The organism is Niabella hirudinis (assembly GCF_051201075.1).
Taxonomy (GTDB): domain Bacteria; phylum Bacteroidota; class Bacteroidia; order Chitinophagales; family Chitinophagaceae; genus Niabella; species Niabella hirudinis.
Genome location: NZ_JBPEHJ010000003.1, coordinates 1 through 57,671 on the forward strand (window position 1 = coordinate 1; position 57,671 = coordinate 57,671).

General features: G+C 40.2%; 54 protein-coding genes. 20 read left to right on the forward strand and 34 right to left on the reverse strand.

Annotated elements, in window-relative coordinates:
* Window positions 1–219: 219 nt before the first annotated feature.
* Both GGU45_RS06580 and GGU45_RS06585 read right to left on the reverse strand, forming a co-directional pair.
* Window positions 220–441, reverse strand: coding sequence for a helix-turn-helix domain-containing protein (locus GGU45_RS06580; protein ID WP_435223133.1), 222 nt, complete (start codon window positions 439–441; stop codon window positions 220–222).
* Window positions 442–457: 16 nt separating this feature from the next.
* Window positions 458–781, reverse strand: coding sequence for a hypothetical protein (locus GGU45_RS06585; protein WP_435223134.1), 324 nt, complete (start codon window positions 779–781; stop codon window positions 458–460).
* Between the two features lie 437 nt (window positions 782–1,218).
* Between GGU45_RS06585 and GGU45_RS06590 the strand changes: the two genes are divergently transcribed.
* The 10 genes from GGU45_RS06590 (at window position 1,219) to GGU45_RS06635 (ending at window position 11,183) form a co-directional block, all read left to right on the forward strand.
* A complete protein-coding gene (locus GGU45_RS06590; RefSeq protein ID WP_435223136.1) occupies window positions 1,219–1,677 on the forward strand; it encodes a hypothetical protein in 459 nt (152 codons plus the stop codon).
* Window positions 1,674–2,243, forward strand: coding sequence for a hypothetical protein (locus tag GGU45_RS06595; RefSeq protein ID WP_435223138.1), 570 nt, complete (start codon window positions 1,674–1,676; stop codon window positions 2,241–2,243). The genes GGU45_RS06590 and GGU45_RS06595 overlap by 4 nt, the downstream gene beginning before the upstream one ends.
* Entirely contained in the window at window positions 2,189–2,545 is a 357-nt protein-coding gene (locus tag GGU45_RS06600) for a HEPN domain-containing protein (protein WP_435223140.1), read from the forward strand. The genes GGU45_RS06595 and GGU45_RS06600 overlap by 55 nt, the downstream gene beginning before the upstream one ends.
* Before the next feature lie 13 nt (window positions 2,546–2,558).
* On the forward strand, window positions 2,559–3,158 hold the full coding sequence (locus GGU45_RS06605) for a hypothetical protein (RefSeq protein WP_435223142.1): 600 nt from the start codon (window positions 2,559–2,561) through the stop codon (window positions 3,156–3,158).
* A 135-nt stretch (window positions 3,159–3,293) separates the two neighbouring features.
* Entirely contained in the window at window positions 3,294–5,846 is a 2,553-nt protein-coding gene (locus GGU45_RS06610) for an AAA domain-containing protein (RefSeq protein WP_435223144.1), read from the forward strand.
* A 79-nt stretch (window positions 5,847–5,925) separates the two neighbouring features.
* Window positions 5,926–6,447 (forward strand): hypothetical protein, encoded by a 522-nt coding sequence (locus tag GGU45_RS06615; RefSeq protein ID WP_435223145.1) that lies wholly within the window; start codon window positions 5,926–5,928, stop codon window positions 6,445–6,447.
* 116 nt (window positions 6,448–6,563) lie between these two features.
* On the forward strand, window positions 6,564–7,661 hold the full coding sequence (locus GGU45_RS06620; RefSeq protein WP_435223147.1) for a DUF695 domain-containing protein: 1,098 nt from the start codon (window positions 6,564–6,566) through the stop codon (window positions 7,659–7,661).
* A gap of 143 nt (window positions 7,662–7,804) precedes the next feature.
* The gene (locus GGU45_RS06625) at window positions 7,805–8,332 is read left to right on the forward strand and encodes a hypothetical protein (RefSeq protein WP_435223149.1); all 528 of its coding nucleotides are present in this window, start codon (window positions 7,805–7,807) and stop codon (window positions 8,330–8,332) included.
* Window positions 8,333–8,712: 380 nt separating this feature from the next.
* Complete coding sequence (locus GGU45_RS06630) at window positions 8,713–9,939, forward strand: phage integrase SAM-like domain-containing protein (protein WP_435223151.1); 1,227 nt, start codon at window positions 8,713–8,715, stop codon at window positions 9,937–9,939.
* 137 nt (window positions 9,940–10,076) lie between these two features.
* On the forward strand, window positions 10,077–11,183 hold the full coding sequence (locus GGU45_RS06635; RefSeq protein WP_435223153.1) for a virulence RhuM family protein: 1,107 nt from the start codon (window positions 10,077–10,079) through the stop codon (window positions 11,181–11,183).
* Between the two features lie 123 nt (window positions 11,184–11,306).
* Here GGU45_RS06635 and GGU45_RS06640 read toward each other — a convergent pair whose 3' ends face one another.
* A complete protein-coding gene (locus tag GGU45_RS06640; protein ID WP_435223155.1) occupies window positions 11,307–11,711 on the reverse strand; it encodes a helix-turn-helix domain-containing protein in 405 nt (134 codons plus the stop codon).
* Between the two features lie 469 nt (window positions 11,712–12,180).
* On the opposite strand from GGU45_RS06640, the gene GGU45_RS06645 reads away from it, so the two are divergent.
* Window positions 12,181–12,429, forward strand: a complete 249-nt coding sequence (locus tag GGU45_RS06645; protein ID WP_435223156.1) for a hypothetical protein — start codon at window positions 12,181–12,183, stop codon at window positions 12,427–12,429.
* A 421-nt stretch (window positions 12,430–12,850) separates the two neighbouring features.
* A complete protein-coding gene (locus GGU45_RS06650) occupies window positions 12,851–13,537 on the forward strand; it encodes a DUF6904 family protein (protein ID WP_435223158.1) in 687 nt (228 codons plus the stop codon).
* Window positions 13,538–13,595: 58 nt separating this feature from the next.
* On the opposite strand, the gene GGU45_RS06655 is transcribed toward GGU45_RS06650, so the two are convergent.
* The 4 genes from GGU45_RS06655 to GGU45_RS06670 form a co-directional block, all read right to left on the reverse strand.
* Window positions 13,596–18,908: a helicase-like domain-containing protein gene (locus GGU45_RS06655; RefSeq protein ID WP_435223160.1), complete on the reverse strand. Its 5,313-nt coding sequence runs from the start codon at window positions 18,906–18,908 to the stop codon at window positions 13,596–13,598.
* A complete protein-coding gene (locus GGU45_RS06660) occupies window positions 18,872–19,186 on the reverse strand; it encodes a hypothetical protein (RefSeq protein WP_435223162.1) in 315 nt (104 codons plus the stop codon). The genes GGU45_RS06655 and GGU45_RS06660 overlap by 37 nt, the downstream gene beginning before the upstream one ends.
* A gap of 157 nt (window positions 19,187–19,343) precedes the next feature.
* Entirely contained in the window at window positions 19,344–20,042 is a 699-nt protein-coding gene (locus GGU45_RS06665) for a hypothetical protein (protein WP_435223164.1), read from the reverse strand.
* A 148-nt stretch (window positions 20,043–20,190) separates the two neighbouring features.
* Entirely contained in the window at window positions 20,191–21,222 is a 1,032-nt protein-coding gene (locus GGU45_RS06670; RefSeq protein WP_435223166.1) for a DUF4099 domain-containing protein, read from the reverse strand.
* Between GGU45_RS06670 and GGU45_RS06675 the strand changes: the two genes are divergently transcribed.
* The 4 genes from GGU45_RS06675 to GGU45_RS06690 all read left to right on the forward strand — a co-directional run bounded on the left by GGU45_RS06675 (window position 21,131) and on the right by GGU45_RS06690 (window position 26,397).
* Window positions 21,131–21,874 (forward strand): M23 family metallopeptidase, encoded by a 744-nt coding sequence (locus GGU45_RS06675; protein ID WP_435223167.1) that lies wholly within the window; start codon window positions 21,131–21,133, stop codon window positions 21,872–21,874. The two genes, GGU45_RS06670 and GGU45_RS06675, sit on opposite strands and share 92 nt — an antisense overlap.
* A gap of 44 nt (window positions 21,875–21,918) precedes the next feature.
* Window positions 21,919–22,497, forward strand: coding sequence for a type IV toxin-antitoxin system AbiEi family antitoxin domain-containing protein (locus GGU45_RS06680; RefSeq protein ID WP_435223169.1), 579 nt, complete (start codon window positions 21,919–21,921; stop codon window positions 22,495–22,497).
* Window positions 22,494–23,321, forward strand: coding sequence for a nucleotidyl transferase AbiEii/AbiGii toxin family protein (locus GGU45_RS06685; RefSeq protein WP_435223171.1), 828 nt, complete (start codon window positions 22,494–22,496; stop codon window positions 23,319–23,321). The genes GGU45_RS06680 and GGU45_RS06685 overlap by 4 nt, the downstream gene beginning before the upstream one ends.
* 79 nt (window positions 23,322–23,400) lie before the next feature.
* Window positions 23,401–26,397: a TrlF family AAA-like ATPase gene (locus GGU45_RS06690; RefSeq protein WP_435223173.1), complete on the forward strand. Its 2,997-nt coding sequence runs from the start codon at window positions 23,401–23,403 to the stop codon at window positions 26,395–26,397.
* Window positions 26,398–26,511: 114 nt separating this feature from the next.
* Here GGU45_RS06690 and GGU45_RS06695 read toward each other — a convergent pair whose 3' ends face one another.
* From GGU45_RS06695 to GGU45_RS06785, 19 genes are all read right to left on the reverse strand, one after another.
* Entirely contained in the window at window positions 26,512–28,485 is a 1,974-nt protein-coding gene (locus GGU45_RS06695; protein WP_435223175.1) for a type IV secretory system conjugative DNA transfer family protein, read from the reverse strand.
* Window positions 28,486–28,538: 53 nt separating this feature from the next.
* The gene (gene traN / locus GGU45_RS06700) at window positions 28,539–29,366 is read right to left on the reverse strand and encodes a conjugative transposon protein TraN (protein WP_435223177.1); all 828 of its coding nucleotides are present in this window, start codon (window positions 29,364–29,366) and stop codon (window positions 28,539–28,541) included.
* Window positions 29,367–29,384: 18 nt separating this feature from the next.
* Window positions 29,385–30,746 (reverse strand): conjugative transposon protein TraM, encoded by a 1,362-nt coding sequence (gene traM / locus GGU45_RS06705; RefSeq protein WP_435223179.1) that lies wholly within the window; start codon window positions 30,744–30,746, stop codon window positions 29,385–29,387.
* A complete protein-coding gene (locus tag GGU45_RS06710; protein ID WP_435223181.1) occupies window positions 30,724–31,149 on the reverse strand; it encodes a hypothetical protein in 426 nt (141 codons plus the stop codon). The genes traM and GGU45_RS06710 overlap by 23 nt, the downstream gene beginning before the upstream one ends.
* The gene (gene traK / locus GGU45_RS06715) at window positions 31,127–31,741 is read right to left on the reverse strand and encodes a conjugative transposon protein TraK (protein ID WP_435223183.1); all 615 of its coding nucleotides are present in this window, start codon (window positions 31,739–31,741) and stop codon (window positions 31,127–31,129) included. Before traK ends, GGU45_RS06710 begins: the two co-directional genes overlap by 23 nt.
* A gap of 66 nt (window positions 31,742–31,807) precedes the next feature.
* Window positions 31,808–32,902, reverse strand: a complete 1,095-nt coding sequence (locus GGU45_RS06720; RefSeq protein ID WP_435223185.1) for a TraJ family protein — start codon at window positions 32,900–32,902, stop codon at window positions 31,808–31,810.
* A gap of 60 nt (window positions 32,903–32,962) precedes the next feature.
* Window positions 32,963–33,742 (reverse strand): hypothetical protein, encoded by a 780-nt coding sequence (locus tag GGU45_RS06725; RefSeq protein WP_435223187.1) that lies wholly within the window; start codon window positions 33,740–33,742, stop codon window positions 32,963–32,965.
* 52 nt (window positions 33,743–33,794) lie between these two features.
* Entirely contained in the window at window positions 33,795–34,493 is a 699-nt protein-coding gene (locus GGU45_RS06730; RefSeq protein WP_435223189.1) for a hypothetical protein, read from the reverse strand.
* A gap of 4 nt (window positions 34,494–34,497) precedes the next feature.
* Complete coding sequence (locus GGU45_RS06735; protein WP_435223191.1) at window positions 34,498–35,238, reverse strand: hypothetical protein; 741 nt, start codon at window positions 35,236–35,238, stop codon at window positions 34,498–34,500.
* Window positions 35,226–35,939, reverse strand: a complete 714-nt coding sequence (locus GGU45_RS06740; RefSeq protein WP_435223193.1) for a hypothetical protein — start codon at window positions 35,937–35,939, stop codon at window positions 35,226–35,228. Before GGU45_RS06740 ends, GGU45_RS06735 begins: the two co-directional genes overlap by 13 nt.
* Window positions 35,940–35,993: 54 nt before the next feature.
* Complete coding sequence (locus GGU45_RS06745; RefSeq protein WP_435223195.1) at window positions 35,994–38,432, reverse strand: TraG family conjugative transposon ATPase; 2,439 nt, start codon at window positions 38,430–38,432, stop codon at window positions 35,994–35,996.
* Window positions 38,433–38,502: 70 nt separating this feature from the next.
* Window positions 38,503–38,799, reverse strand: coding sequence for a hypothetical protein (locus tag GGU45_RS06750; protein WP_435223197.1), 297 nt, complete (start codon window positions 38,797–38,799; stop codon window positions 38,503–38,505).
* 38 nt (window positions 38,800–38,837) lie between these two features.
* Complete coding sequence (locus tag GGU45_RS06755; RefSeq protein ID WP_435223199.1) at window positions 38,838–39,158, reverse strand: DUF4134 domain-containing protein; 321 nt, start codon at window positions 39,156–39,158, stop codon at window positions 38,838–38,840.
* Between the two features lie 20 nt (window positions 39,159–39,178).
* Window positions 39,179–39,361: a DUF4134 family protein gene (locus GGU45_RS06760; RefSeq protein WP_435223201.1), complete on the reverse strand. Its 183-nt coding sequence runs from the start codon at window positions 39,359–39,361 to the stop codon at window positions 39,179–39,181.
* A 1-nt stretch (window position 39,362) separates the two neighbouring features.
* On the reverse strand, window positions 39,363–39,638 hold the full coding sequence (locus GGU45_RS06765; RefSeq protein WP_435223203.1) for a DUF4134 family protein: 276 nt from the start codon (window positions 39,636–39,638) through the stop codon (window positions 39,363–39,365).
* 14 nt (window positions 39,639–39,652) lie between these two features.
* Entirely contained in the window at window positions 39,653–40,021 is a 369-nt protein-coding gene (locus GGU45_RS06770; protein WP_435223205.1) for a hypothetical protein, read from the reverse strand.
* Window positions 40,022–40,121: 100 nt separating this feature from the next.
* Complete coding sequence (locus GGU45_RS06775) at window positions 40,122–41,282, reverse strand: relaxase/mobilization nuclease domain-containing protein (RefSeq protein ID WP_435223207.1); 1,161 nt, start codon at window positions 41,280–41,282, stop codon at window positions 40,122–40,124.
* Window positions 41,263–41,649: a plasmid mobilization protein gene (locus GGU45_RS06780; RefSeq protein WP_435223208.1), complete on the reverse strand. Its 387-nt coding sequence runs from the start codon at window positions 41,647–41,649 to the stop codon at window positions 41,263–41,265. Before GGU45_RS06780 ends, GGU45_RS06775 begins: the two co-directional genes overlap by 20 nt.
* A gap of 70 nt (window positions 41,650–41,719) precedes the next feature.
* Entirely contained in the window at window positions 41,720–42,682 is a 963-nt protein-coding gene (locus GGU45_RS06785) for a hypothetical protein (RefSeq protein ID WP_435223210.1), read from the reverse strand.
* A gap of 236 nt (window positions 42,683–42,918) precedes the next feature.
* Between GGU45_RS06785 and GGU45_RS06790 the strand changes: the two genes are divergently transcribed.
* From GGU45_RS06790 to GGU45_RS06805, 4 genes are all read left to right on the forward strand, one after another.
* Window positions 42,919–43,323 carry a hypothetical protein gene (locus tag GGU45_RS06790; RefSeq protein WP_435223212.1) on the forward strand — a complete coding sequence of 135 codons (405 nt, stop codon included), beginning with the start codon at window positions 42,919–42,921 and terminating at the stop codon, window positions 43,321–43,323.
* Window positions 43,320–44,030, forward strand: a complete 711-nt coding sequence (locus GGU45_RS06795; protein ID WP_435223214.1) for a P-loop NTPase family protein — start codon at window positions 43,320–43,322, stop codon at window positions 44,028–44,030. The genes GGU45_RS06790 and GGU45_RS06795 overlap by 4 nt, the downstream gene beginning before the upstream one ends.
* 3 nt (window positions 44,031–44,033) lie before the next feature.
* Window positions 44,034–44,294, forward strand: coding sequence for a hypothetical protein (locus tag GGU45_RS06800; protein WP_435223216.1), 261 nt, complete (start codon window positions 44,034–44,036; stop codon window positions 44,292–44,294).
* Window positions 44,295–44,739: 445 nt separating this feature from the next.
* Window positions 44,740–44,940 (forward strand): hypothetical protein, encoded by a 201-nt coding sequence (locus tag GGU45_RS06805; protein WP_435223218.1) that lies wholly within the window; start codon window positions 44,740–44,742, stop codon window positions 44,938–44,940.
* A 431-nt stretch (window positions 44,941–45,371) separates the two neighbouring features.
* Here the strand turns inward: GGU45_RS06805 and GGU45_RS06810 are convergent, their stop codons facing one another.
* The 8 genes from GGU45_RS06810 to GGU45_RS06845 all read right to left on the reverse strand — a co-directional run bounded on the left by GGU45_RS06810 (window position 45,372) and on the right by GGU45_RS06845 (window position 57,439).
* Window positions 45,372–45,836 (reverse strand): PEGA domain-containing protein, encoded by a 465-nt coding sequence (locus GGU45_RS06810; protein ID WP_435223220.1) that lies wholly within the window; start codon window positions 45,834–45,836, stop codon window positions 45,372–45,374.
* Window positions 45,837–45,861: 25 nt separating this feature from the next.
* Window positions 45,862–46,245 (reverse strand): hypothetical protein, encoded by a 384-nt coding sequence (locus GGU45_RS06815; RefSeq protein ID WP_435223222.1) that lies wholly within the window; start codon window positions 46,243–46,245, stop codon window positions 45,862–45,864.
* A gap of 553 nt (window positions 46,246–46,798) precedes the next feature.
* Entirely contained in the window at window positions 46,799–47,284 is a 486-nt protein-coding gene (locus tag GGU45_RS06820; protein ID WP_435223223.1) for a hypothetical protein, read from the reverse strand.
* A 103-nt stretch (window positions 47,285–47,387) separates the two neighbouring features.
* Complete coding sequence (locus tag GGU45_RS06825; protein WP_435223225.1) at window positions 47,388–47,882, reverse strand: hypothetical protein; 495 nt, start codon at window positions 47,880–47,882, stop codon at window positions 47,388–47,390.
* 15 nt (window positions 47,883–47,897) lie between these two features.
* The gene (locus GGU45_RS06830) at window positions 47,898–54,077 is read right to left on the reverse strand and encodes an FG-GAP-like repeat-containing protein (protein WP_435223227.1); all 6,180 of its coding nucleotides are present in this window, start codon (window positions 54,075–54,077) and stop codon (window positions 47,898–47,900) included.
* Window positions 54,078–54,537: 460 nt separating this feature from the next.
* Window positions 54,538–55,254 (reverse strand): LytR/AlgR family response regulator transcription factor, encoded by a 717-nt coding sequence (locus GGU45_RS06835; RefSeq protein ID WP_435223228.1) that lies wholly within the window; start codon window positions 55,252–55,254, stop codon window positions 54,538–54,540.
* A gap of 7 nt (window positions 55,255–55,261) precedes the next feature.
* Window positions 55,262–56,308 (reverse strand): sensor histidine kinase, encoded by a 1,047-nt coding sequence (locus GGU45_RS06840; protein ID WP_435223230.1) that lies wholly within the window; start codon window positions 56,306–56,308, stop codon window positions 55,262–55,264.
* A 3-nt stretch (window positions 56,309–56,311) separates the two neighbouring features.
* Entirely contained in the window at window positions 56,312–57,439 is a 1,128-nt protein-coding gene (locus GGU45_RS06845; RefSeq protein ID WP_435223232.1) for a lysophospholipid acyltransferase family protein, read from the reverse strand.
* Window positions 57,440–57,671 lie beyond the last annotated feature (232 nt).

A 57,671-nucleotide genomic window follows, 5' to 3' on the forward strand; every position in this document is an offset into this window, starting at 1 on the left:
AGCTGTTCTCCTGTTTTGAACTGCTTCAGAAAGTCGTCCGATAAGAAATCTTCCGTTTTCATTTGTGCATATTGTGTTTAAAGTTAAAAAATCGATCCCAGTAAGACTCGATTTTAACTTACACACTTTATGAAACAGTGTCTAAATTCTTACCGGATGTCTTGAAAAGGAACTAAGGAAGCTTTTCCTGTATTCATTGGTTAAATATAAACGCAACTCTCATTTCTTAAATGCATGTGCATTCGATTCTATCAAATCCCGAATATCAACCTTCAGTAATAAAGATATATTGTATAAAACGTCAAGCGGGGGTTGCTTAGTATTGGACACCCACCTCGACACCATTCCTTCGGTATAACCAATCTGCTCAGCTAACCATCTATTCGTTTTGTCCTTTTCGGCCAGAACTACCTTTAACCTGTTTATTTTTCTTTCGGGCATTATACAATAAAAATATTCATCGTTTATCCTTCCCCGTCCGTTTCCCTTTTTCTACCATTTCCATAAGTATCTTGACATGGCTTACACGTTCCTTGTCATTTATCTCTTCCGATGAAATAAATAAATCTTTTAAATCCCTTTTCAAAATCAAAGCGATAAGATAAAAGACGAAAATATTCGGTTGCTTGACGTTATTCACCCATTTCGAAACTGTAGTTTCCGTAAATCCAACTTCTGAAGCTAACCACCTGTTTGATCTTCTTTCTTCTTTTAGAACAATTGCCAATCTATTTATTAAAATAGGTGATTTTTTGTTCTTTAAGCTCGTTGATTTGCTCATTAAGTTATAATATTTATGCTAAAAGAGCAAATCTAATAAACCTTATATTATTGAATCTCAGCAATGTTTATTCTTATTATAAAATAATTTGTTCTTAAAGAACAAACACTATATCTTTATGATTAATATTTAATCTTACAAATATTCTATTTATGGGCATTAATAACTTAATTCTTCTTTCAGGATAAATTGATAACACTTATTTTGCAAATACAATTATAAAAAATATAAGCGTGTTTGCTTTATTCTCGTGCTGAAAACTGCGACCTTTCAACGACTACGGGAAATAAGGTAAATCGCTCACGTTATGGCGTGGGCGTTCTTATACGTAGTCAGGGTGTCGCAGCCCGTCAGCACAGTAAGGACCAACCCACGTCTTTTTTATGCGCCGCCGGTTGGTCTGTATGCATATTCTTCACCTTTAAATGCTTTCCGCCATGCAAAAGACATCCACCCACAAACAACCCCAACGCAAGCCCAAACCGGAACTAAAATGGCAAACCGGGGCCTATGAGCGTTATGCTAATTTCAATTTCATTCTTCCGTATCAATTTCTGCTGCTCTGCCGTTTGATGAACATACCGCCAAAAGAAGTGGTAATGGATTTTATGGATAACCTGTCCTGTTCCAGTTGGAACCGCGAGGGCCGGGACACGGCCAAAGAACACCTCATCAACTATTTTATTGCCCATGGCTACGGGCAGGAGCATTATACCGAAGCCAACATCCGCCAGATTTTTAAGGAAATGGATGCCGTTGGTATGCTGTTTCCACGCGAAAGCAACGGCAAAATGGTAGACCGTTACGCCAAATGGCGGGATAAACATCAAACCTGGTGGTTTAAAAAATGGTTCCGCAAAACCAGGCGTCAACCAATTAAAACGGAGGTATTATGACGCCCTTTATCGATGAAGCGGCTATTGCCGTTCACCAGCAGCAGCTTACGGAAGTAATTGTAAAAACGGCTAACCCAGATATCATCTTTCTGTTGGGCGCTACACTGCATCGTAAAAAGTATGAAAGTATATTTAATGAATCAGCCCCGTTTTGTCAACAACTATCAGATTGTACACTCCTGATATTGCTGCCCAACCTTGCCAATAAGGAGTTACATGAATGGCAGGACAAGATAGAAAATCATTGCTGCGGTATTCTACCCGTTACAACCCTCGTTTTAGCAACTTTTACTTTTGTGGAGTGGCTGCAAGCCGATATCTCTTTTGCCCGGTTTGTATGGCAACATGCACCGGTGTTATATGATGCGGGAACTATTTACCGGGAGGATTTTCCGGAGATCAAAGCGGTCATCAATAATAAAGAGGTCACAAAACAGTGGGAAGAAGGATTTTCCAAGGCCAAAGAATTTTTAGCGGAGCCGAACTGTACCGAGTGCGCAAGCAGCACAAGATGGCGGCATTTATGCTGCATCAGTCCGCAGAACAGGCTTTGCGGGCACTGCTGAAAGCGGGAACCGGTTACCATGCCAATACCCATAGTATTGACCGGCTGCTCCGCTATGGCAGCTTGGTGGCACATCAACTGCCGGAAATCTTTCCCCGGCAAACGGAACAAGAAAAGCGCCTGTTTAACCTTTTGCAAAAAGCCTATATAGATACCCGGTATAAAGAAGATTATAAAATTACCGATGAAGAGTTATCAACCCTTACCGGAAAAATCCGGCGCATTCATGAAGTGTTATCCGATGCCGGAAAATGTTTTATAAATGCGCTCTTGCAGCCTGAACTACAAAATACTTCCCAATAAAAACACCCGATTTATGGAATCCAGCACCACCGGCAGACAGCGTTTTTACAAACCCTGGCATTTTCTTAACCAGGCCGGTAAACGGCCGTTGCGTATCCTATGGGAAGTATTTTATAATTATCACCTGGATGAGATGAAAGAGGAACTTCAATGCTGGCAGCAGTGTGCTTTATGTAATGATAATAGCGCGTATAGTGAAGAGGAAGCACGGGAAGATCTGATGGATTTTACCCGGCACCTGCTCCGGCTCATTGAAGCCTATCATATAATGAATGAACGGAAAAATGCTGATAGGAAATATAAACAGCAAAAAGGATTGCCCAAAGACGCGCGGAAAATGATCGCTAAAATGAACAGCCCGGTTTTGCTTACTGCTGATGAAAAGAAAGATCCGGAACTTGTGATTACCCAATTCTGTGAAACCATCCGCCGGTCTTACGTGCAAATGGAGCTGCTGGATATGCTGGACGCGGTGATTACCTATAAAGGAGATAAAGAAATATATAAAGGGAATCTGGTTCTATTCTATGAAGCCTTAGCTGTATTGGTGAACTTAGCGTATAGAATGTGCAGGCATGAAAATGGGGTGAAATCAGCTTTGGTGAGGGGGTAGGCCCTTTTCAAATAACGCTCAACGTTCTTTGCCATTGACGCTTACTTGCGCAGAACTTTCGAATAAAAATTTCGTATATTTAAGAGTTAGCGGTCGACATCACAGCGACAAGACATTAGAAAAAAGAAGCGGAAAATGCCTCTAAAAAGAGAACTGATTTACATTGACGATAAAGACGAAACCGACAGAATTGAAAAGTATTCGTATAAAGGTGACAGATGCGTTGTTGTTTTCAAAAACAACGGCAAAGAGTTCTCTTACAGTAAAAATAGAGCAAAAATTGTAAGGACAGCAGTAAGTGGCGACAAAGCATTTAATGTTTTCAATTATCTAAAAGAAATTGCCGGCACAGTTGGATTAAAAACAGAAGACGGCGACAATATTCTTGCGAGAAGTTATGACGGCATTTCTGAAATCCCCGAAAATTGTATTCTTGCGAGTTTTCTGAACGGTTCTTTATCCACAGGAAATAGGAACGCTACAAACCTTGATTTTTTTCCTTTTGGTTTTAATCTAAGCCAAAGGAAAGCCGTAAATACTGCGTTCTCTAATGATCTAACTGTAATTGAAGGACCTCCGGGAACAGGTAAAACACAAACAATTCTAAACATTATTGCCAGCGTTGTTTTAAATGGACAAAGCGTTGCTGTTGTTTCAAGTAATAACTCAGCGACAAAAAATGTTTACGAAAAACTTGAAAAGAATGGTCTTGAGTTTATAGCCGCACTTCTTGGAAATTCTCAAAACAAAAAAGAGTTCATCAGTTCACAAAAGGAAATTCCTGATTTATCAAGATTTGAATTAACCACCGCTCAAAAAACAGAAATAAAAGTAAAGATAGCAACACTTGTTACTCTACTTTCCGAAAATCTTGACAAGAAAAATGAGTTGGCATTATTGAAATTACAAATTGACAACATTAAAACTGAGTACGAACATTTCAAAGAAACATATAAAGACAATACAGAGAAAACAGTAGCATTTAAAAAGAACATCACAGCCGAAAAAATACTCGAATTTTGGGTTACCCTTGAAACACTTGGGGAAAGAGGAAAAAAAATAGGATTCATCACAAGATTTATTTACCAATTGAAATATGGAATTAGGGATAAATCATTTTATAAAAACTCATTTGATGAAATTATTTTCATTTGTCAATTAAAGTATTATCCAACCAAAATTCGCGAACTGGCAAAAAGAATAGAATTTTTAGACTCCTCATTGAAATTTTTTGCATTTGACAACAAAATGAAAGAATACACAGAAATGTCAATGCAACTTCTCAAAGCTGAATTGTGTAAACGATATAATCAACAAAGGCGAGAACCATATACAATTTCAGAACTTCGCCAGAAATCTAACGAATTTATCAAAGATTATCCTGTCGTTATGAGCACAACTTACTCATTAAGACAGAGCTTATCAGAAAATATTTCTTACGACTATGTAATTATAGACGAATCTTCACAAGTTGATTTAGCAACGGGCGCACTTGCTTTGTCTTGCGCTAAACGGGCAGTAATTGTTGGCGACATCAAACAATTACCAAATGTGGTTGACAACGATATGCAAATTAAAACAGATATGGTTTTCAACTCTTACAACTTAAAAAAACCTTATCGCTATTCAAGTCATAGTTTGCTATCCTCTATCATTGAATTGTTTCCAAATGTTCCAAGAACACTTTTGAGAGAACATTATCGTTGCCACCCGAAAATCATAGAATTTTGCAACAAGAAATTTTACAACAATCAACTTATCATTCTTACAGAACTAAAAAGCAACCGCCAACCTCTTGTTGTTTACAAAACAGCAAAAGGTAATCACGCAAGAGAGCGAATGAATCAAAGACAAATAGACATTATCAACCAGGAAATTATACCAAATGAAAAACTCGAAAATGTAGATTTAGGTATTGTTACACCATATCGTAATCAGACAAACGCATTACAAAGAACATTTCAGAGACCTTCAATAAAAGCGGACACAGTTGACAAGTTTCAAGGCAGAGAAAATGACGTTATCATTCTTTCAACCGTTGACAACGAAATTTCAGATTTTACAGACAATCCTAATCGGTTAAATGTTGCAGTTTCCAGAGCAATTGAACAGTTGATATTAGTTGTCAATGGAAATGAAGATGAAAAAGACAGCAACATTTCTGACTTGATAAAGTATATTGAGTATAACAATTTTTCTATTATTCAAAGTGAATTAAATTCAATCTTTGACTTATTGTATAAAGGTTACGAGGAAGAACGAGCAAAAATTATTAGCAGGTCAGGCAGAGTATCGCAGTATGACAGCGAAAATTTAATGTTTGGACTAATTAAACAAGTTTTGACAGACGACAATTTTTTGAAATACAACGTTCTTCTACATTTTCCGCTAAGGCGACTTGTTAAAGATTTTTCTAAGTTGGACGAACAAGAAACAAAATACGCTTCAAATTCCTGGACACATTTGGACTTTTTGATCTACAACAAAGTTGCCAAAGCGCCTGTTCTTGCAATAGAAGTTGACGGCTTTGAGTTTCACAAAGGTGAAACACAGCAAGCAGACAGAGATAGAATGAAAGACAGGATTTTGGAAAAGTATAATTTTCCTATCTTGCGTTTCAGGACAAATGAAAGTAACGAAAAAGAGAAATTGACAGACAAATTAAATGAATTGCAAAAGACAAAATAGAATTTGGAAGACCCGCTAACATCGTATTGGCAATAGGTGGCCCGTTGCAGCCAATCACTTCCGACTTTTAAAATACTTTATGAATCAAAACCATTTTTCCAGACGCAGACTAATGCAGCTATTGACAACCACAATGGTTGGCAGCGCTTTTTATTCAAAACTAAACGCAGGCACATCATCTTATCTATTTGATGACGATAAACAAGACAAGCCTAAGCCCGTTTTCATTGCTCCGGGAGCTGGTGACAAAGGAAGATTTGGTGGTGCTGACATTACTTTCAAATTGGACAAATCGCAAACATCAGGCAATCTCGGAAGTTCTGAAATTATTTTACAGGCAGGACATTTAGGAGCGCCGCCGCATCATCATAAAGGTTTTGACGAAATTTGTATTGTACAAGAAGGTGTAGTAAATATTTTAGTTGGCGACGAAGTATTTCATTTGTACGGTAAGACATGCTTACAACAAGCGGGTTGGCACAGTTGGGGAACAAGAATATGTTTCCATATTGGGAGCTTTTCCATGTACATCAATTTCGGTAACGTACCGGTTGTTGAGACGAATTTTTATGGATTGAGGGATTTTCATTTCCAAGGCTAATTGAATAGCTTGAAATTACGACAATAACCATTAAAATAGGAGAAAGCTGTGTATATTTAAGAGTTCGTGGCGTATCTAACAGACAGCTCCACATTAAAACTTAACTTGACAAGCAAATGAGTTTTTTTAAAAAAATTTTTGGCAAGAAAGACACCCCAATCAAAAGTTACAGAGACTTCTGGAATTGGTTTCAAGACAATGAAAAGGCATTTTTTAATGTGGTTAAAAATCATAATGCGGTTGAAAAAAACTTTTTTGACAAGCTTTCGCCAAAACTTTCCGAACTAAACGATGGATATTTTTATTTAACAGGTATGTATGACGACAATACTGTTGAATTGGTTCTAACGGCTGACGGCAATACAAAAAATATTGTTTTCATAGAAGAACTTATAGAACAAGCACCGGAAATTTCCGGTTGGAAATTTACAGCTCTCAAACCTGCATTGGACATTAAGAATGTATCAATCAATATGGCCGGATATAAATTTGATAGTGATAATTTATTTTTCTATTCCAACGATCACGTTGATTATCCCGATGAAATTGATATTTCTATAATCCACAATGACCTGACAGAAGAAAACAGAAAGCAAATTGGAAATGGTACATACATATTCTTAGACAACTATTTAGGTGAACTTGATTTTGTGAATAATATAGACAATCTAAAAATAATTAGCAGGCACGAAGCAGAAAAAGACCTCGTTCCAATTTCAAAACTCAAAGACTTCCTTACTTGGCGACAAAAAGAATTTATTGAAAAATACGAAGGTATTCGCTACGACATACAAGACGATGAGCACTCAATTTTGGAAGCAGAGTTGGAAAGTGGGAATAAATTAATTGCTGTGGTAAATACTCAACTTCTTAATTGGGACAGCAAGGCGTCACACCCCTGGATTGCTGTAATTACTTTCAAATATGATGGGAACAATAACAATGGAATGCCCAACAATAACGACTACCAGAGCTTAAATGAAATTGAAGAAGATATACTACAGCAACTTTCAGATAAACACGGCTATTTATATATTGGCAGACAGACTGCAAACAACGAACGGGATATTTATTTTGCCTGCAAAGACTTCCGCAAACCTTCAAAAGTGTTTTTCAAAATACAAAAGGACAACGACAACAAATTTGAAATCGAATATGATATTTATAAAGACAAATATTGGCAATCATTTGAACGATTTAGACCGAATAACTGACAAAAGCCCCGCCACCAACGACGTTTTTATATAAGACAGCAAAAGGGCAAAACTCAATTTCTGTAATGAAAAACATAACAATTTTAGTTTGTTTCATATTCATCAGCAGTTGTAATCAGCTGGAAAAAACTAATAACAGCAATATGCAGAAATTGGAAAAAAGCAATTATGCAGCAGAACTTATAGACAATGGCTTCTTAAAATACGCGGACAGTTCAAGGATTGACAGTTTAAAAGCGACCCTCATAGATTCTTTTGATATTTACGATGGTGACAACTTTAAGATTACACACATTGATGCCGAGGAGCTGGCCGAATTTAGCTTTGACTTTTTTCTCCCGACACTTAATAGAGTTTTAGCGAAAAGAGGCATTTCGCTGTCTGCTCAAAAACTAAACGACAAGGAAAATTCATTTGATGTTTTAATTAATGGCGACACAATACAACTTTATACTCAAAAGGATCTGGACAACAATATATTTTGGGATACAGCGCCAAGAAATTTCTTTAAAAAAGTAAACGAAATATTAAAAGCTAAAAATAGCGATGAGCAGTTTTATTTATTGTATGGAGGTAATGACTTGCACACAATGCTTTTAACAGACAAACAGTTTTCAATTATAGCAGGCTATTATCAAGGCAATATTAAGGAAACACCGTACGAACCATAAGAGGATTGATTTGGTGCCGAAAGGCACGTATTTGGCTCCATAAAAAGCAAAAACTTTTCCACAAAAACCCTCATGTCTCAAACCATGTCTCAAATGAAAAAAGCAGCTACATTTTAATGTGTAACTGATTGATTTTCAGCTCCCCCTGCTGGACTTGAACCAGCGACCCTCTGATTAACAGTCACATTTTTTCCTTTTTCGTTGTTTTTTGATACTTTTGAATATTTGTATAATGAATTGATTATAATATTATTATGTAACTTTATTTTCAGACGAATTTATTTTTATTGCCAGTTATTCTTAACTTTATAGTCGCATTTTAGTCGCGTTTTTAAGCGTAAATCGACAAAGTTATAGTCGCATTTTTTAAACCTATAGATATGAGCCCAAACATTTCAGTAAATTTCATTTTAGAAGGAACCAAGGCAAAAAAGGATGGTACCTACCCCATTAAATTGAATGTCTATAATAAACAAGCCGGGCAGAAAAGATATGGAACAAAGCTATCTGCTACCAAAGATGGGTGGGAAAAACTGGATACTCCAAGACTGCGGGATGATGATCTGAAAGAATTAAAGATTCAACTTGCGGGTATTCGGCAAAAAGCAATTGAAACCATCGATTCGCTTCCTTTTTTTTCATTTACTGCCTTTGAAGATATTTTTTTCGAGCCAGAAAAAAATATTGCAACTACTGCGGGTAGTCTGCAGGTATTATTTGATGCCTATGTGGCGAGTCTTAAAAAGAACGGGCAGATTGGAACCGCGATATCTTATAATACAACAATCAATTCAATTAATGATTTTAAAAAAGGTATGACCATTTTCGATATTACCCCGAAACGGTTGCTGGATTATGAGAATCACCTGAAGTCAAAAGGAAATTCTATTAGCACAATTGGAATATATATGCGCCAATTAAGAGCAGTTGTAAACAAAGCCATTGAAGATAAAATATTTCCCCAGGAAAGCTATCCATTTAAAAAATATCAGATCCCGGCGGGGCGCAATATAAAAAAGGCATTATCCAATGAAGAACTTAAGAAAATATTAAGCCATACTCCCGACGAAAATAATCAACAGAAAGCCTTAGCTTTTTGGAAGCTGTCATATTTCTGCAACGGCATGAACTTTACAGATATTATCCACTTGGAAAGAAAATCCTATGATGGAAAGTTCTTTCATTTCTTCAGAGAGAAGACCAAGCGAACAAAGAAGAAGGATCTGCGGCCAATTCGCGTTGCTGTGAATGAAGCAGCAAGGAATATTATTGAACAATATAAATGTAAGGATAATAGCACTCCCTATTTATTTCCAATACTTGAACCGGGCTTATCAAACCTAACCATTAAACATCGTTGCCAACGTTTCATCAAATGGGTCAATAAGTATATGGAAGAGATCAGGGTAGAATTGAAATTTGAAAAAAGCCTCACGACATACGCCGCCCGCCATAGTTTTACTACGATTCTGATACGCAAGGGGGTGGCAATGTCATTTGTAAAAGAAAGTCTGGGCCACACCTCTGTAATAACAACTGAAAACTATGTTGGCGATTTTGAAGATGAAACAAAAATTGAATATGCAAACCTATTGAATTTGAAATAATAAAAACGCTGATTATCAAATTATTACAACCAAAATTTGAGAATTTTTTAATAAAATCCGTTTACAATTGTTATATATCTTCGCTGGGTAAGGGAGGTCGAAATTGCCATCTCCAAACTTTGCCCAACGGTTAAATCATGTCGGATAGACGTACCGTTGACGGTATCGTTAAATTAATAAGATTTTATGACTGTTATAAAGGCTATATGAGGGCAAATGAACCTAAAAAAGGCGGCATTATTTTTTACAGCAGCCCTGATGGTAACGTAAAGATAGAAGTAGTATTCAATGATGATGCATTCTGGCTTACACAAAAAGCAATGGCGGAGCTGTTTGGCGTAAAAGTTCCTGCCATTAGTAGGCACCTCTCTAATATGTTTAAAATTAATGAGTTAGAAGAAAAATCAGCTATTTCCAATTTGGAAACAACTGCCAGTGACGGAAAGACTTACAATACATCGTACTATAACCTGGATACCATAATCGCGGTGGGCTACCGAGTAAACAGTCTCCAGGCTACTCAATTCAGAATTTGGGCCACCCAAACACTTAGGGAGTTTATTATCAAAGGCTTTGTTTTGGACGATGAACGCCTTAAACAGGGTAAGCGTTTCGGCAAGGACTACTTTGATGAACTCCTGGAGCGTATCAGGGAGATACGTGCAAGCGAACGACGGTTTTATCTCAAAATAACTGACATCTACGAACAGTGCAGTATTGATTATAGTAAAGACGCCGGCATCACACAGCAGTTTTTTAAAACGATTCAAAATAAACTGCATTGGGCCATTACAGGCAAAACATCAGCCGAACTTATTTCAGAAAGAGCCAATGCCTCTCAACCCAATATGGGCCTGACGACCTGGAGAAATGCACCCAAAGGCAAAATTCTGAAAACTGACATCGGAAGTCCTAAAAGCTATTTACGGAAAAAAGAAATTAAAGAACTGGAACGTATCACTACTATGTATCTCGACTTTGCCGAGCTACAGGCAGAAAGACAAATTCCTATGAAAATGGCCGATTGGATCACAAAATTGGATGCCTTTCTGCAATTTAATGAGCACCAGATTTTGAAAAATCCCGGAAAAGTAACCCATGAGGTTGCAATGAAGCTGGCGGAAAAGGAATATGAAAAGTTCAGGGTTATTCAAGATAAAAATTTTGAGAGTGATTTTGAGAAAGCACTAAAAAAACTAGAAAAAGGCAAAAACGAAAACAAAAACAAAAAAAATGGGTCTTGAAAGCATCTATTGCCGCCAACTATGTACCACCATTACCCGATTTCTCGACCTTGATTTTCACCGACATCATGTTTCTTATTGGAAAGGATTACTATTTGGATTAGGACACAGTCAATACCTTTTTTACCGAATTATCTTTTTCGATTTACCCGTTGCTGACTTAAACTCGGGTGTAACCAATCCCTCCAGTTCCACCATCTGTTCATACCCTTTCTGAATGGTATCTTTTAGCAGGGTGAATTTTTCGGTAACAAGTTTGCCGGCTGCGTTTAGTTTACCTGGCTTGTAATTTGCAGAGAGTTGTTCAATGGAAAAAGTATTTGTAAAAAGTACAGATCCATTCAACCCTTTTTTCTCTAAGAGGGAAATAAAGTCCAGCACCAGTTCTAAAGATCCACCAATGCCTTTTTCCAGCCTTGATATCACACCCTGGTGTGAGCGCAGAGCCTCGGCCAATTCTATCTGGTTCATATTGAGTGCCTTGCTTCTCACAGCCCGTATTCTGTTCCCAAGTTCAACCATATCCATAAGTCAACTATTTAATAACGATAGTAAAATTATCGAATTTGACAACAAACACCTTCGATTTTTGACAGACATCCGCAGACAAGTTTCGGCTGCGGAGTGCTTTGCTACTTTTCGTATTGAAAAAGTAGTTTGCTGCAGCCAAGCCCCCGGATGCAGAAAAAGAAGCCAATTTTACACAGCAGGCTCTGTCAAATCGTGCTATCTATGCTGCCGGTTTAACTGTTCAAATGTTTGCAGGCTTAAAACGGGCCAATGCGGAAAAATCTCTGCGCCGTCTGGAAGTATTTCAAAGTCGCCATAATACATATTACCTATCGGGATCAGCCCTTCGGTTTCCCGGACAAAAATGAGATCCCAATCATCGTCATGCAGTTTCAAGGAGCCGTATGTCCATGAGATACCAGGTATTTTGATAGCCGGGCCGTCTTCGCCCCAGGTCATTCATTTGTTCATCAATTGTCTTTCTGACGTGAAAAAAATGTATGTGCATAGTACTGTTGTTTATTTTTTTGATTATTCCCTGAAAAAGAAAAACCGGAAAAAAAGAAAGCAAGAACAAACGGCCGTCGCGTGGCAAACACACCAAATCGCACGCGGAATAAAAGAATGCCAGGCTTTGGCTGTATGTGTTGGACCTCGTGTTTATGCCGAACGATTGGGTTGGCGGGAAGAAGCCGTTTACTTCGCTGCGCTTTTGCCTGTTTTTTTCAGGGAATAGATCAGGTTCTGGGTTTACTTGAAAGCATCCTGGAATGATTGCTGTCATAAACCAGGCAAACTATTTGAATAAAAATTACCGGGTTATGATCAGCAATGATTCCTTGAGTTTAAGGCTACGTGCAAATTTGTTGCTTACATGATTTATAGGCAATAGCTGTCGTTCGATGCTGAAAGCTGAACGAAACAGCCAAAGAGAGAGATTTGAGCATGTAAGCAAGTAATTTGTGAAGGAATTTACAGCAGTTATCTTTTGGGATGGGGGAGGTTCAGCGGCACATCTCTTCATAGCGGGAATGTAGCGGAAAACTCAATACAGGATTATATACCCTATTTTTTGTATAAAACTACTACGCATTCCAAAATATAAGTCTGTTTGCAATTGTTTTGTAAATACTATATTTTACAGGAAATTAGATAGAATGATTTATATAATACCAACAGGCGGGGGAATGGGAGTAGAGCTTTGGGGTACCTATGGCGACCTATATAGACTTTATGAAATTATAGGTAAATTTTGGGCTAAAGAAGACAAAAACGGCCCACAGCCAAAAGCCTCCGAAAACCGGGATAAAGCGATCAGTGCGTTTTCTTATGAAATCCGCAAGGCTTTTCAAGGAAGTAGGCTGGAACAACCGGAACGAGGACATTTTCATTACTCAGATGGAAGGCATTTAGGCGTGCAGATATCCTGGGTACATTTTCTATTTTCGTTGACTGCTATAAAGTTTAATATGCGGTATAGCCCAACGGACAAAGAGGATATTGGTCAAATCTTGTTATTGGAATATTGGCTTGAAAAGGCGATGTTCGACTATGATGCAGTTGGCGCCCAACAGCTGAGTGGATTTATTGAAGATGGGCTTTATGGTGGCAATCCTCACATATATCAGTATATGCGTAGGATAACCTATGATTTTTTTGTGCTTGGGGGTGGTAAAATGGCGTTCAGAAAATTACCCCAATTGCTCAAAAAAGGCATTTTCTTTTCAGAATCTTATAAAGAGTATGAGGCGTTTTTGAAAAAAGAAGCGCAAAGGCTCAATTGCGATAGTAGTGAGTTGGAATTAGGTGATGACAATTTTGATTACGATAGCATCAAGTGGTAGGTACCGTTTCTTACTCCTGCTATCTGTTGTTGCAATATGACAGTTTGCGGAAAGAAGTTTATACAGAAAGCGCTACCTGTTGTTGAGTTTCAGCTGCGTTTTGGTTTTGCTTCTTTTCATTTTCTGCCCTTTTTACAATCAGCCGGTCAATTTCCGCCAGTCTTTGCTGGCAATACATCAAGTCAGCCTTATAAGGATTATCATCCATTAACTGTTTTTGATATTCCAGGATATTGTTACAGGAATCAACAAGTTTTTTTTCAGTAGCAGTCAATTCCTCGGGCATCCCAAGAATGATATTTTTAACCTGAAGGGCAATAGCCATTTCTCCCTCTGGTAATTTTGTTTCTGCGCCTATTTTTTCTCCTGCAGGAGACAGCACCTGACGGTTAATATGTTTATTGAAAATATTGTTTTCAACTATACCGGCTACTTTAAATCCCCAGAGCGTGCCCAACTCAAACTCCTGCCCATGCTTTTTGTATTGCAACTGGTATAATCCTTCCCGGAGCATGGCTTTGCCGAACTCCCCGATTTTATCAAATTGATCATTGCCAACCCTTGCATTAATGAGGTGCTCGCCATTCTTTTTGGGTAAGTCATCGAGCAGTGGGATTGTTATTTTCAATACATCGATCTTCTGCTCATAATGTTCCTTCAGGCGTACAGCCTGTTTCAGGTTGTCTTCTGTGCTCAGTCGCTTGTGCAGCCAGGAGCGGTTAAGTTGTTCCAGTTCGGTGATTTTTTTTGTAAGGGTTGCTTTTTCTTTAAAAATAGGGTCTCCGGAGAGTTCAGCTGCCATCTGGCTCATGTCCACGTCTTCTTCCACATCTTTAGCTATGCGAACATCCTGGTTGGCGCTAAGTTTTACCTGTGAGATAAAATGGGCTTTCAGGCCAACGGTATTATACATTGAAGCATCCAGTGTCCGCTCGGTAGCATAGTAAAATGCCTGCACTTTATTACCCAAATGGGTTTTAGCAATGAGGTTTCCCGGTCGCTCAAACCTGCCATTACGCTGTTCCAAATCTGAAGGTCGCCAGGGAATGTCAATATGATGGCCGGCAATGCAGCGTTCCTGTGCATTGACCCCAACGCCCAACTTTTTGGTGCTGCCAATAGCAACACGTATCTCACCTGCGTTGATTTGTTCATACAGGGTCTCTTTCTGCCTGCGGGTGTTATAGTTATGTGCAAAAGCAATCTCTGGCTCAGCAACTCCTTTTGCTGCCAATAGACGTTTGAGCTCATCATAAACATTAAAGTTTTCCGCGGTGTTGGCTTCAAGGATTAGTTTATCTGCTTCATCATAAGATAGTTTCAGTACGCCCGCCAATTTGTCTTTAACAATTTCAATAGAAGGCTTGCGGGGCAAGTCATAATAGTTTTCACCGAATATCTCGTGTAGGTCGGCATCAGGTATATCTCCTTCCAGAAAATCATACAGATTATCTACCTGGTTCCTGGATTTCGGTGTGCCCAGGTCACAAAAAACAAACTGAGTGCCTTTAAAGTGCGTTGCTCCGTGGTAAAGAGCAGCAATATCATCAGCTGCCTCCTCCAGCTTGGTCCCGGGAGGCAGTTTATTGTTGATTAACCTGGGGTCGAGGCTCAATTTCCTGGCATAGTTAATCGCCAGTATAGCAAAAGAGGGATTTATCTTTTTGTTCGGATCATAACCTGCGGTTAGCCCTAAGGTTTCAGCGTAATCAACGCCCTTGCTGTCTATATACTGTTGCAGCATCTGGATATGCGCCAACTGTACCTCAGAAGGTTTTACTTTGATCAGGTTATGCGAGGCTTTGGGTATATCTAACCGGAGGTTCTGCTCATTGCGTACATCGGCAATTTCCCGGTACATTGTGATAAGTTCCGGCAGGTTGGTAAACTCCCGGAACCGGTGCACCTCCTTAAACCGGCCCATATAATATTCCAGCTCTGAAAAATCGTTGGCGAAATTGGCCGCCCAGCGGTCAAAGGAGTTCAGACCAATTTTTTTCATGTAATCCGGTCGCAGGTATTTCATCAAAAGATAAAACTCTGCCATGCTGTTACTGATGGTAGTTCCCGATGAAAAAAGGATGCCTTTATCATCCCCATGCAGATCCTGTAAATAGCAGCAAGCGATCAGCATATTAAAAGCCCTTTTGCTTCCGAGTGGGTTGCCGAGGCCCTTGATATTCCTTTTGCGGGTCAGGAATTCTAAATTTTTATATTCCTGGCTTTCATCGACCATCAGGAAGTCAATTCCCAACTGGGAAAAATCCGAAACCTGGCTATCTTTTTTCTGGTTATTCAGCCGCTCCAGCTTCTGCTCGTAATTGTAAAGCTGTGTTTCCAGCTTTTTCTTCAGCGCTTTATCATCGGTGGAGTACATCTCCTTTTCGATTTCTTTTTTCAGTTCCTCGATAATGGCTTCCTGGATGTTGATGGGCTGCCGGATCAGATTAAACTGATCGTGCGAAAGAATAATACAGTCCCAGTCATTGGTGGCAATGGTATTGAGGAGGTGCAGACGGTTTTCCCGCTGAAAATCTTTTTCTGATGGAAATAGTACTTTGGAAAGCGGGTAGGCTTTTTTGAAGGACTCGTAGAGTTGAGGAACCTGAGATTTAATCCCGATGATCATCGGTTTATTGCAAATGCCCAGACGGCGAAGTTCCATCGCCGTGCAGATCTGTACCAGTGTTTTTCCGGCACCGACCTTATGGTCATTGATGCCTCCCAGTTGCTGAACATTGCGGAACACAGCATCTTTTTGGTGCGGGCGTAGTGTAAACCCTGACAGCCCAGGAAACAGCAGATGGGAGCCATCATAATTTCTCAGTACCGTGGTATTATAAAGCTTATTGTAAATAGCTTCCAACTCACGTCTTCTTTCAGGGTCGGAAAGCTTAAATTCATCCCAGGCATTCTTTACTTTTTTGTACAGCTCCTTTGCAAAATGAGTATCCTGGGGATCGAAAACGATGATCTCCCTGCCTTCTTCGTCTTTATCCGTATATTTCACAATAGGCTCAACTCCATTCAGGGAATGGTTGATGATCCATGCAGCGCTCTTGCGCTTGGATCTAAACGCTTCGGACTGGGCTGTTTTATCATTAATGGTGAGCGTATAAGTGTCCAGCGATGAGGAAAATATCAGGTCAAATTTTTCGGTATGCAGCAGATCCGAGATAAAAGCCTGGACATCTGCTTTTGGGATCCACCGGGCATGAAGTGGACAGTAAATATCCACCATTGGTATGGGTCTGGGCTGCACTTTTTCCAGTTGTTCCACGTTGTTAAGAAACGCCGGATTCATCGCCACCTGTTCTCTTGCCGCCTGAAGTTTATTTACTACCTGGCCCGACAGGTATTCATCCCTTGTTTTAAAAGAGCCATCCATATCCTGGAAAATCAGTGTTTCATCTCCTTTCTGACTCTGTATTAGTGATTCAAAGGGCAACTCCATCAGTTCGCAGATATAGTTCATATCGAGCCTGCCGTATTTTTGAAGAGAAAGCGTTATGGCATCCTGCACATTATCCACGCGGTCTACTTCACGCACAGCGGCGATCGTTCTTTTAAATAAAATATCTGATGGAGTAATTTTCCCGGTTAATTTGTCTTTTTTCTCCAGGGAGCGGATCATAAAACAATCGGTGTCCTGCATAAGCAGTTTCTCATTGGATTTATGCAGCAGGTTGCCAAATTTTCGGGTAAAGCGACGATAGGCCTCTAGCAGCTCCTTGCGCAAAGGGCGCAGCGCTTCACCTGAGTAATGGTTCATCTCTTTAAACAGGAGCTCCTTGGCCAGTCGCCTTATTTGTACGATCTCTTTTACCTTCGGCTGATCGGCTTTGCTAATGCGTACTGGCTCAATCACCCGTATGCGAAAATCGGCCGGGTCAATCCCTTCGGTTTCTAAAATTGTTAAATCAGCTTCGGAAAGTTGACCCATCCGGATTTGATGTGGCTGTAGCCCCAGAGATTTAACCCGCTCATCCAGCGCTTCATCAATATAGTAATCTGATGACACTGTGCCAGTGACGCCATTATCGGTATGGATCAAATTGCCAACAATATCAAACTCAGAGGAGTGCGTATGAAGCAATACCTGCTTTTCATCACCAGTGATATCCACCGGGAAAAGATTAATGGAATGCTGTTTTACTACAGGCTCAGGGAATAACTTTTCTCCAAGAGATGTGATGCTTTTAAAGAGATCTATAGTGCTATCTCCTTTCAAATTAAAAGCATCCTTACTGTACAACCCGCCAAATTCTTTCTGGCCTAAAAGATGCCCGGGATGATCAAAGAAATATTCATTGTAAGAGAGCATACCGTTCACCCCGGCAGTATCGGTAAAGGGCTCAGAGCGGATATGCTGAAACGCGTGGTTTTGTACCAGGGCCTCACCCGGATAAGGCTTTTGTAAAAAGATAATGTCCGCAACCACTTCCGTACCCGCATTGACTTTAAAAGCGGTATCAGGGAGGCGTATTGCTCCGAGGAACGCGGCTTTTTCGGCCATCAGGCTCCGGATATTGCTATTTTGGGCGCTATCCATTGTATAGCGCGAAGTGATCATTGCCATTATGCCACCGGGCTTTAGGAGCAGGAGCGATTTAGCAAAAAAATAGTTATGGATATTGCTGCAGGCCTTGTACCAGGAGTTGTCTTTGAGATTAGCGAGGCCCGGGTCAAAAACCGGTGTTTCGCCAAAAGGTACATTGGAAATGACCAGATCAAACTGACCGGGAGGGAAATCCTGTTTCTCAAAACGATTTATATAAGTATTAGCTGTTGGAAACAGTTTTTGCAGGATCATACCAGTTGCGGCATCCATTTCCACAGCTGTTACCTGCGATGCTGATGCCATGGCGGGCGGCATCGCGGCTAAAAAATTCCCAACGCCTGCAGCAGGTTCTAAGATATTGCCACCCTTAAAGCCTGTCTTTTCCAAAACGGAGTAAACGCCATTAATGATCGCATAGTCTGTAAAATGAGCATTCAGTATGGAACGCCTGGCAGAACGTAATATATCGAGTGATCCATCCGGATCAAGTCTTTGGAAAATAGCATTTACCTGTTGAACATAGGGGCGAAGTTGCAGGTCGTTTTGCGTTTTCCACTCGGCATCAATTGCCGGGTCCAGCAGCATTTCTTTTAAACCACCAAATCCCACATACCGGGCGAGGATCTCCTGCTCCTGAGGGGTAGCGTTGCACCTGGTTTGGTTAAGTTGATGCAGGGCTTCCAGTGCGAGAATATTAGCACGAAATGCCTGTACTTTTGAAAATGACTTTGCGCTGAAAAATGAGTTGGTGCGATGGTAGTTAGCTGGAGGGATTATTTGAGGCCGGCCTGTTCCATCAGCAGCGGCCACTGGATCTCGGCTGCTTCGGCTTCGTTCATACCCTTGTCGATCTGTTGTTGGATTTTCCGAAGATACTGGTTCGACAGGTCGTTCAGGAAGGGTATCAGTTTGCCCTCCTTTATCATCTGGTGAAACCGTTCCGGTTGTCCTTGTTTCAGCATCTCGAAGAGTTGCCTCGCTTTGTAGCTGTTCAGTCTTGATTTGAGCTGGATTTCCTCGCTCTGTTTCAGGGCGTATTTCGTCTGGTCCGTTTCCACTAGGCTGTATTGTTCTATTAGAGGTTTCATGATCACTATTTTCATTAAAAAGGTCAAATAAAGTTAATTGATTTTGCGGCGTGGCCTTCTTTTTCATAGATTCTTAGTTTACTCCGAAGGTTGCATAGAATAAGCGAGCTGTTTCCTGAAGAAAAGGGCAGCCCGCTTATGTAACTACTCAGGACCACTACATTGTCATGCCAGCTGATTGTTTCTCGCCTTCAGCTGTTTTTTCTTTATTCACGTCTTCCAGCTTCAGCTTTGTGCCACTGGTGTCAAATATCTCCAGGGTCTTAAATTGCGGGTCGGCTGCAATCCAGTACTTTTCCGATTTGTCCATATTTTTGACTTCCACCAGGTTGCCCTTTTTTAGGGATTCAATAGCCATGTCTTTGTCCAGGCCAAAGAATAATTCCTGAGAGACTACTTTTTTCATGGCGGCCTCCAGGTCATATCCCTGGCCAGCGGAAGCTGATTTGAATTTGATATTTTCGCCTTCGCTTTTTTCGGTATCGATCTTGTGCCAGGCGTGGTACTTTTCGCCTTCTCTATTGGTAAGCTCGCGGTAAACTGCGCGCCCCTCCATCAGGTTAAAGGCTTCCTTTGAGGTGATGTTTTTCTCGCCTTTGTTTACATAAAACTTCGCCGTATCCTCGCCGAGCCTTGCGATATAAGAATTGAGAAAGTACATATCTTCTCTCCCTTTTCGGAAATTCAGGTCATACTGAACAGCATTTTTTTCAAATGAAGAATAAACCAACGTTATCCCTAACGTAAAGGCTTGGTTTCCTTTTCCCATATTCTTATGTAAGTCGCCCGTGAGTTCATCCCCAAAGCCAAGGTATTTTAACTGCTGGGACAGATATTCAAAATTTTCCTGTTTCATAGATTTTATTTGATGCCTGACCTTTAGACAGGCGGGTATGTAATTTGAAGTTTTCTACCGACAACGGCAGATAAGTTTGTGAATATTATTTAAATACCCCCTTCATTCATGGCGGACGCAGGCGAAATGGATAAAAATATTCCATAGGTTATACTTTGAAAGATCGGCTTCGAGGTTCTTCATCCCTGATTGAAGGACCACCAGAGGGCCCTTCTTTTTTCTGAATAACAGCTACGGACTGCCCACCTGCTGCTTCTTGTTTGCCGGATTCTATTTTATCTATTACGATATGTTCGCCCGCTTTCTTTTCAATAATACCAATGAGCTCATCCATAGAGAGCGTTTTAGTTGCTTTTCCATCCTTATCCACACCCTGCCGGGAGAGTTCCTGTTGCTTTTGAACGATCTCCTTTTGAGCATCTGCTAACGAGTTTCGGAATGAACGGTTGTGAAGGCTTTTTTCCAGGCTGAATCCTAAGGATCTTGAATGAAGTAGCATTTTAGCCAGGTGCCAGAGCAATACATAATGTCCAAGACCGGTGGTAAGCAGCATGATATCCATAATGAGTTCCGGGGAACGGTATTTATTATTAATGGTTTGGGGGCGCTCACGAATAGCTCCTGCCTGTTTTTTTACGCCGGCAGTTTCATTATTGGGGTCTATCTGGTAGTTATCCCCGTTTACAGTTATAGACTTACCCATAACAAAATCCTTCTGCTGCTGCGGGGTCAACTTGGTTCCATTAATAGTGTTTGGCGCCTTTAAGCCTTCCCGTTTGAAGGCAACTAGCTCATTGGTTACCTGGTCATAAGCAACCAGCGCCTCCTCCAATTTGCCATCCTCGCCGGTTACCAGTTTAGGAATAAACACCATTTTTCCTGATTCCAGGTATTTAAGTTCAGATTTTGACAGCTCAAAGTTGTTTTTTAATTCCGGGTTGATGGGATGGATCAGCAGCTGTAGTTGCCCGTCTGTGCCTTTTTTTAATGACAGTTTCCCATCAATAGGGTAAGAGCTAGACATTCCGGGAATTTTTGCATTTTCAAAACGCATAAGGGATGTCCGGTTACCGGATAATAAAGCGTCAATGGTGGATTTAGGAAAGGAAAGCACCTGCGGCCGGTCTAGTCCCAAAACAGCAAAATCCTGCCAGGGAAGTTGTTCTTTGGAGTACTTCATAGGTTTAATTTGGCATAAAAATATAACTATTAACTATATTTACAAAATGAAATCTTTATTAAGAATATTTTTACTCCTCATAGGAATATATTCAACTAACCAGGTGAAGGCCCAGATTATCACTATTAATATGTATGGCCGGGCCGAAAATGGCACTGCTGTGAATCTTGGTAAGGAAAATCCGGATTCTACAGTATCGCAAACCCCAATCAGGGAGAAAACTCTTTATACTGATGTTAGACCCGTGCCGGTTACGCCAAAACGTTTTTATGCCCCACTAAAAAACATGGCAGCTACATCCGGTTACGGCTGGCGCAGGCACCCGGTGACTGGTCAGCGGAAGTTTCATTGGGGCATTGATCTGAAAGCCTTGTATGAATCGGTCTACGCTGTTGCAGATGGTGTCATTAAAAAGGCTGGCTGGGGAGATGTAGAAGGATATTATGTAGTAATGGGGCACGGCGATGCGGAAACCATCTATTGCCATTTAAGCAGGCTGTTTTGTAGTCCCGGCGATACTTTGAAAGGAGGTACTGCATTGGGCATATCCGGCAACACAGGCCGTTCAACCGGGCCGCATTTGCATTTTGGGATGAGGTATAAGAGTTTGGCTGTTAATCCATTAAAGCTACTTGAAGCGATTGGTTTGTAATATCGCACCACAACTGATTATATTTGTGGTGTAAAATTACGTAAATGAATAGCGTTGAACATCGTTTTAAATCAAATAAAGGATACCTGGACACCAGTGGCCTGAGCAGAGATTTGAGGTATCAACTGGAGAAACTTATTGACTCCGGGAAGGTCTTTAAAGCAAAACATGGGCTATATGCGCATAAAAAGTATCTGAGGGAGGACGATAAGGTGCTAATTGCGGAAATGATACCGAACGGCGTTTTTTGTCTGTTTACAGCGTGGCAGCAGTATGGATTTACCACAACTATTGCATCCGAATATCATGTGGCCCTGCATCGTAACACAAAAATAAAAACACCAGGTTATCCACCGATAGCGATACACTATTGGAGCGATAAGGTATATGCTCTTGGTATTACCGAAATAAAAGAGAATGGCAGTATTCTAAAATTTTATGACCGGGAGCGCTCAGTATGTGATGCAGTAAAGTTCAGGAACAAAGTGGGGGAAGACATCATGCAGGAAGTAATTAAATCTTATTTTCAGCTAAAAAACAAAGACATTGATCGCCTGATGCAATATGCAGTTATACTACGAGTTGAAAAAATATTGGCACCTTATATAAAGTCATTGCTATGATTTCCGCTACATCCATAAGATCTCGCTTATTCAATATCGCCCAAAAAGAAGAGATCGCGTTTCAGGTGGTAGTAACCCGGTATTTGCACGAACGTTTTTTATACCGATTATCTGTTTCCAAATATGCTGGCCATTTTTATCTCAAAGGAGGCAATTTCATTTATGCACTCCAGGGGTTGCTTACCCGCCCCACAGTAGATATTGATCTGTCAGGCCAGAATACTTCAAATGATCCAAAAGAGTTGCAACAGGTTTTCCAAGAAATCCTTTCAGTGAGTTGTGATGACGCAGTAAAATTTGATGAGGAAAAAATAACAACAGAGCAGATTACCGAAAATAGTGAATACGGCGGTATTCGGCTATTCTTCCCAGCAGCTTTTGATACAGTTAAACAGAGAATACAGATAGATATTGGCTTTGGCGATAAAATAACCCCGAAACCTGTAAAAATAAAGTTCCCTGTTCTCATACAGGGAGTACCCGCTCCAGAGTTGTTGGCATATACCATTGAAACCGTCATCGCCGAAAAGTTTCAAACAATGGTTTTCCTGGGAACGATTAACAGCAGGATGAAAGATTTTTATGATGTCTATCAGCTACTGATCAACGAAAATGTCAATGAACAGACGCTGAAGGATGCTATCAAAGTAACCTTCCAGGCCAGGGGAACGGAATTGTCCAGGGAACATTCTATTTTTTCTGAGACGTTTCAAGATGATCCCACTCGTATTACAATGTGGAATGCCTTTTTAAAAAAGATTAAAAGAGAAAGAGAGGTCACGTTTCAGGAAGTTATGCAGGTGATTAATAAAAAACTTTTGTAGATAAGATATTATATTCTGCATTCTTTGATACACTACCGTAATAGTTTATTTTTATCCATAGGATTTATAGAAAAATAATATGAAATTTCAAACCAAAGCACACACATCTAATCACCAAGCTAATTTGCAAGGTTCTATTTGGCATCGCTGGGAGCCACATATCCACACCCCCGGAACAATCATGAACGACATGTATTCTGGAAATGATCCTTGGGACGATTTTTTAAACAGGATTGAACAATCTGCGCCTCAAATAAAAGTGCTTGGCATAACCGATTATTACAGTATTGAAAGCTACGAAAAGACCTTACAAGCGAAAGCTACTGGCCGTCTTTCCGGGGTAGAACTTATATTTCCAAATATTGAATTACGTTTTCTTTTAGGCACAGCCAAAAATGTAGCCATAAATGGCCATTTACTTATTTCCCCTGAAGATCCTGAACATGTTGAACAAGCAAAAAGATTTTTGCAAAACCTGGACTACTCTGTAGGAAGAGAAAAATTCAGATGTCAAAAAGAAGATCTGACAAGATTAGGAAAATTTCATGATGATAAAATCATCGATGACGTAAAAGCATTAGAGGCAGGTACTAATCAGTTCAAGGTTATTTTTTCTCAATTGGAGTCGGCCTTTAAAGACAGTGCCTGGGCGAGAAAGAACATTCTTCTTGCCGTATCTGCTAATACTGGTGATGGAACTTCGGGCCTTAATAATGATGCAACCTTTAGCTCAATTAGACAGCATATTGAGCGAACATCTCAGATAATCTTTGCCGGAAGCGAAGCGCAAAGGAAATTTTGGTTAGGGCAGGGTCCGGCAAGCTTAGCTCAATTGGTCGAAAAATATAATGGCTGCAAGCCGTGTATTCATGGATCAGATGCACATACGAATGAAAAAGTAGGGCGCCCAGATTTAGACAGATATACTTGGATTAAAGGTGATCTTAAGTTTGAGTCACTACGCCAAATTTGTATAGAGCCGGCAGATCGCGTTATTGTTGGACCAGTACCGTCTAACAATCAAATTTCATCTAATATTATTGAAGAAGTTATTATTACCAATGCGGACTGGGTTACCCCTGACAACATCCAACTTAATTCAGGACTGGTGGCAATAATCGGAGCAAGAGGCTCTGGTAAGACGGCTTTAGCGGATCTTATTGCCGTTGGAGGTATGGCTATTTCATCACAATTGAGCGATGCTTCATTTATTAATCGTGCAAAAGAATATTTAGCAACTGTCGATATTGAATTGAAATGGCAAACAGGACGTTCAACGCACCAAGCAGTTGGCGAAGTTGAATTTGAAGATTTAATAGACAGCCCGCGTGTGCAATACCTGTCCCAACAGTTTGTCGACAAATTGTGTTCATCAGAAGGGATGACTGATGAACTCATGGATGAAATTGAGCGCGTGATATTTGTTTCTCACCCACAAGAAGACCGTCTTGGCTTTACAGATTTTCAAGAACTTCTATCGCAAAGAGCTGCAATTCCAAGACAAGAAAGAGAAAATCAGCAAGAAATTATTGAAACTTCTTCTCAAGAATTGAACGCAGAACGAATTAAGAAACTTAATCTTCCAGGGTTGCAGAAAAAATTCAAGGAAAAGGAGGCCCTGGTAAAAACAGATAAAGATAATCGTCAAAAGTTGATGATTACAGGTAATAATGTAAGATTGACCGAATTTCAAACTGTTTCTACTGCTCTCGATAAAGTAACTCTATTGTTGGAACAGGCTCAAAGAAAAAGGCAAGCACTTGGAGAACTTAAACAAGAGATCGATAAAGCACGGACTTCAACGTTTCCTAATTATACTAAAAAGCTGTCTTCAACATACAGTTCTACCGGACTTACAGCAACTCAATGGAAAAATTTTGAGGTCGATTTCAAAATTGATGTCTCAAAAATTGTAAATGAAGAAATTACCAACGCTGATAAAGCCGTATTAGAAATTAAAGGGGCCCCTTTGACAATTGCAAAATATGACGAAACTTCGCTTTTACCAACAGGAGTTGCATTAGAGAAAGTCGATTTTGAAACACTTACCCAAGAAGTTGCAAGATTAAAGCATTTAATTGGAATAGATAGCGAGAAAGGAAAACAATACACACGCCTTAGCGAAAGGATCATTAAGGAGGAGGCAGAACTTGAGAAAATAAAGAAGCAGATTGTTGACGCGAACGGCGTGGCAGACCGTTCAAAAGCTATTCAGGAAACAAGAAGAAAAGCTTATAATGAAGTATTCAAAGCTATTATCGAAGAAGAAAAGCAACTAACCGAACTCTATCGGCCTTTGATGAATAACCTTACAACCCAGAAAGGATCTTTATCTCAACTTACTTTTGAGGTTCAGCGTAGCGCAGATATCAGCGCTTGGGCTGCGGCAGGGGAGGAACTTCTTGACTTAAGGAAAAACGGACCCTTTAAAGGAAAAGGTACTCTTTTGAATCATGCTAACAATGAGCTTAAGAAAATTTGGGAAACAGGAACCACCGATGAGATTGCCAACGCAATAGCAAAATTTAGAACAAATCATGAACATTCTATTTTAGAACATGCTCAAGTCGAAAAAGCAGATCAAATTGGTTATGCCAACTGGTTAAACAAGGTCTCAAGTTGGCTATATTCTACAGACCATATTACAGTCAATTATAGTGTTCGGTATGACGGTGTTGATATTCGCCAGTTATCACCTGGAACCCGGGGTATTGTTCTATTATTGCTGTATCTGGCTATTGATAAAGAAGATGACAGACCTCTTATTATAGATCAGCCGGAAGAAAATTTAGATCCAAAATCTATATTTGACGAGTTGGTTCCTCTATTTAGAAAAGTAAAAAGCAGGCGGCAGATTATTATAGTCACACACAACGCCAACCTTGTTGTAAATACGGATGCAGATCAGGTTATCGTCGCGAATTGTGGCCACCATCGACCCAATCAGTTACCTAAAATTACATATACAAGTGGAGGACTGGAAAACCCGATTATTCGCCAGCAAGTGTGTTCTATTCTTGAAGGAGGAGAAGATGCGTTTAAAGAACGTGCGAAGCGACTTCGAGTAGCCCTCTAATATGCGGTATAGACGCAGAAGGCATTTTCTGCCATATAGTCTTATTTATAGATACGGAGCTAATGCACATAATGTAATTTAATTGGCCCCCTTCATATAGGACACCGTTAGCTATCAAAAACCTTCCACGTCCTCATACACCTTCTTTAAATTCTCCATCAGAAAATTTTCTTTTTCGTCCGGTCTTCCAAAATCATAAAACTTAGGCAGTGGTTGATATTCGGCTTTTTCCGCATTGATCTGCTTAAAATCCAGCTTAACCTTGCACTTAAAGGTATTGGTTTCAAAATTGCTATAGGTTTCCACATTGTCGCGGGAAACCATTGCTACCACTTCCCCAGTATTCTGATTAGCGATTTTAGATGCCGGTATTAGGGTGTCCATACGCTCGTTAATATTGAGCGCGGTTTTAGATCGGTCGATATTCAACCCTTGAGAAGTCTGCTTAATGCGCCCGAAAAGTTTCTCAAGCCAATCCAGTGTGTCTTTTGACCGCACGGCACCGCTTACAATTGTTCCCATCAGTGAACTGATTGTATTGGCAGTTTCCTTTCCCTGTTGCTGCTGTAGTTGCGCCAGATCCTGCAGTCCTAACATCACCGCCACTTTATTGCTCCGGGCAGTAGCGATCAGGTTATCCAATTTATGCAGGTATAAGGTAGGTTGCTCATCCACTACAATAGCGCATGGATTATTCCCCGGACTATTTACCAGCCGGATAATCCTTAGTAATATTGACGCAAAAAAGGCGCTGTTGATATTCTGGCTGTCAGGGGAGTTCGCCAAAACCAGTACAGACGGTGGATTAGAGATCTTCAGGTCAAAATCATTGGCTCCGAACACCCAGAATGTTTCTTTGGTGGCCAGCCGGGAAATATTAATCCGTACACTCCCGATCTGACCTTCCAGTTGCTCATGCGCCTTGTTTTTATGAGCGCTGGCAAAGGGAGCCACGAGGCTTTGTAATTCAGGCATTGTGAACAAATGCGCAAACAATTTCTCATAAGGCAAGCTGGTAAAGGCGAGTAAATGGGGGAGGCTGGAATATTTTCCCTCCTTGTATTTAGCTAGAAAGTAAATTGAAGCTGATAAGAAATTGATCGCGGACTGGGTAAAGAACTGCTCATTGCCAGAGGGACGGTCACCCTTTTTTAAGGCAGAAACGATCGCTTCAGCGGTTTCTCCGGCATCAGCGAGTGATTTTATATACCGTGTATCTAAGGGGTTAATACGCTCAGAATACTCAATGTCGTCCAGGTTAATCACATGGAACCTGTGGTTCCTTAAAGCGCCGCCTCTCTGATGATTTTTCAGGTAATGATAATATACCAGGGAAGCCAGTGTGGGATATTTAAAATCATAGACCAACATCGAAAACCCTCTGGCCAAGAATTGCCTGATAAAGGGTATGATAATACTCTCCGATTTTCCTGATCCCGGAACTCCAAGTACCATGCACCCGCGAAAAGGATTAATATTCATCCAGCCGTCCCGGACCTTCCCTTTATAATAAAATTGTATGGGAACATTAAACAGGTATTCAGTTTTTACGAGTTGGGTGTTTTGCATAAAGCTTTCCTCTTCCACATTCCAGACATCCTTTTTCAGCGTATTTTTAAAATGCTTGGTGAGATTGGAAAATGATATTTGAAGAAGGAAAGCCCCGAGAACGTAACAGCCGAAAGTGATGCCCTTAAACACCAACGATGGGGAGGCTGTGGCTCCGGTAGTTTTCAGACCTGCCCAGTAAAATAGAAAGGCGCTTCCTATAAAAAAAGCTACCCCTACAAGAAAAGGATAAACAAAATGTTTGTAGATGCTAAAGTGGATATTCTTCCTGGCTTTTGCCGTAAGGCTGATAACAACTATCAAAGCAAAAACGATAATATGTCCGAGTACAGCGTCCGTTAATACCGGAATCCGGTATAGTTTTTCATTGAGCCTCGCAAGAATAGGGTTGTCATTATAGGCAAATGAAAACAGGTGTACATAGATATCAGCAAAAATGAAGAGGTAAATAAATGTCTGGAAAAATCCGTAAAGCTTTAATTGTTGTTGATTTTCTTCCATAGCGCCCCCAGCCCCCAAAGGGGGTGTTTTGAGTTAGCAATAAATTAATGCCAGCTATTATCAGCAAAATGTCATAAGATAGTAGCGGTCAGTACCTGCTTGTAATCAATGTTTAGCAGTATTTTTCTGCCGCTTATTTGCTTTTCTGTAAGCTCAATACAGAGCACTTTGTCAGAAGGAAACGTAAACTTTTTAAAGCAATAGATATTACGATAATGCTTTTTTATTTGAAGGTTGCCATCGTCATAAAAACGGTATAAGGGTTCGATAGGCAATTGCTGGCTTACAGTGGCCTTGAGTATTTTTTCGTCCTTGATGGTAAATTTAATCTGATCAACATCCAATGTAAGCCCACTTTTGTTTTTAATACCGATGTCAAAGAGCAAATAATCGCCAACTATGAAAATATTGTTTACCCCAATCCTTAATTCGTAGGCTCTGGAATGCAGATCATAAACCTCCCGCTTTTTATTCATAGCACGTATAGCCAGCCCGTTAAAGTCTGCCTGGGTCAGGTAGCCCTGTTCTATAATAGGCACAGCTTCGATGGGGTTAATATTTACAATAAGTGCTTCCATGGCCGGATTGCCGGAAGAACAGGTAAATTCATAAACAGATAAAAAGGTTTTAGTAACCACAGTAACCGTAAACTGATCGCCCTCTTTTAGTTTTGAGGGTTTTATGCGACAAAGCTTTTTTTCAGCAATATCACCATCTACCTCAGCGCTGGAGATATCCACGTAGCTGATCGGCTCAGGGGAAATAATATGAACAGTATTACCAAGCCCGATTTTATATTTCAGGGCATTACTGCGGGTCAGGTGACCCGCAGTAATAGTTTGTGCAGGACTTTGGATTATTGTAAAAAGAAACGCAAATAGAATAGATAAAAATTTCATAGGGGAGATTTGAAAAGGTTAATTCCTTGAACGGAGATAAACGATATAATTGTATTTTAAAAAAGCTTTTTCTTTTTGTATGAGTTTGGACACAGAAGTGGATGCGCTCTGAAACACCTGGTTCACAAGGCCGGTTGTAACATTGGAGTTGTCTGAAGTCCGGACTTGTGACAGGCCTTGTGTGCCCTGTGTTCCGATTTCTTTGGTAAACTCGCGGAATGTAGATCCTGGTACATAGAGTCCCAGATAACCATCTATGTCAAAAACATCCAGCTGTACGGGTAGCGGAATATTATCGTTGAGTACCTGATTAATTGAAATATTCACCCTCTGTATCTGGAACCCGGTTACAATACCATAGAGATAAGTTCCCTGTGGTATTAACTTGCCGCCGACAAAGATGTCGCTCAGTAATCGAATACGCACACGGGAACCGGCAATAGCTTTTAGGTCTTGATCAATGATGGCTTTGATCTCATCCGCCGGTTTGGACGCGGACAGCGTATTGAAGGCATTAGTTTGCTGTAGCGTCCTGGATACTTTGAGTGGCCTAAAGCTACTATCCTTATCAGGATCGAAGCGCCCCTTATCAAAGTTATTGGTAAGTGTTTTACGCCGGCCGCCGGTAGCGGCGGGGTTGTCGCTCTGTTGATCGCTCACTGCTCCCTGTTTACCGGTATTTCCCTGCTGCATACTATCCAATAAATTCATCTGGTCCCGGAAAAGTTGCATTTGTTCATTATAGGAGTCCGTCTTGTTAACACGCTCCAGAGCCTTCCGCTCTGCGTTAAAAGTAACCCCATTAGCCACTTCCTGAGAAGACAAATCGCCCTGGTTAGGATAGGATTGCTTTCTATTGGTGCCCGCATAAATACCCGCCATCTGGCGATTAATATTTTGCTGACCTGTATTCAGCGCATTTTTGAGGCTATCCATTTTTTGAGTTGCTTGCAAACGGCGCAAGTCTTCAGCGCTATAAGCGGAAGAAAAACCATTGCCCTGAGTCAGGGGGTTGTTATCTATATTGTCCAGTGCTGAAGCATCTTTATTGTGCTGGTAGGCTTCAAGATAAGCGCCGAACTTATCTTTGATCCGGGCATCGGTAACTTCCGGAGATACCCCTGGCATATTAGGATTTATCTGGTTAGCAGGTATAGAATCTTTCTGGACGGCCATCGGCTGTGTCCCACCTCCCCAATTATGGAATATGTAATAGAATAGCAGGATAAATGGCAGTAGGATCAGCGGGATGATGTATTTGGGTTGCTTGAAGCCCCGCCCCAGTACCCTCCCGGCTGCTCCCAAAGGGGGAGGAGGCCCGACGGGGGGCACTGGAATTTGAGATTTGCTATTTGCTTCACTTTGTAGTGTCTTTTCCATGCGTTGCTTTTTTTATCTTATCAAAAAATAAAGGATCCAGTTTTTCAATTTTATCAATCAGTCTCAGTAGGACTGCAGTGTCAGCGGTTGTCCGATGCTCTTTGCCTGCGAGCCAGGAAAGCGTATCCTGTATCGCCTTCATTGTGCGGTAGTTTTCAAAGCTGAACGGAATTCCCATATCCGAGCGGTCGCTGCTGTCTGTTATTTGAGACCGGACATTTGAAAAAGAATAGGACACCGATTTAAAATCTCCTGAAAAAATCAGCATTAAAGCAACATTGATGGCTACCACGCTGAGCATCACCGTAACAGAGACCTTTGGATACTTTAGCAGCAGGCTTTTAAATTGCCGCCAGGGCTGGAATACTAACCAGCCTGTTTTAGAAGAGTTTTTTTGTTTCATTGATCAGGTCTTTATTTTCAATAGTTTTCCAATTCGTGATCAGCACCCCGTGGCTATTATTGGTAGTACGGGGAATGTCCTGCAAGCCGCCCTCTGTCACCAGGCTGCGAATCGTGATCATTGATGGCCGCTCAATTTTCTGTTTACCATAGAACATCCATTTTTTTGTATTCAAATCCAGCCGAATACTATCCATTGTGCAGGTAACGACACTGGAGGTAGAAACAAGGTTAGTGTAATATCCTTTCTCCTTAAGGGTATTATATTGTGCGATGCCGGATGCATCGATCAGGTACATGGCTTTATCCATTTGCCTCTTGATGTATTCATCATCGGGGGGCATAGAGAAGAAGAAATCGTGGAATGCTGCTACACTGGCTTTATATTCCGCTTCGCGGTTGTCCTCCATATTGGTTTTGGTTGCAATAAGCGGTACATTATTATCCAGTACATAGATCTGACTTCGCTCCCTGGCAATCATCCGGGAAGCAAAAGCTAGTGAGACGCCACAAATAATAATGGCCATGACAAAACTGCCGATACTCACAATAAAGGCCAGTTTGATTTTCGATTCGATGTTTTTAATAAGCATTGTATGGAAGTTAAAAAGTTTATAGCCTGCCAAACGGCAGTCAAGATTTAATATATTGAAGAGTTTCTACCGTCGGGTAATACCAGAAGTAACCGTCGATACGCCCGAGGAAACCACAGCAGCTCCGGTGCGAACTCCGGCCCTGGCGGTATTTACCGCTGTCCCAAAGAAGGCGCTGCCCGCCCCGGCCGTTTGTATGATCCAGGTAGTGATTACCGGTACACTGACAATACCGCCGAGGGCCACTACAATGGCGATCAGCATAAAACCAATAAAACTGTCTGAACGGTTGACGGCTTTTATGAATAGCTCCTTATAATCTTTAACGGCCAGTATCTGCGTTAGCCGGTCGATCTCCTGGTGCAGGCCATACATGATAATCGCCATGGCGATATTTAAAACAATAAAGCCGATAAAAGTGTAGAAACTGACACTAATGTAGCGGGCCGTCCAAGTAACCCAGCTATCCTTAAACGCTCCAGAAATGCTAAACGCGAAGGATAATGGCCCCAGGATTACCAGCACATGGAGCAGGATCAGCTCGATAAAGAAAATACAGTAACATACACCCTTAAAGATGCCAAGCACAATCCATACAATAAAGTTTTGCAGCCAGATAGAAACTTTTATCCAAAATAGCTTTTCATACACCGTAATGCTGGCAGACATATTCAGCAGCGCTTCCCGGGTACCCAGGGATACCGCATTTTTTACTTCCGACCATTCTGAATTATCCGCATCCGCATCATAATACAATTTGCGTATCTCGTTGGTGTTTTCCAGAACGGTGTTAAACAGCTCATCCACTAACTGGGCTTTGCGGTCATATAGTTCCTGTGTCAATTGAGCATTGGCCTGGAACTGGGTTTTTGCGGCATTTCCGGCCGCTTTGCCAGGAGCATCTGCCAGGGAAGTATATAGTCCAAAATTAACAATCACCATTGTAATAACAAATGGCCGGAAAAGCGGCATTACTTCCAGTTTTCCTTCCCCGATAATCATGGAATAGGCGCGTACCGAAAGATATACCAGCGATAAGACGGCTGCTACGCTGTGTGCCACCCCTGCAATGGGTGAAGCCGGTAGCGCAGATTTAATGCCGTCTATCAAGGCGAGTATGTTTTCATCCCAAAAGGGGTTGAGGCTGTCGAGTAGTGTCATAGGTTATAAGCGGCCCCTAAATCCCCCAAGGGGGACTTTGAAAACCGGTGTTTAATGAATTTAAAATTTATAGGTGCCCAGGATATGCTTTACTATTTCTTTATCCTTGTTAAAGACGGGTATTTCCCCAGTCTGCTTTAACTGTTTATGCGTTGGAAATTTGGAAAGCTGTACCTGTCCTGCCATGTACTTGCTGATCACTTTGTATTTTTCATCCAGCTCCTTGTAAATTTTTATATAGGCTTCGAGCCTTACACCCTTATCTACAAACGCTTCATGATTTGCTTTCACCCGGTCTTTGGCAATATCAAGGTATTCCAGGAATTTTTTAAAGTATGCGGATTTCATGCAGGCATCATATGCGGTCGGATACTCCCGTTGTATGCCTGACAGAAATTCATTAAAAGCGGTGTAGATGTGCTCAAATTTCTTTTTAAAATAAAGACTGTAAGCAGCATCTGCAGTTCCTCCACTCATGTTCAGGTAAGTAACCGCGTGCGTATTGCGTATTTTTTCCGTTGTGTCAGTAATTTTATTATCAGACAACTCCTGTATATTGAGATCGGCGTAATTTTTAATAAATGGGCCACCATTTAGGCGGTACGGTCGTCGGTCTTCCCCTGTATAATATTTATTGTTCAAAACCCTCCAGAAAGCAAAACCTTTTGCATTAAGCGGAATACCTAGAATGGTTTTAGTCGATGGTTCCCAATCATCCCATTTAATAAATACCATACGTTTGAGCTGCCCATTATTGGGTTTGTCCTGAACAATATCATAGGTAAATTGGGCGCTTCCGCTAATCCCTCCCAAAAGGAGAGGAACAAGAAGGCTTGCCACAAATGATATTTTTTTGTACTTGAAGAGAGTGTTTTTCATAGGGCGTAAGGTTTTAAAAGAGTTTAATTTTTCGGATAATGTCCTGGACTAGTGTTTTGTCAATATTGTAAAAAGTGGAAGCCGGGATGACTTTATCAATGGCGTCCTGCAGGTTGTGGAGCTGGTATTGATTCAGGATGGACTGGCTTAAGCTATGCAGAATGCTGATCTCATTATAGACATCATAAACAAACTGGTGCCTTCGAACCGGATCAATCAGGATTATTTCATCGCTACTTAGCACGATGTCTTTCAAATAGCTGCTCAGGTTTAATATCCGCATATAAAATACCTGGTAGATGTCTTCAACCAAAGGAAGCATATAGGGTTTGCCAGCAGCCAATTGAACTGACTTCTGAAGATTATCGAATATGCCGGGGATTTTTTTGGAGATGGCAACCATCGTTTTGCCATCCTTAACCGCGCTGCTCACATTTGAAAGCGTATTAAATATTTTTCGTTGCACTTCCTCTACCACTGTCAAATAAGCCAGCGTCTTCCCCCGGTCATTTTTAATGTCGTTCAATTTATTTGCGTAAGTGTGGTTCCAGGCTACCTTGTATGCTGTGTTTTCTATTTGAGTAAACGGCAGGTCTGTGTGGAAAACCCAGGTAACAAATTGTGCGTGGACCTGAAATCCTATTCCTCCCAAGAGGAGCGGAGTAGAGAATACCATTATTCGCAATAGCTTTTTTAGTATCGGAAGTTTCATGGGCTCAGAAATTTTTAATGTCATTTATTATCTCCTGTACTTTTTCCTTATCTCTGTTGAAGAATTCATAAGGCTTTGTATTCTTATACGTTTGAGCAAATTCAACCTGCCTCATTCGCTGGTACAAACTGTAGCACTTTGCCCTCAATATAGCAACCAGCGTATTAAGCTCTCTAAAAATGGTTTCTCTTGATGACACCTGCATCTTATTAATATCTCCATAGGACATTATAATAAGTATGATGAATCGTACCATATCAGAGGCAGACTGATATACATCAGATTGTTTTTGGTAGAACCACCCGGCTGCATACGGATATCTATACAATATTCTTAAGGATTTCTCCTGGTATTCTACCATTTCATCCATGGATTGATAAATGTTATACAGTGTGGTGATATCGGCTGCCACGATAAAAGCCTGAGTAAGGTGTTTATCTATTTTATCGACAATTTTTTTTAGCTGGTCCTGCGTATTTTTCCATTTGACAACTGTTGCATGTGAAATTAACTGGTTATCTAATGCTTGCTGGTTATCCTTGTAATTGGTCTTGTTTTGTTCTACCAATATTTGGGTTAATACCATATCCCAATACTTTGTTTGGCTATATCCTCTAACCCCACTTAAAAGGAGGGGAATTAAGCACCCAACTGCAATGAGTTTGCTACTTCTATACTGTGAAAGCTTGTTCGCAATAAATTTCAAGTCAAAAATCATAAATCCGAAATTTTCTAGTGTTTCCACCTGCTTAAAACGTCTTTTACAATTTGGGCATCCCGGTTCACAAAACTGCCGAACGGATTCAGCGTTTTAATAATACCGTTCATCACAGCATAACGAACTTTGTAATAGGAGGATACAGCATAGGCCTGTATGACACGAAGGCTTTCCAGAACCTGATTTAAGAGTAGCGTTCGTTCTCCTGCGTTCATCAGCAGTTTTTCATCACCGGTCTTGAGTATCAGTTGCTGTATCTGATTATAGTATTCTATGGCCTTGATGACCATTTCCCGTTGATATTTCAGCGCAAATATGAGGGCCAGTGGTTGTTTACGCGCTTCCTCCAACATACGCTTCTCTAGGTCGTAGATTTCCGCTACCAGCTTTCCCGCTTCATAGATCTGCCAGGCATTATTAACGGTGGAGCTAACGTAAAGCAACCCATTATAAATTTTCTTCTGCCAGTTATTAATAAACTCAGTGGTAGCTACTGTAGCTGTCTGCAGGGCTTCAATGGCCCGTTGCTTATCCTTGATCTTGTCATAAGAATTATTTTCCACGATAGCGCTTGCTCCTGTAATAGCTGCCAATACCGGGTCAATTACGACTTTTTGGGCTTGCAGGGTATTTATCAAAACACCCGGCAGCAACATTAAGGTGAGTAGGCAGCAGGTAGGCAGCAGGACCCGAAGCCAGATCCTGCGCGTTCCTGCGTTATGATTCATAGGTAGAACGGTTTCCATAAGTGTAATATCTTTTGTATGTATTTAGTAATCTGGTTACGCCATTGCCTGCCCATGAACCGCTTTAATAAATTGCGGCAGTGTTTTACCAGATTGTTTTAAATCACTGATCATCGCATCCATTGCCCTCTGGTAATCTTCAAATTTTTCCAGGTATAACTCAACGGCTTCTTTTTCCGACCGTTCCGTTGTATAGGTCAGGTATTCCTGAAGCGGCACTTCCACTCCATATACTTCACCTACGGCCCCTCGCCGGATATACACTTCTTTAAATCGGCTTCTCCCTGTTTTGTTATCCAGCTGATTCGTTGTGAAAATTTTACTTCGCTCTACTTTATTAATGGAGAGCAGTTTGGCAATATCATCGAAGCTATCCTTGAACTTTGCCTGATCCAGAAGGCAAATTGTGTCGCTGTTGGCTATTATACTATTCTTAACGATCTCATTTCCTATAATATCATCCAGCTCCTGTGTCACAACAATGGTTTCTCCGGCAAACTTTCTTACTGTCTTATATAGATATAATATATACCCGGCCATCATAGGAGAGGCAATGGCCTTCCAGGCTTCTTCGATCACTAGTATTTTTTTGTTTTTCTTATACCGCATTTTTTGAATGAACACATCCATTATGATCAATGTGGTAATGGGGAAAAGCAATTTGTGCTCTTTTATGGAGTCGATTTCAAAAACAATGAATGATTCATTAAAAAGTGTATTGTCAAAATCGTCATTGAGGATTTTATCATAAATACCGCCTTTATAAAATTTCTTCAGGATAAAGCGATACTCTTGCGTGTCAAACCGGATACCGGTTGTATCAACAATGCCATTAATGGTATCAACGCTGTATTCATAGAAGGAATTAAAGCTGAGGCTGGAGACGTACTGGCGTTTTCCGAAATAATCTGTGTAGTAATCTGCAATGCATTTGGCCAGGATGGAATCTTCTACCTGACTGAGCTTGCCATCTACTCCCTTCCAGATCAGCCCGATCAGGCTTTTTAGAATCTCTCGCTTTTCTTCGTTGTTTTCGACAATTTCGATTTTAAAGGGGTTCATGGTAATGGGGCGATCTTCCCGATAGGTAATGTATTTACCACCAAAATACCGGCACAAGCCATGGTAGCTGTGCCCGGTATCCACCAGTATCACATCAGCGCCCAACTCATGGCATTGCTTCACATAGCTATTAGTAAAAAAAGATTTTCCAGAGCCACTAGGTCCAAGTACAAACCGGTTCCGGTTGTTCATGCGTCCTGTTTGCAGAGGCCTTTCTGAAGTGTCTATTCCTACCGGGATACCCTGCCGATCAGTAAAATAGAGCAGGTAGTCGGATTCTTCCGATTGCATCAGGTTTTCCTTAAAAAAAAAGCAAAGCGCTGCCGGCCGGCTGATGGCAAACTTGTCCCAGACTTTCAACTCATCAGCATTGCCCGGAATGGCGGCTCTGAACAGCTCCATTTGGTTATAGGTATTCTTCCCGGGTATGATGCCCAGTCCAAACAGGTTGGTGTCCACATAGTTACAGGCTTTCGGAAGTTTCAGCTCATCGGCACATACCAATATGCTGTAATGAGCTTTTACGATCAACTCATTGTTCTGGGCAATGTCCAGGAACATATCTTCTATATCGTGTACTGATAACTGGTTCTCCGGATCGGGCATGGAGCTGTGTCTTTTCTTTTTCAGCTCCAGGTCCTTTTTCACTTTCAACTGATCGGGAATAAAAACTACCTGGTTATAGAGCACGGTGTGCGCATCCGGGATATTCAACAGAAAACTGAAATTATCGGAAGGGTAATCAGACCCGGAACTTTCCGGAGTTTTAAAGGTCTGCATTGTGTTGGGCAGGTTCATCTGTTCCGGGTCAACGATGGTCACCACCCGCAGTGATTTATCTCCAAAATCCAGCCCGTGTTTATTGCAGGCAATATTACCCAGTGCGAACTGCTCGTTACTGAAATCAAATCCCATAAAGGCGATGAACAGGTTTTTGAGCTCGCGGTCGTCTAACTTTTTCGTGCTAATCCCATAGCTATTCAAGGTGTCCTCTACTTTAAAGATAGTATTGTAGAACTCCGTTACCTCTTTTTGGGAGTAAGTAAAAAAACGGCTTTTTTTGTTTTGTTTGGTGATGGTGAGGTAGGTCTGAACATCCCGGTATTTTCTTCCGGCAAAATGTTCAAAGTATTTTTGGGATAGATAATCTTTTTTTACCTGCGCTTTTCTAAATGTCTTTACGGCGATGATATCGGTCTTCTGAAGGATATAGTTGTCTGTCAGCAACTTGACGATCTGCCCAAAGCAGGTATGATACATCTCGTAAGATTCCGGGTTGGCAGCGTATTGCATAGCCGGGTTTTCAATAGCCATCACTACGGAAAAATTACCGTTACTGCTGTGTAGTAAGGTGAGCCCGTTTACTACGCTCGTGCCAATAAAGGGTTCTATAAATGGTTTTTTTGATTTCATAGGTCGGTGGTTCAAGTGAAGTGTTGTAAAATCGATGAGCATGTAAGTTGCAGGCCAACAACACGGACAGTTACCAGTCAATAGTTAGATTCCTGAATTTGCCTATCATGTAAATACAGTCTTCCTTTGTTTTTTCATAAAGCCCTTCCTTTTGCTTACTGATGGTGAAAAACAGCAACGGGATAGTAACCAATACCATGGTTACAGCCCCTGCGAAGGAGGAAATGATCATGCTTGCTGCTCCACCGGCTATTACACCGGCGACAATAGATCCCAGTGCCCAGTAGATGTATTTGCCTTTGAAAATTTTAAATACAAGCGGGCGCTGCAGCCCTTTGTAGATCTTGTAGGAATGTGTGTTGTTCATATGTTGTGTACGATTTGCGGCTGATTTTGTCCTATTGCTTAAAGTCCAAAAAACAGTTTCAGGGTTGAGCCGCTTAAAAGCAGGAACACGCAGGCACCTGCCCATCCGATCAGTTCTTTTTGTACATCCTGATCTCCATTATTCCATTTATTGTAGACCCGGATCCCCCCGGCAAGTCCCACAATTGCTCCCACCATCAGAACAAGGTTGGAAACATTGGAGAAGACTCCCTTTACCGTATTAGCAGCACCATCTATGCCGGTAGTAATATCCAGTAACGGCGGCGTAGCAAATAACGAAAGGCTTGATAAAAATGCACAGCATAGGCACAGCCATTTTAAATGGTTGTTTGTTTTCATAGGTGGTTATATTTTATAAATTAAAAAACTGCTCTTACAAAAAACTGTATAAGTACCAGCATAAGCAGGCCTCCGGCCCAAAGCATTACGTCCTTTTCAATGTAATCAGCGCCGTTGCTCCATTTATAATAGATCCTGAGCGCCCCGATGATGGCAACCACAGCTCCGCAGACCAGTAATACCAGGGATATCTCGCTCACCATATCACACGTTTAGCACCGCCTTAATAAATGTATTAGCCAGGATAAAAAAAATAGCAGCGCCAACCCAGGCGTACACTTTGGCATCGATATGGAGGTGCGCACGACCATTAATATTCCAAAGCGCATAGACCCGGAGCGCCGCTACCAGCCCAAAAACTCCTGCCAGCGTCCAGCACAGATAAGTAAGCGGTATATAAACACTACTTCTCATCTGGCCGGCGATGCCACCCCAGCTACCGGAAGGCAGTATATCTGACAGGATTATCAGGGTTTTCATAGGTCAGGTGTATTTTAGCTTGCTTTTTTAAACCAGTCCATAAACTTTACAGAAGCCACCGGAATACCGCCCGATGTGGAAATTGTTTCAAGTCCCAGATCATGCGCTCCGAAGTCCGGTGATGCAATTTCAGCATTCGCCTGTGACGGATCATCAAACCCGCCCACATCTCGCTCATCTACCGGATCTGGCTCCAACTGGTATTTAGGAACGTCGGGAACAACTCTTACCGGTTCAATTTTCGGGGCTACTACAAATTCTGACACGTCAGCAGATCCATCCAGCGCCAGGCGGCGTCCGCTAAACTTGTCAAAGCTCACCAGCAGCAGGTAATAACAGGCGTAAACGCATAGAACCAATAGGAGGAATTGGTGAAATAACATAGGTTGTAAATTGTGTTTTCAGGTGCAAGATAAGAAAATATCTTTATTGAGTATATTATTTTATCTTTTTTAAAGATAATTTTTTAAAATCAATCCCCTTCTACAAGTAACGGCCTCTTTTTCGTTTAGCGTCATGTGCTTTGTGTAATTCCTGCTCGGCATCAAATTCTGCCTCGCCGATTACTTTGTCAATTACTTTTAGAGGGTTGATTGTATCAGGCTTTTTTGAAGGGGGTGTTGATTGCTCCTGGGTAGAGGTTCCTGTTTGATGCTGAACCGGGGTTCTCTCGCTATTTGACATGGATTTCGGAGCGCTGAGCGCTTCCCCTCTGGGCGATAGTAGTTCATTTAAAGGGAAAATGGCGCTGCCTTTATGAACGATCTTTTTTGGGTGATCAATAATTACATAGCCGTATGGCTTATCATGTTTGGGGTTTTTAAAGAAAACAAACTGCCAGCCAAATTTTTTATAGAGATCCTCGGTTAGCGCTATTCGGTATTCCTTCTTTGCGGTTGAATACTTCTCGTTCGGGGATTGTATCGGATGAGTGTTGAGCGCATCCTTGTATTTGCGGATAATGGCCTTCATCTGCAAGTCGGAGGGGATTTCGGTATTGATTTTTGCGTTAACCGCTTGGATCGCAATAGTGCCCTGCCTGCTGCCGTACTTGAAAAACTCCAGGTGGTCACTCGTGGTTTTAACCCGATATCCCTTTTGCTCCATCAGCAGCCGGAATTGAGCGATAGAAGAAAAGGAATAACTTAGGCAGTGGTTTAATTCCGCAGCAAACAATTGCTTCTTATCAGTAAGTAAGATCTGGTTCAGCATTTCATTGGCACGCTTGCCTTCAAAATGGTGGGGGACTTTTTTTCCATCTATCCTGATCCTTGTTGTGATAATATGTACATGATAGTTTTCGGTATCTGCATGTCCATAAATAACAATGGGGTTGTATTCATAACCCAACCTGCTCATAACCTCAAGGGCATTTGACCTAAGCTGTTCAAACGAAAACGTTTTTCCTTTGCAGCTCATTATTGCATGAAACTGTTTATTCCGGATACGTTTGTTCCCGGAGCAAATCAAATCCATATAGGATTTCATCTGCTTTTTCGATGGGGCGTGTGATCCAGCCTGCAAAAGCCCGAAATTGCCAAAATGCAATAACTCGGCGGATCCCTTCTTGCATTTTCGCTCATTATAATCCAGCCCATGAAAGCTTGCTGATGGCGGCAGGATTTTAAATACCAGCTTGCTCATGGGAAACGATTTTCTGAAACAGCGACCTTACCTCGTTAAGCAACTGATGATAAGCTCCGAACAGCTGGTTAAACTTTTGGAGAGATCCCGCATGTGTATGCCCGGTCAGCTTTTCCTGGTGCATTAAATGAACGACCTGGTTGATATTTACGCCGATCCGGTGTACTTCAGATGAAAGTAAATGCAGGCCGGTAATAAATGTTTTTCTGTCACCTGGCATATGCCGGTTGTTGTTGACCTGCTGAATTACAAACTCGGTAATGGAACAATTAGCTGCTTCTGTCTTTTTCAAGAGCATTGCTTTCTCCGATGGGCGCAAGCGGATATGCAGGCTTGTGGTAGCCTTTTCAAGGGTTTTTGTTTTCATAGGATCTAAACTGAACTACAAAAGTATAATATTCTATAACATGCTTATCCCCTAATATAATTATAGGTCTTTAGTCATTCTTTTCTGCTATCAATCGATGATATGAGCAAAGACTCCCCTCATGGGCTTCTTCTAAACCTAGAGGAGTGTGGCATACAACACATCGCTTTTGTTCTTCGGTATAACCGCAATTAAGGCATACGTTCTCTTCAAAAACATAAACTTCTTTACTGCATTCGGGGCAAAAATCATATGGAGAATCACCACCATCCTTTACTGCTATAAAATTATCAATGTATAAGGCCTCGTGAATACAATCTTCTATAACTTCTTCAAAATCAATCAAATTATCACATTTTTTACACTTTAATCCAAAGCCCATTCCCGGTTTGTATTTTAAGTCTTTATTTCCCATGATAAGATCAGATTCGCAATTTGGACAACGGATAGCCTTTATTCCATCCTTTATTGCCGTGTATGACCAGTCTATTTTTGCTAATGATTGGGTGCAAATGTTTTTTTCCGATTGATAAATTTCATCTGCTTCTAAAAAGACATTCCAAGATTTCTGGCCAAATAATGAACGCGGGTCTTCCTCAAGGTATTCAATACAGAAGTTACGTATTATGATAAAAGCCTTGGAGATGATTTCCATGATTGCCGTTGACGCTTTGTCAGTATAATAATGCTCGATATTATTTCTCAACTTAATAATGTCGTCGAATATATTCCAATTTACTTTAACCTCTAATGATATAAAGCGCTCTTTAATTTGATGAACATCGACCGTTTTTTTTCCTCTGCCTTCAAATGTCACCCTACTATTTTTAGAATCCCAAATAGGAAGAATGTCTTTTTTTATTAAAACTTCATTGCAATTAGGAGGAGATAAACGCAATAATTTTTCTTTAAATAAGAGCAAAACTCCAGATGTGATATTTCTTGCTGCCGATAAGCTTCGCTTTGGATCTGCACTCTTGTAGTCTTCCAGTCCTATTTGGATTGAATCAATTGCATTTTGGAGGATACTCATATCTTATATTTTTTAAGTTGCGTCAATTCCCGCTCTGAGTGGGCAGGACACCTTTGTGAACACAAAAGTACATCCTGCAACTCTTTGAAGATGATTTATAGGGTTTGAAAGATTTTATAGGCGATCCCTCAATGATCTTCAAAAGGCTTTAATTTTCGACAGAGGTTATTGGCAAATACCAGCGTATTCTTCAATCCTTTTCAACCTTCCTCATTATTCTTCAAACTCTACCTGTTTTGAAAAAATCTGTTATGTGGATGCATTACAATCGACAAAAAGATTATACTTTTACGGCTGAAACACCTATGAAAGACACAGTAGCACTTTTAAAAAAGCGCCTGCAAGGGCATGGCTATGGAAACTACGATCTTCTTGTTGATCTGTTTTCTGAAGCGGATCTCCTCAATAAAAAGCCGGGAACACTCTACTTCCTTTTATCTGATTTGGTGGGCAGTGATACCATTCTTTTAAATAAAAAATCCTTTTATACCTGGCTCAGCAGATATCGTAAGAAATACAATAAAAACTCGGCCACCAAGCCGAAAAAATCATGGAAAGAGTTTACACCTTCCGATCTGCGAACTGCAATCACACAGCCAGAACCCATAATACTTGAAATTGTAAAACCTAAGAAAATATGAAAACATTCTATTTTAACATCCAATCCAAGGGAGGAGTGGGGAAATCCATGCTCACCTATTTGCAGGCTTTGAAATACGAGGCTGATGAATCGGTAATGTTTGTGGACCTGGATAGCTCCACACAGTCAAGCCTTGCCCAACTGGAATTTATCAGCAAAAAGGGAAGACTAATCAGGACAGATATTTACGACCGGAACCGGAAACTAGATCGGGAACGGTTTGTCGAAGTAATTGAAGCATTGAACAGGCAGCCAGCGAGTCATTTCTATATTGATTTTGGCGCACCAGAGAGCGAACAATTGCTTGGCCTGCTTACGCTCGATTTTACAATTGATGAATTTAAAGAAATCGAACGGGAGCTAAAAGCAAAAATAGTTTTCAATATAATTGTAGCGGGCGGACCCGCCTATGAAACCTGTATGTTGTATCTGAAAAAAATAACGGGAATAACGAAGGGACATTTTGATATTTCGGTCTATCTAAACCAGTTTACTTTTTATAACTATGATCAGTTGGTTACCGAAGCAAGGGAGTTCGCAAAAAGTACAAAGGGTTTGATTAAACAGGTGTATCAGTATGGGGAATTTCACCCGGACAGGAGATCTGGCCAGATTATTTTAAACAATATTCGATCAGGGAGTGGTTTGGTTGATTATCATGCCTTGGGGGTTAAACTTATTTTACGAAGGGAACTGAAAAAAATTTAATCTATGGAAAACAACTATGAAAAAATATTAGGGCAGTTTAAGATGCACTACAAGGAAAAATTTGGGGTGCAGATAGATGATGATATTTTGTACCTGCTCATCCGGATAAATGAAATGCATAAGGATCTAAAGAAGGATATTAAAAATGTTCCGGAAATACGTTTTAGAAGTGGATGGGATTATTTTTTATATGGGCTGGGATCCAAACTTCATTGGATCTTATCTGTATTTATCTTTTCCACTTTAATCTTCTTGCTATTGTAGCGAGAGTACAACAATCGCGTCTTATATACTTTTACACAGATAATATGTATAGAGCATTGGTAAATTAGCAATTTGATATCTTGCTAACCTATCAACAAGTTTTCACAAATCACCCTAATCAACATAGGATTTACGGAACAATTAATTTTTCTCGAGAAATAGGCGTTCGAATCCTTAAGTTCTTCATAGTCATTTAACGTCAATATTTGGGGAAACTCAGGTCCGCTACACCAATCAATATACTTATAATTTTCATTTTGTATTCTACCAACAAAAGGCGAGTGCATCAATAAAGTTTGAAAGAAAATTTCATCCGGAATTAAGGTATATCGAAAGTGTTCCTTGACAAAAGGAGGAAACGAACCTTTTTTTGGCTAACTTTGATACCCCCCAACGGTAGATTTTTTTACAGCAATTACTAGGAGGGAGGAACTAAATTTTTAGCATGAAGACTGCCACTATAAAAGAAGAATTGCATAATTACCTGGAAATAGCTGATGATAAAAAGCTAAAGGCTATTTATGTAATGGTAGAAGGTGAAATTAGGGAGAACTCAATTGAATATACCGAGGATTTTAAGGAAGAGCTTGATAACAGGTTGGAGCATTATTTAAAAGGTGGTAAAATGGTGCCCCGGCAGAAATGAACAAACGCCTTAAAACCATAAGAAAGAATAAAAGTTGATCGAATGCCCGTTATTAAGTAGACCTGTTGATCCTGTTGCAGCCCAGGAATATGAAAACGCCTTTACGTGGTACGATGAAAGGAGCTCCCATTTAGTTTAGTGTACTATTTTGAGCCGGCTAAAAAAGTTGTGGTTGTTATTTCCTTATACCATCACAAACGAGATCCTAAATGAAAATTTATTACGCGAAAAGATCAAAAATAGCTACAGTAGAATACGGTATTACCAGTGTAATGTCCGGCAAGAGCTGCTGATGGCACTCCAGCAAACCGCAGAATTGCTAAAAATCGACCAAAATAGCTTATGGCAACGTTTGAAGAAATTATTAATTGAATATAACATTCTGCCCAATCAGTAAGGTAATGTATAATAATAATGAGAATTCACCATTTTTACAACTTTTCCAACTGCCCAACCTTTTCCCAATGGGGATCGATCTTTAAAGAAACTGCAACATAAATATTCCTCTTATCTCCTTTAAAAGTTGTCCCCTGTTCCATTTCGGCATTAATTGCATTTGGACTGAGTTTGTACATTGCTCCGGTAATGGGATCTATGATTAATCCTACTAACCCTCCAATTGCAATATTTCCTATATACCACGCATTGAACCCTTTTTTAAGGTTAGTTTCATAAGTTCGATAACCGTCCAATTTAATCATCACATGATGTTCTTTGTTTCGTTTAAGCTTCATCTCGTATGGGGTTTTACCCACTTCCACTTCATCAATGTAAACTGTGGCCGAAGCTGGAGTGCTATTAAATTTTACCAATTGTCTTGATCCAGAAATGATAGTTGCGCAACCTGTACATAATACTGAAACAGTAATTGTCAAAATAAAAAATGATTTTCTCATTTGAATAAATATTAAAAAGGTAGTTTTAATCTATTTGAAGCCGATATTGTCGTAAGCTTGCTACATTGCCTTCGTATAAATAAAAATCGACTTTTATCCTATAGCAGGTACTCCATAAATCCGGCGTTTTCTTTTCAGTTACTTTCACTATGTTTGCCCCATTCTGTCGTGCGATTTTTCTGGCTTTGACAAGATTTGAATTAAAATCGCAATCTGTAGAAAATCCGCTGTCTCCAAACTTTGCAGTACCCAGTTTTTTGGCATTATCCGGTACAATGTGATTGATGTCCAAAAAAGCAACCCTATCATCAACTGTCAATGGTTTGCCAGTATTCTGAAAGCTCGATTTAACAGAGGCTCCACAACTTCCTATTATTATGGATAAAAATAAAAGTACCGCAATTCGCATTTTTTAGTTTTTGAATTTGTGCCAATCTTCAGCCTGCAGATATCATTTTAACATAAGCACTTCAATAAAATTCTGTCAATGGTTAAAATAAGAATTATTAATTGGCTTTGTCACAAACTTCGGTCCGTAAATTTGTTACCATTGACTATTTGTGAGCTGATTCATATATTCCGGCATATATGGGACGAGTCTTCGTATCGTTCATGTGAATATTTTTCCATCCAATAGCAATCAATCTATTCGCCTTATTTTTTGCAGCTAATTTAAAGTCTGCTCTGCTGAGAGATTCGTATGTGTCCGGATCATTAGGATACGTGTGGAAAATAATCGCGCTGCCCGTTATTAACATTGATCACTACTTCGCAGTTCTGCACCGTTTCCTTGTTCTTATATAATACACCCACAGGTTTAATGGGTAATTAATGAACTCTCAAGAGTTTCAGCTTTAATACGAAATATATTCTAATAAGGACATGCAGTGGAGAAAATTAGCGCCCATAATAAGAACACCCATTTATAGCTCCCCATACAAAAAGTTCGCAGCTATTTTTTTTCATAAAACAAATCTTGAAAGTAAAACATCATCAAAAAATAGACTAATTGTATCACTTTTGAGAAAACTTTGGTACTCATCATATGAAATACCATTTTTGCCATTATATACTAAAGATGATTGCTTTATAGTTGCTCCGGGATTAATACTAAGGGTAGAATCAACAGTTTTTTCATTTGAAACATTTTCAAACTGATAATTACCAGAAATTAACTTAAACCTACTTTTTGCAATCTCTATTTCATTTGAAGAAACATTTTTAAAATCACAAAATAGGCCAACTGATATATGCTTTTTTGAGCCCATTCCGGGTACTGAAGTAAAAAGCCCATTAACTGTCATTTCACAATTTTCTACATGGTATACATTTCTTTTCATCATGGAATGCATATCCACCCACTCGTCCGGTTTTTTATACAATTGGGGCCTTGAGGATGTACAACTCAAATTGATTAATCCAAGAAGCAATAATAGCAGGAATTTCATTTTTAGTAAATTTTATTTACCGGGCACCAATGCTACCATTTGATGCAATTTAGTCATCACTTCTTTTCTCAAAAACAAATCTTGCAAGTAAATCATTAACACCTCAATAATTCTTTCCTACCAAATTATAAAGTTTTTGCCCGTTAAACATTAATGCTAAAGTGTCCTTTTTTAAAACCTCTTTATACTTTTTTTCTGAAAAGTTTTCGATAGATTGAAAGACTAAGGACTCTCCATCAATTTTAGAAAGAGCGCCCACTAGAATCGAATCGGAATAGTTATACTTTTTGACATCAAATTTAAGTTCGGGATTTTGAGATATTAATTGAAACAAATTTCTTGGTATTTTTACATCATTATTGCTGTGATTTTCTATTTTCATAAAGAAACCAAAAGATATTGTTGTTGTTAACAACAGAGACCCAGGACCATAAAAGGTGATGTCGGCATTTTGATACGTTACTTTAGCCGAATCTCTTTTAAGTTCGCTAAGGTTTGCTTTCTCTAAAAGTATCCAGTCATCTGGCCGCTTATGTACGTTGCAAACAAAATTGCTAGAAGTTGAAGCAATAAACAATAAGATAATTAGCTTTTGCATGCCTGACTTTTTTAATTACCATTTCTGATCGTAAATGTGGGCGTCATTTTCGTTATAGCCCTTATCATAATAAGGATTTATTCTTTGGTTACTTGGCACAAACATATTTCTTAATCCCATCCACCACTGCTCATAAATTCCTTTCATAAATTGGACCGACCAACCTTGAGTTATTTGTTGATAAAAATGATAAGTTTCGTGTACCCATGTATTGACGTCATCTAATCCGTTGTGATTATTAATCATAGCCGACTTACCCACCGTTAGGCCTCTTGCCCATATTCCTCGGACTCTATAAACCGGTCCATATGGTCCCAATGGCTTAATTCCTAGGTCATTTCCCATTTTTTGCAGAGCTTCCCTAACATCGCCGGTAGGGACAATTGCAGGTCCCAATACTGCAAGATTAATTGTAGTTCCAACAAACCCTCCAACCGCTCCAGCTTTTGCTCCTTCCCAAAACTCTCCTCCACCTATTTCTGCACTTATTCCCCCAACCAATCCACCTCTGGCAGTTGTAATTGCTAATTCAGCTACCGCATTAACAACTCCTGCTCCAAAATTATACTTTTCAAATCTTATACCTTTAAAATTCGGGATAGCTCCGTCCAGAATCCCACCAGCTGCTGCTCCTAATACCGTACCAACAGTTACTTTATTTCCTAGCGCTAGATTAGTGCCAACCTGAGTCGCCACGTTTTTGACTATTGAATACGCCATCGACTGCCCAATCGCCCCAATCGATTGGCCCAGAAGGCCAAGCGCGCCTCCGATCGCACCACCAACAGCCCCTCCAAGAGCAGCTCTACCAAAACCTCTCCAGGTCCATCCTCCACCATTTACAACTGTAACCGCTGAGTAAATAGCCGCAGCAATTACAGCACCTTTAACGGCAGCTATGGCAACCGGAATCAAGGCAGCTAAAAATACGAAATTTCCATCTCTATCTACAAACTTTAACGGATTCCCCCCAGCATAATTATAACGATTATACCCCCAGGGACTCCAAGGATCTGGTACATAATTGTCTGGACCAAGCATGGTTCCCGTCATAGGGTCATACATTCGGCCATTCATATTTATCAGGTTGAAGACTGCTACATGCTCATGCCCGGTGAACCCCCGGTATAACCAGTCTGGCACCGCAGGAACACTATTATAGGTCCAGTTACTAGGGTTGCGTTTTCTACCCCAGGCATCAAAATTCTGTTCCGCTACTAGTGTTCCCGCTTCATCAGTAACAGCTACAATACTTCCAATATGATCCGTATAGGTATAATAGATACTAATTATTCCATTTTGCTTAACAATTATATTATTAAGACTATTACCTGCAGGAATGTAATAGATCTCATATGTATTTCCACCTTTCACCAAACCTTCAATGTCTCCCCAATAACTTTTTGATTCAACAGTAGTTCCGCCATACTTTAATTCACTGGTTAGTCGTTGTTGATCTGAACCATAACTATAAGTTTGTACATATCCATTTTCGCTTATTGATTCTGTTTTCCCAAATGCCGTATACGTAATATTATGGACTTGCGTTCCAATTATTGTATTAGGATCTGCGCCAGAAGGGTTAATCGCGCTTAAGCTTTCAAGAGCATGGGGCTTGGCTGTATTATAATTATAATTACCGATATCTGTCTTTTGTAAAATTTTCCCTTGACCACCCGTGTCATATGTTATGGCAAACTGTTGCGTTGTACCCACCCTGGCACTGGTAAGCCTGTCAAAAACATCATATGTAAAATCTTCTCTTAAATTCTTAATTGCATCGGTTCTGCTCAGAAGGTTCATGGTATTCATCTCGAAATCCAGATTTAAGTCCTGAATACCCGCCGTATAATATCTCGTGGCAGCTTCTTTACTATAATCCCAGTTCACGCTTTTGGATTTTCCATTTCCAGTATTATAACCCGTATAAATGCCTCGGCTATTCATTGCAGTGGCTGTAAAAAGTGTTTTTATAGTGGCTCCTTGTTCGTATTTCTTTTGGATAATAATGCCATTATCATCATAGACGTTTCGAATCAAAAATCCAGCAGGATAAGAAGTGGTTGCCAATTCACCCCTGGAATCGTAAGTATAACTTTTAGTCATACTCCCTCCTGAGGCCGTTAATGTCTCAGAAGATAATCTTTGTAAATTATCATATTGGAAAACCTTTACATCGCCCCCAAAGCCCACTACCTGGACAACATTATCATTACTTTTCCCCGAGCCGGCATCATAATAGTATGTATAAGTAGTGGTGCCCTGGGTTCCTGTGGTTGTTAGCAGCCTGCCAAAGACATCATAGGTAGATGTTTGAATTTTGCTATTCCCATCAGTTTGCTTTGTCAGCTGGCCAAGGGAATTATACTCATAGCTAATGGTAGATGCATTAGCGTCTGTAGTACTGCTCTTTCTGCCGTAACTATCATAAACATTAGTTACAAAAATCTGACCATTACTTCCAGCGGTTGATTGGTTCCCCCAGCTGTCATAGGTGAAACTCATATTCGCCCCGTTGTCACTGCTTCCAATTAGCTTACCGCTTGCATCCGCGGTTTTGCTGGACCACTGGCCTGCACCATTTGTTGTCTGCACCGTATAGGTTGAACCGCCAGAAGTAGAATAAGTTGTTGTAATCGAACTGTTATTGCTATAAATGGAACTAGGCCTTCCATAACTGTCATAATAGTAATACGTATAATCAACTGGCTCGCCAGGATAATAGGGTAGCGTTTCATAGCTTACCTGGCCGTAATAGTTATAGTACTTTACTTTCGTGAGCCACTGATTGTTAAATCCACGCTCTTCGGATTTTATTTCCCTACCCAAAATGTCCATATAGGCTTTTATGGGCTTACTCCCATCAATCCTCTGCGTTAACATACTATACCTGGCATTTCCTGCAGTAGTCTCCCAACTTCTTGTAATTGTAACTTCTGTAGCATCCGGAAAATCCGTTTTGGAGATTCTTCCAAATTCATCATAGTGATAAGTCGTTGTCAACCCATCGGTTGAGGTTTTAGTATTGTGGACTCCCCATCGATCATCATAAGTGAATGTTTCCTTCTTAATCACTGTGCCGCCAGTTAGTTTTTTTTCTATTACGAATCGCCCTGTTGGATCGTACACAATATCAACAATAGGCGTTGTTACACTGGGAGCGCTAGTAACGGAATGAGTGAGTAACCCAAACCCATTATATGTATTAGTTATTGTCGTCGCAATGGCAGTACCCGAATTTTCGGTAGCCACTTCCGGCAGCCCTTGCGCGGTATAGGTTTGAGTGGAGCTTTTACTTACTTGTGGCTGCCCGGTTCTAGTCTTCTGAGATGTTGTTGATGTCGGAAAGCCTGGATAAGGGCCTCCGGCATAAGTTCCGTATGTTGTATTTGTAGACTCTGTTTCCAATAAAGTAGTAACATTAAAGTCATCGGTCGCACCGGTGTTGGCTATCCGTTGCGTCACATTACCATAGTTGTCATAGGTATTCAAGACCTCACTCCCTTCAGTAGTTAACCAATCGTGAGTAAATACCCGGTCGTATTTCATAAAGAACCGTTTATCCAGATAGCCTGTAGACAAGGATTGGAATGTTATACCATAGCGTGTTCGCGTTAACAATCCACCATTGTTCAGATGAATCTGCATTACCCAAGGGTATAGCGTAGAGTAGGTTAAATTAACCTCATTCCAGCTTCGATTTACATGTCCTATATCGTTGCGCACGTCCGTCCTCAAAAATCCTAAAACTCCACGACCTGAATTGTGAACAACTAAATCCTCATACGTGTGATATTCGTTAGCCTGATAGCCAATCCCGTTCGGCCTCCGGATGTTTGACACAACATACATTGGAGGCGCAGGAACTATATAATCTGGGATATATGGGGAGGGCGAGGACCAGTCTGAAGGGTTGTATTCTCCTTTCGTACGATTATAGACCCCACTGTTATCCTTGTTATTTAACAATCCATAATCAAAATTGGTTTGATAGCCAAGATTACTTGCTGAAACCAAAAGGTTCTGCTCTTTGAATGGCTTGGTCAGAAGAAAACGCCCGTAATAGGATGTTGAGCTCGCATTTCGGATCTTCATGAAATCCGGCTTTCCATCGCCATTAAAGTCTCCAGTGGTATATGGCGATTCTGTATTAATACTAGAGGCAAGAGAATAATCTTCATATGTGAATGTTGTGCCATTGAAGTAATAAATTACATGATTGCTTGAAGAGGTTGTTTGGTCGATCGAATGCCAGATCTCAGACTTGCCATCACCATCAAAATCTCCAACACTTATCATTTGACCATTACTATAGCCGTCGCCTAATAAAGTGATCCTATAACGCTCGCCTGCGAATGGCGCCACATTATATGAAATGCCAGTGCCTATAAAAATCTGCCATTGTACAAAAGCATTATCTTTTGAAGGTCTAACAAATAGATCAGTGATTCCATCACCATTAAAATCGCCAGGAAAAATGCGATAATCAGTTTTTATACCTGTTGTTGTATATAAAACGGTACTTCCATAACTATAACCTGAAGATGAGGGGATTGGCATTATTCTTAATACATAGCTACCCTCGTTCCTTACCACCAGTAATTCCGTTTTCCCATCACCGTCAAAATTGATGGGTATAATTGATTTAGACTCTGCAACCGAGTTTGCGGCAAAATCACCGGTTGCTCCATTTACACCCTGTCCAAAACCAAGGATCTCCTCATTAAACACGCCTGCAGATGGGCTCGAAAAAAAAGCCTTGTAAGCATTGGAATAGCCGCTAATGCCAGTTATCATTATATAATCCACATGACCATCGCCATCAAAATCGCCGGTAACAAAAAAACTTCCGCCTTGCTTCCATTGCTTATGAACTCCATAAAAAGAACTCGGAAGCGTATTATAATCCATTTCTTTATAGTCATAGGACTTATCCCCAGGATTAAGTCCGGGCGACACTCTCGAATAATTAATATGTAGCCCAGTTAGGTCATAACTGTTCTGATTGAACTTTGCCAATACTACATCATCTTTGCCATCGCCATCAAAATCCGTAACCGCAAAAGGGTTCTGAGCCGCATCAGCGCCCATTACCTTTACATCCTGGTATGGTATTTTTGCCTGGATATCATATACATATTTACCAATTCCCGTTGATTGAGTAGTAATATCATAGATCTGGTATTTTCTAAACCACGTCTCCCCATTGCCTGTATTGTATCGGGTAGAAAAGGACTGCACATCTTGCATTCCATCGCCGTCAAAATCCCCTGAATAATTCTGGTTGGTGTTATAACCATGCTCATTCATTAAAACCACGTCAGATCCTGCCGTACTTTTACCATATGTAAACGAAATCGGGTTCAATGCCGTACCATTAGCCCCCGCTTCGGTAATGCTGGTCAGAAAATATCTTTTTCGTAAATACTGGTGCGTCAGCGTATAGCTGCGGATCTGCGTGCCATCACTCTTTTTAACGTCAATTCGATCTAACAATCTATCACTATAAAGCGCTGTACCCGCAACATATATAGGTGCTCCCGCATCTTGTTTAGTGCTATAAGTGAATAATACCTGATATGAAGGAGCTGTAGATGTATTCACATTACCAGCATAACTGATACTACTTAATGAAAAGTTACCGCCTCCAGTGCCAACCGGCTGAATGCTATAATTATAAAGCATATAATTGCCGCTTGCATCAGTTACTCTACGTAACAACCAAATAACAGTCTCCGTACCATTGGATGTAAGTACCTTCATATTATCTGACCCATATTCCAGAACCATCCCATTCTTGGAAGTTACTTTGAACCAATCAGGAGAATTTCCATTCCCACTCATAGCCTCAATTTTACTGAATCCTTCTTGTTCTGTTCCATACACTGAGCCAGCCGCACCATTGGAGCCACTAACCACCATCAACCGTTGGCCATCAAGAACAAAAGCATCGTTACTCCCCGTATAATCAACTGGTGTTGCAATTCCATTATGAAATACATTCTTACCAGACCTTGTGATCATGGAAATCGATGACAATGACCAGCCTAAGCCACTATATCCATTTCCGCCACCCTGGGAGCTATAACTTAGTGAAACTTCTGGCTGAACACTTTTTATTCCCGAAGGTATTTCAATCTGTATCGTGTATGTAGCGGCCCCTCCACCGTTACTTCCCGCTATTCCTTCTGTCATCCCAACGGGTCGATTAAGATCTATGGACTGCCCCCTGGATGCATGAAATAATGTCATTAAAAGTATCAGAAATAGGCTTTGTCTGCATAACTTTTCACATAATTGCTGGTATCTTGGTAAGCTCATAAGAATCTGTTTTAAACGTTACCTTAAAAGTTCATATACCAAAACTATCAATACGAAACACAAAAAAAAATACGTACCGGTACGTATTTTTCTCAAATCCCTTAACTTTTACCAAGCAATAGGTAAATGTAGCAGCTTTACATTCAGGTCGTTAATTAAAAATTAAACAAACCTTCAGCAAGACAATACTCAAAGATTTAGACCTCCTGCTCACAAGCAATAAAATAACGAGTCTTAATTAATAACTTCAAGCTAGGGCTAAGCAGAATTTCTAAAAATTAATTTTAGAATAATTTCAGAAGTCAATGACCTTCTAATCGCTAAGATTGACGACTTATCTGTTTGAAAGTAGTTTGGTATTTACTAAATTCAAAAAATCGGTTTTGTATGTCTTGCCAATCGGAATTTGTTCAGAACTACCCCAAAGATTCACAAAGTTTCCTTCAATTGAAGAAATCTTAGAAAGAGGTATAATAAATGATTTGTGTATTCTTACAAAGTTTGCAAATGAAAGCGATCTTTCCATATCATTCATTGTTGAATAGACTAACACTTTCTTTGTGCCTATATTCACGGAGACATAGTTGCTCTTTGCCTCTACATAATCAATATCATCAATAAGCACTTTTATCATTTTCCCTTTCATCTCTGTTTTAACAAAGAGGTAATCACCAATAATTTTGTCAGGCGTATCTTTTTGAGGAAAATTTCGAATCTTTTTCACTGCTCTCATAAATCGATCAAACGGAATTGGCTTCAGTAAATAATCGACTGCGTTTAAATCATAACTCTCCACTGCAAACTCAGAATAAGCGGTACAAAATATAGTTTGAACCGCGTTGTCCAATAATCTTACTGCCTCAATTCCCGTCATTTCTTCCATTTGTATATCAAGAAAAACAACTTCCGCACCCAGCTCCTTCACCATTTCGACACCTTTTACAGGATTAGTACTAGTGCCAACCAGTTCTAATTCATTAATACGTTTTATGTAATTTACCAGCACATTAATTGCAGGCTGTTCATCATCAATTACGACACATTTAAACATATTAAGGCTATTTAACCGTTAGTTCAAAAATATATAACCCTTTCTCGCTTTTTGCATTCATATCATACCTATCCTTAAAAGACACATCTAACCTCTTACTTAGGTTCGTTATGCCGATATTAGATGAGGAAAATTGCATACGACCCTTCTTTATCTTGTTACAACAATAAAAATAAACCTCGCCCGGCCTTAGCCGTATTTTAATAATTAGCGGATTTTCTGGATCCTTTAAATCTCCATATTTGAAAGCATTTTCAACAATTGTGATAAACGAAAGAGGAGGGACCATTTGCCCCTGAATAGGTCCTTCGACATCATAAACAATCATCTGACTCTCTCCAAAACGTAGATTGTTGATATCAATTAAGGTCTGCAAATGTTCCAGTTCCTTCTGAACCAAAACTTTTCCACTATCAAACTCAAGCGCCTCCATTGAATATCTCATTATCGATGAAAGCTTTAAGATATTATCTGCAAACTCTTGGGAATAATTCAACGCCTCAGAAAAAAAAGCATTGAGTGTATTATGCAAAAAATGCGGGTTGATTTGAGACCGAAGAAAAGCATATTCATACTGCAACTTTTCCTGTTGGGTTTTGAGCTCCTGTTTTTCCAACTCAGCATAAGCTCTTTCCTTTTTTATACCTTTTCTCACATAAAAATACAAAAGAGCGAAGGAAAAAAAGCGAATGTATCCCCACAAAGCCTCTTGAAAGAATGCTCTAAAGGCTGTTGAGGTATGGACAGGAGTTCCAATTGCTGGTAACAGAAAGTAAATGTAGAGATACCCTAACGATCCCATAACAGCAAAAACAATAAAGAATGAAGCAATACTCCACCAAACACCCTTCTCTTTGTATAAATTAAGACAGTAAAGGGTAATATAAAATGTAATACAATATGGAACCAAGTAAAGTAACGTCCCAATTATTGTAACATTCGGCCGGGTTAATTTATTAGAAAAGTAGATATAAAACGCAAAAGCTAACCAAACTAGGATATGCAATAATTGCATATTAATTCTACGGGTAGACACCGTGACAGCTTGCTTCATGCGTTATGCGATTATTAATGCATTGTGTTTAAACAACTCAGAAAGCAAATTTAAGTCAATTGATGATCTATTTATGGGACAATCCATGGCATTTTCAAGCAAATTATAAACAACCATATTGACCGAATACGACATATAGCTTGCCTTGTTAAAAAGGTAATAATGCCCTTTTGTTTTGAATAATCCAAACTGTTCTTTGTTGAAAATCAGTTTATCAGAAGGGTCCAGCATATTAATATTATGTTGAGACTGCTGAGGATTAATAATTTTGGCGGATTTATGAAGGTAAATCCAACCCTCCCATTGTTCAGGGTATCGTCGGATAAATGGTTCGAAACTACCATAGAGATTTGTAATGAGTTCGTAGGCAAATGCATCACGACTCTGATTCTCATTCGGCGCTATTGCTTTAAAGAAGTGTAAAACTATACTTTTCAATGAATTGCGGTAACAAATCACCGGAAGCACTGGCCGGTTTGAAGCATGTGCCAAAAAGCCAACACCGCGACGTACAGATATTTGCTGATTTAAAAATGGAACTGTGATGTAGCTTTCCTTTTGAACACCGTTACTGATAGAACCAGTATTACCATCAATATAAATAACGAGACTATTTCCTTTTTTTAAATCCCTAAGCATCTGTATAGCAGCAGATGGAGCTTCTGCATCGATAACATTGAAACTCGCATTTCCACGGCCAGAAACCTGGTTAAACAATTCTGTAAAAGACGCTCCTTGACTTTCCAATACACTTTTCGCAATAACTAGCGAAAAGGATACTCCTTGCTCAGCGAGTAGCAGATTAATCAATCTATAGGAGCCTAGATGAAAAGTACATATAATTGCCGGGTCTCTTTTTAACTGGTTCCACGTCCCGGGTTCCAAGTTCTTTATTTCAGTATTGTCTAAAATATCCTTCCGGCCCTGCTCCAATAGACTTAGCTTTTGATGAAACAGAATTTCTTTAAATAGAATCTCGTGCCTTTCTGTTTTAATATCCGGCAAGTAATTAAATAGCCCCGCACTCACAATATTAAATTGAGCCGCAAGCTTATCATTCTTTCTTATTTCTAGCTTCTTATACTTTTCATAAAGGCGATCAGCGTTTTTGTAATAACTATCCTTATCCATAATTCTTTATGAAGAAAGAGTTTGGTTTTGTAAGGGAATAAGGTCCCTTTTTAAATTCCTCCAAAGCAGGATGATGTTTCCACTTCTCCGGATTGTTCTAATTCAAATAGGCTAAGAGCGTTTCCAAAAATAACAGCTAAGCTTTCCATGGCATTTGTTTTTTTAGTGTTGGCAGATAAATTAACTCTTCAAACTTCTACATAATGACAACCTTAAAAAAACAGATTATGTG

Bases quoted from the DNA above. Each gene is read 5' to 3' on its own strand.
- GGU45_RS06580 (WP_435223133.1), bottom strand. From the start codon at position 441: ATGCCCGAAAGAAAAATAAACAGGTTAAAGGTAGTTCTGGCCGAAAAG.
- GGU45_RS06585 (WP_435223134.1), bottom strand. From the start codon at position 781: ATGAGCAAATCAACGAGCTTAAAGAACAAAAAATCACCTATTTTAATA.
- GGU45_RS06590 (WP_435223136.1), top strand. From the start codon at position 1,219: ATGCAAAAGACATCCACCCACAAACAACCCCAACGCAAGCCCAAACCG.
- GGU45_RS06595 (WP_435223138.1), top strand. From the start codon at position 1,674: ATGACGCCCTTTATCGATGAAGCGGCTATTGCCGTTCACCAGCAGCAG.
- GGU45_RS06600 (WP_435223140.1), top strand. From the start codon at position 2,189: ATGGCGGCATTTATGCTGCATCAGTCCGCAGAACAGGCTTTGCGGGCA.
- GGU45_RS06605 (WP_435223142.1), top strand. From the start codon at position 2,559: ATGGAATCCAGCACCACCGGCAGACAGCGTTTTTACAAACCCTGGCAT.
- GGU45_RS06610 (WP_435223144.1), top strand. From the start codon at position 3,294: ATGCCTCTAAAAAGAGAACTGATTTACATTGACGATAAAGACGAAACC.
- GGU45_RS06615 (WP_435223145.1), top strand. From the start codon at position 5,926: ATGAATCAAAACCATTTTTCCAGACGCAGACTAATGCAGCTATTGACA.
- GGU45_RS06620 (WP_435223147.1), top strand. From the start codon at position 6,564: ATGAGTTTTTTTAAAAAAATTTTTGGCAAGAAAGACACCCCAATCAAA.
- GGU45_RS06625 (WP_435223149.1), top strand. From the start codon at position 7,805: ATGCAGAAATTGGAAAAAAGCAATTATGCAGCAGAACTTATAGACAAT.
- GGU45_RS06630 (WP_435223151.1), top strand. From the start codon at position 8,713: ATGAGCCCAAACATTTCAGTAAATTTCATTTTAGAAGGAACCAAGGCA.
- GGU45_RS06635 (WP_435223153.1), top strand. From the start codon at position 10,077: ATGTCGGATAGACGTACCGTTGACGGTATCGTTAAATTAATAAGATTT.
- GGU45_RS06640 (WP_435223155.1), bottom strand. From the start codon at position 11,711: ATGGATATGGTTGAACTTGGGAACAGAATACGGGCTGTGAGAAGCAAG.
- GGU45_RS06650 (WP_435223158.1), top strand. From the start codon at position 12,851: ATGATTTATATAATACCAACAGGCGGGGGAATGGGAGTAGAGCTTTGG.
- GGU45_RS06660 (WP_435223162.1), bottom strand. From the start codon at position 19,186: ATGAAACCTCTAATAGAACAATACAGCCTAGTGGAAACGGACCAGACG.
- GGU45_RS06665 (WP_435223164.1), bottom strand. From the start codon at position 20,042: ATGAAACAGGAAAATTTTGAATATCTGTCCCAGCAGTTAAAATACCTT.
- GGU45_RS06675 (WP_435223167.1), top strand. From the start codon at position 21,131: ATGGTGGATTTAGGAAAGGAAAGCACCTGCGGCCGGTCTAGTCCCAAA.
- GGU45_RS06670 (WP_435223166.1), bottom strand. From the start codon at position 21,222: ATGAAGTACTCCAAAGAACAACTTCCCTGGCAGGATTTTGCTGTTTTG.
- GGU45_RS06680 (WP_435223169.1), top strand. From the start codon at position 21,919: ATGAATAGCGTTGAACATCGTTTTAAATCAAATAAAGGATACCTGGAC.
- GGU45_RS06685 (WP_435223171.1), top strand. From the start codon at position 22,494: ATGATTTCCGCTACATCCATAAGATCTCGCTTATTCAATATCGCCCAA.
- GGU45_RS06690 (WP_435223173.1), top strand. From the start codon at position 23,401: ATGAAATTTCAAACCAAAGCACACACATCTAATCACCAAGCTAATTTG.
- traN (WP_435223177.1), bottom strand. From the start codon at position 29,366: ATGAAATTTTTATCTATTCTATTTGCGTTTCTTTTTACAATAATCCAA.
- traM (WP_435223179.1), bottom strand. From the start codon at position 30,746: ATGGAAAAGACACTACAAAGTGAAGCAAATAGCAAATCTCAAATTCCA.
- GGU45_RS06710 (WP_435223181.1), bottom strand. From the start codon at position 31,149: ATGAAACAAAAAAACTCTTCTAAAACAGGCTGGTTAGTATTCCAGCCC.
- traK (WP_435223183.1), bottom strand. From the start codon at position 31,741: ATGCTTATTAAAAACATCGAATCGAAAATCAAACTGGCCTTTATTGTG.
- GGU45_RS06720 (WP_435223185.1), bottom strand. From the start codon at position 32,902: ATGACACTACTCGACAGCCTCAACCCCTTTTGGGATGAAAACATACTC.
- GGU45_RS06730 (WP_435223189.1), bottom strand. From the start codon at position 34,493: ATGAAACTTCCGATACTAAAAAAGCTATTGCGAATAATGGTATTCTCT.
- GGU45_RS06740 (WP_435223193.1), bottom strand. From the start codon at position 35,939: ATGAATCATAACGCAGGAACGCGCAGGATCTGGCTTCGGGTCCTGCTG.
- GGU45_RS06745 (WP_435223195.1), bottom strand. From the start codon at position 38,432: ATGAAATCAAAAAAACCATTTATAGAACCCTTTATTGGCACGAGCGTA.
- GGU45_RS06750 (WP_435223197.1), bottom strand. From the start codon at position 38,799: ATGAACAACACACATTCCTACAAGATCTACAAAGGGCTGCAGCGCCCG.
- GGU45_RS06755 (WP_435223199.1), bottom strand. From the start codon at position 39,158: ATGAAAACAAACAACCATTTAAAATGGCTGTGCCTATGCTGTGCATTT.
- GGU45_RS06760 (WP_435223201.1), bottom strand. From the start codon at position 39,361: ATGGTGAGCGAGATATCCCTGGTATTACTGGTCTGCGGAGCTGTGGTT.
- GGU45_RS06765 (WP_435223203.1), bottom strand. From the start codon at position 39,638: ATGAAAACCCTGATAATCCTGTCAGATATACTGCCTTCCGGTAGCTGG.
- GGU45_RS06770 (WP_435223205.1), bottom strand. From the start codon at position 40,021: ATGTTATTTCACCAATTCCTCCTATTGGTTCTATGCGTTTACGCCTGT.
- GGU45_RS06775 (WP_435223207.1), bottom strand. From the start codon at position 41,282: ATGAGCAAGCTGGTATTTAAAATCCTGCCGCCATCAGCAAGCTTTCAT.
- GGU45_RS06780 (WP_435223208.1), bottom strand. From the start codon at position 41,649: ATGAAAACAAAAACCCTTGAAAAGGCTACCACAAGCCTGCATATCCGC.
- GGU45_RS06785 (WP_435223210.1), bottom strand. From the start codon at position 42,682: ATGAGTATCCTCCAAAATGCAATTGATTCAATCCAAATAGGACTGGAA.
- GGU45_RS06795 (WP_435223214.1), top strand. From the start codon at position 43,320: ATGAAAACATTCTATTTTAACATCCAATCCAAGGGAGGAGTGGGGAAA.
- GGU45_RS06800 (WP_435223216.1), top strand. From the start codon at position 44,034: ATGGAAAACAACTATGAAAAAATATTAGGGCAGTTTAAGATGCACTAC.
- GGU45_RS06805 (WP_435223218.1), top strand. From the start codon at position 44,740: ATGAAGACTGCCACTATAAAAGAAGAATTGCATAATTACCTGGAAATA.
- GGU45_RS06810 (WP_435223220.1), bottom strand. From the start codon at position 45,836: ATGAGAAAATCATTTTTTATTTTGACAATTACTGTTTCAGTATTATGT.
- GGU45_RS06815 (WP_435223222.1), bottom strand. From the start codon at position 46,245: ATGCGAATTGCGGTACTTTTATTTTTATCCATAATAATAGGAAGTTGT.
- GGU45_RS06820 (WP_435223223.1), bottom strand. From the start codon at position 47,284: ATGAAATTCCTGCTATTATTGCTTCTTGGATTAATCAATTTGAGTTGT.
- GGU45_RS06825 (WP_435223225.1), bottom strand. From the start codon at position 47,882: ATGCAAAAGCTAATTATCTTATTGTTTATTGCTTCAACTTCTAGCAAT.
- GGU45_RS06830 (WP_435223227.1), bottom strand. From the start codon at position 54,077: ATGACAGAAGGAATAGCGGGAAGTAACGGTGGAGGGGCCGCTACATAC.
- GGU45_RS06835 (WP_435223228.1), bottom strand. From the start codon at position 55,254: ATGTTTAAATGTGTCGTAATTGATGATGAACAGCCTGCAATTAATGTG.
- GGU45_RS06840 (WP_435223230.1), bottom strand. From the start codon at position 56,308: ATGAAGCAAGCTGTCACGGTGTCTACCCGTAGAATTAATATGCAATTA.
- GGU45_RS06845 (WP_435223232.1), bottom strand. From the start codon at position 57,439: ATGGATAAGGATAGTTATTACAAAAACGCTGATCGCCTTTATGAAAAG.